The following is a 43697-nucleotide window of genomic DNA, read 5'->3' as shown; positions in this document are numbered from 1 at the left end:
TTTGTGGGTGGTTGGGCTTGGGGTTTTTGGGGCCTTAGTTACTCTCAATAACCTTACCAGCTCCGCGATAGAGCTTTATCGGGCCATCGAGCAATACTGCTACTACGGTTATCATCGGGTCGAGTGAACGCTCGGGCACATCTATGTAGAGATTGCCTGGAACTTCGCTCCAATAGTTTTTGTTGTAGACCTTCGACTGGATTATTTCGCCGTCGCCTACAACCCAAACGCGGTTGACCTTATTCATAACGCCCTTCACTTCGATAGGACCGTTAGGCTTGTAGGGGAGGTAAAGGTAGAGGATGTCGCCAGCCTTGTTGAGGGTGGTGTATCCCTGGAAGTGTTCGGCAGGAATACCGGCACGTGTGTCGTAGATGGCTTCCTTGTGCTTCTTTGTCCAGCGACCGAACTCCTTGAGTATTGCTACCTGCTCCTCGGGGATGGTTCCGTCTTCCTTCGGACCGATGTCGAGCAGCATGTTGCCACCCATTGACAGGCAGTCGACGAATGTGCGCAGCAGAATGTAGGGCGACTTGTAGTTGGTGTCGGCATGCTGATAGCCCCACGAGTCGTTCATAGTCATGCAAAGCTCCCAATGCTTGTCGGCAGGACGAACCACGGGCACGCCCTGCTCGGGTGTAGCATAGTCGCCATAGCCTTGGATGCGCGAGTTGATGATGACGTTCTTGTTTGCCTTGCGCAGGAATTCTGACATTCCCTTGGCGTTCCAAGTCTCGGCGTTCTGTTCCCAGTCGCCGTCAAACCAATAGAGGTCTGGCTTGTACTGATTGAGTTCGTCGAGCTGGTCGAAGTCGAATTTGAGGAACTTCTGCCAACGAGCAGGATCGTCCTTAACGTTGTAGCGTGTCTCGGTACGGGTGAAGTTAGGATAGTCGGGGTGCGACCAGTCGATGAGCGAGTAGTAGAGTCCGAGCTTCAGTCCGTGCTTGCGCACTTCCTTAACGAACGGAGTGACGATGTCGCGCTTGGCTGCTGTAGCCTTGATAGTGTTCAGGTCGCTGTATTTAGTGTTCCACAGAGCCACGCCGTCGTGGTGCTTGGTGGTGAGAACTGCATACTTAGCGCCACTCTCCTTGATGAGGTCGAGCCATGCCTTTGGGTCGTAGTTCTTGGCTGTGAAGCCGTTGCACTGGTTCATATACTGCTCGTAGGGCAGATAGCTGTTATAGAACGACCAACTCTCTGACACGCCGTTGACAGCGTAAATGCCGTAATGTATGAATATACCCAACTTGGCGTGGTCGAACCACTCCATTCTTTTGTCTTTCTGCTCCTCGGTTTCGCCCGGTATAGCAGTCTGTGCAACTGCGCCAGTCATGGCAGCCGCACAGAGCATGGAGCACAATATGCGCTTGATTTTCATAAATGTAAATTGTTAGTTCTTAAGTTGATATTTAGATAATATGTTGCAAAGTTAATCAAAAAATCTCAATGATAGTGATTAATTGCTTAACTTTGGAACATCAACGTTTATATTTTTAAACTATAAAGATATAATGTTGTTTTTTGTTCTACTTTTTGTATTTTTGCAGAATAGAACCGAAACTTTATTTTTTTTATTATTATAAACTGATATGGCAGAAATTCTTACGCTAAAAGTTCAGCGAGTAGATGAACTTTCAAAAATTTATATAGTTGAATACGAAGAAAAGTTGATTCGTGTTCATATGGTCCAAGAACAGGTAGGAAAAGGAAATCCTGGAGAGATTGTCTGTAGGATAGAAAAGTCGGAAAACTATTGTTATATAACCCAGGACATGCAAACGCTTTTAAGGCGGCATTACAAGGAAGGTGATGAGGTGATGTATCGCATTGAAAAGACAACGCCTACGTTCTATCTTCTCAAGGACGACCTCGGCTATCAGACTTATCTTGACAAAAAATATCAGATAAACCCTACGATTACTCCAAAGATAAAGTGCAGGATAAAGTCAATAGGCGACAAGCGATGTGTGGTGGAGCTGATAGAGAAGATTAGTGTCGAACGGAGTCAGTTCACGATAGGCTTCGACAATATGAAGGCTTTGTTCGATACGAAGATGGAGTATGCCGAGTCGGTTACGAATCTGCTTCTTTCTGACAACCTTTCCGGCTATTTCGATTCCGAATGCTACAAGTGGATATACACTGTGTGCAAGGACCAATTCACCGACATTGACAAGCTGAGAAACATACAAAAGTCATGTCTTGACGTACTTGAAAATAGTACGTTGCTTAAAGATTGCAATGTCAATGAGCGTGAGGTGCTTGAGGAGCGGTTCAGTACGCTCATAGAGCAGATAGGCTACTACATACAGGCTCTTGAATATGTCAAGTCGGAAAAGGAAGGTGAGATGATTGACGAACTTCTTCGAAAGTTGCAGAAAACCGGATATGTGTTCCATCCGAAGAAGATGTTCTACATCATGATGTGCATATTCCTTATAAAATCGAAGGGCGAGAGTGGCTCTGGGTTTCTCGACGAGATGATGCCAAAGGTGTTTGACACTCTGCGTAGTTGCGACATCAATAACTGGAAGCGTCCGCCTTTCAAGATAGTGTGGATCAAGCTGCTGGAGTTCTTCATCCAGTCGCTCGACAATAATCAGGACCGCCTGACTGTAGACCGTAAGGCATTGGCTAACATGGTACAGTCGCTTGCTCTGCAGTTCAATCTTGCGGAGAATGACGACGATATGCTTATCGACCCCATTCTCAATCTCTCCATGCTCTACCGCTATTGTGCAAAGGTGGGCGTGATCGACCCTATGAAGATGCTCGATGTGGCTTACCACACGCTCATCGGTGTCATTCAGGAAGAGCCTCACATGATAAACTATACGGACGACCCCGACCGTATGGTTAACGTCATATACAACCAGGTGAAGGAGTTTATCCCGGATGGCATATCCTCGTTGAAGTATGAGGGTAAGGATGCCGACATACTTGTGAGCAACAACACCATCAGTATTGTTCCGAAAGCCTACGATGCCGACTTTTGTCACGACATGGTGCCCGACTATCTTGAGCTGTGGCACAATCTTCAGGTGCGGCAGTTTACCAAGCCTTCGCCTATAGGCAAGCAGAACCGCAAGTCGATACAGCCCTACAAGCGCATTTGGGCAGATGCCTTAAACAACATCATCAGTACAAACAAACGTCTTGAGAAGAAATCTGAGGTGTATTCTCGTCCCAAATTAGGCGAGGAGTATGGCATTATCATCACCAAGCAGACCGCTGCCGAGACTCCTACATTCGAGTGTCTTGTAGTTGACCCAGATGATGTAGTGGGACGCGGCGTGATACGCATGGCCGATATGGTGGGCTATGCTACTCCTACGGTGGGCTTGTTCTCCTTCGAGAAGAACGGCAAGCCGATGATTTTCAGCGCTAATGTTGTAGAGCAACTGGAGGATGGTACCTATCGCTTCGAGTCGAAGACCTATTTGGACAAATTGTGCAACGACTACCGCTACGATAATATCGACTACACCGACAAAATGTATTGTGTGGTGACGGGTGGCAACACGCTTTTACCATTCTATGCAGTGAGCGAACAGGGCTTTTCTATGGCTGTGAGATACGATGAGGGCAATACACCGATACAGATGCCGAAAGGCACTGTCATCGAGGTGGGCTGTATTGAAGGCGGCAGACCTGGCTTTATGAATGCTATATTCTTACGCATCGCACACGAAAAGCAGCTCACACTGGCTGAAGCATTCAATAATCTCATTAACATCTTATCCGGTGGCGATGTCTATGAGGAGACGGTTGAGACAGAAGAGGAAGTGGAAGGTCCTGATGTGATAGAGAAGGAACGCGTGAGGGAGATAATGAACATTATAGACAATGTGGCTTCTCTCGAAAACGACTACATTAAGGCGTACAACTATCTTGGATTCAGTCGTATGATGGCTCACGTCATGGAAGACGAAGAGCAGATAAAGTACTATGCAAGCAAGATGGCGCTCATCGAACTTCTCTACGAGTTTGATATCAACAACAGTATATCAGCAGACCTCATCAATCGCTTCCAGCAGAACAATGCCGAGTTCTTCACACAGCATTCCATACTACATCAGCAGTTCCGCAAACTTCAGATTGTGAGCTATCTCGGCCATGACGAGCATAACAGGGAGTTGTGTGAGATAGCCTGCGAGACGTCAAATCCCGACCTCGTACAGCTGGCGCAGCTCATCCTCTCGTTCAACTTCATGAAGAAGACCAATATGCTTGCGCAGGCAAGCGATGTGCATGAGCATATCAAGGAACTACTGAAGCTGCAGAAAAAAGAGAATCCGAAGAAGGATTACGGTCAGGAGACGTTCACCAAGGAGTTCAAGACGTCTGTCATCTGTCCTCCCGACACCATGCATCCCGACCCTTCTCGTCAGACGCATAAGATTATGGAGGAAATATGCGCCTTCCTCAATGCTGAGGGTGGCGTGCTCTACATCGGTGTCGACGACAAGACCCACCTTGAGCGTGGCATAGAAGAAGACCTCAAGCACCCGCTCTTTGGGGGCAGCAAGGACAAGTACGACACCTATGTGCGCAACAAAATCAACCAGATGCTTGTGCCCGGCGAACTTGCCGACCATTGCATCAGCACCTCTTTCGACGAGGATGCCCACACTACGGTCTACGTCATCAATATCAAGCCCTGCCCGCAACCCATTAGCATCGACGGTGTGTTCTACGAGCGACGCGGCACGTCGTCGCGCCATGTCTCTGAGGAGTATCAAAATGCGTTTATCAGCAACCGACTCCAGATGGCACCTACCATCAACCAGCAGCTTGTCAGCGAAATAGTTGATGCAGCAAAGCATACTGCCACGGATGTCGTAACTGACATGGAGGAGCAGAAAGACGGTCGTCCGTTGGAGTTTACCACCGGACTCGACTCTATAAAGACAAGCGAGATACGCATGTATCGCCATAAGGACGATGACATACAGTCGGACGATTTGTCTACGTACATCAACATCTTCAACGACAACCAATACAGCGTAACGCCTCAGAAACTGTACGACTGCCTCTCGTTGGGCCTCTATGATGAGGAGTTGAAAGGTATGTTGGTTGTGGTGTACGAGACTGGCGAGATTTCAAAGATACACATCGACGAGCTCGTCGATACTGAAGAGTGGGTTGAGAAGCCCATCAACAATAAGTCGAAGATAGTATTTGTGAGTCCTGCCATGCCCGACGATGTACTGTCGATTCTATTCCACTCGAAGAATACCGACTACTATCGCTTCATCAGCGTAGAAAGTCTGGACAAGGGCACGTTCAACACCTGCATGCGTCCGTTCTATACAGGTCAGATTGACCAGATAATTGAGTGCGAGATTCTGTCGTTGACTCCCAACGACAGAATACAATACAAGAATTTCCTCGACATAAGCAACGACAAGGCTGGTGCCGACTCAAAGAAACAAGACGGCAAGAAAGCTATGAAGGCTATCGAAAAACAGCTGGGTAAGTAATATGTATTTTATTATTTATTGGCATGATAACGCTTATAGAGAACGTTTAATTCGATATTTTTTTTTAATTTTGCATCATAACATCAAATGCTAAAAAACATCTATTTATAAATAAAAAAACAAACAGCATGAAAAAACTATTTCTAACTCTTGCCGTGGCGCTCTCCGCATTGTGTGCAAGTGCCAAGGGCAACAAGATTCCAGTGTATGCTTGGTCGGGCTATGCCGACAAAGCTACCGAAAAATCGCTTATTGCCGACTTCAAGGCTTGGAAGAAGCATGGCGTTACCGGTGTGTGCATCAACGCTGGAATGGATATGGAGAAGATCCGCACAGCGTCTAAAGCAGCCAAGAAGGTAGGTCTGGAATATCATGCATGGGTGCCTACAATGACTCCCGGAGGCAAGCCGAAGAGCTGGTACACAGTAAACCGATTGGGTGAGTCGGCTTGCGACAATCCTCCTTACGTACCTTATTATACTACGCTCGACCCGCGCAACGAGGAAGTAAAGAAGTTCCTCACCACAACATTCGAGCAGATTGCCGAAATTCCTGAGGTTGACTATGTTCAGCTCGACTACATCCGCTACGCTGACGTAATTCTGGCGCGCGGACTTTGGGACAAGTACGGACTCGTGATGAACGGCGAGTATGCCAAGGCCGACTTCTGCTACTGCCCCGACTGTGTGGCTGCTTTCAAGAAGCAGAGCGGTATCGACATCACCAAGGTGTGCGACCCGTCGAAGATAAAGGAGTGGGCTCAGTTCCGCTGCGATGCCATCACGGCTCTGGTCAACCAGATTAGCGACGCTGTTCACGCCAAGGGCAAGAAGTTGAGTGCCGACGTGTTCCCCGGTCCGAAGAGCTACGCTGAGTGGATGGTGCGCCAGCAGTGGAACAAGTGGAACCTCGACGCAGTGTTCCCAATGAACTACAACGACTTCTATATGGAGCCGGCAGCATGGGTTGGCAAGGTGACCAAGGAAGAGGCTGAGTCGCTTAAGGGTCGCAACACCTTATTATATAGTGGTATCTTTATCTGCCACGACTGGCGCAACAAGGACAAGGTGATTGATCCTGAGAACTCGGGACTCCTTCCGTCGGAGATTGCCGAGGCTGTTGAGACATCGATGGCTGCCGGTGCCCACGGCATCAGCATCTTCACTCCCAATGACATGACCGAAGAGCATTGGGCAGAACTTGAGAAGGTGTTGAAGAAACTTGAAAAGTAAAAACAAAAAACGAGTCCTTTTGGCATTTTAAAAGGGCTCGTTTTGCGTGTATAAAAGGACTCGTTTTGAAGGGCAAAAAGATTCGTTTTGGAAGCCAAAATGAGTCCTTTTGAAAGTGTGCGGTTTTCGGTCACGAATTATCATGAATTAATCGTGAATTTCTCCATGAATTGATTCGTGCAATTCGAGTGATTCGTGTTCTGTACTTCACCACGAATTTCACTAATCACACGAATGTTGTGTGCGTTATAATCGGTTGGCCTTAATTCATGGACGAATATAGTTTGCGATTATAATCGGTTGTCTTAATTTATGGACAATTCGTGGTAATTCGTGACTTTAAGACTTTATGTTTGCTGTGCGGTTTTCAGTCACGAATTATCATGAATTAATCGTGAATTTCACCATGAATTGATTCGTGTGATTCGAGTGATTCGTGTTCGGAACTTTACCACGAATTTCACTAATCACACGAATGTTGTGTGCGTTATAATAGGTTTGTCTTAATTCATGGACGAATATAGTTTGCGATTATAATCGGTTGTCTTAATTTATGGACAATTCGTGGTAATTCGTGACTTTAAGACTTTATGTTTGCTGTGCGGTTTTCAGTCACGAATTATCATGAATTAATCGTGAATTTCACCATGAATTAATTCGTTCAATTCGAGTGATTCGTGTTCTGTACTTCACCACGAATTTCACTAATCACACGAATGTTGTGTGCGTTCTTCACGCACGCTTTTTCTTTTGCTTTGCCTTGGGCTTCTTTTCCATTCCTGGCAGGTCTTTTATTATAGTAGCCTTGAGTATCCGTACGTCTTCTATGGGGCGGTCGTTCTTGTCGCGTTCTACGTGCTGAATTTTGTCCACAACGTCCATTCCTTCCAGCACTTCACCGAATACCGTGTATCCTCCGTCGAGATGTGGCGTGCCACCCACCGTTGTGTACTGCTCAATCATTTCGGGCGTCATCTTGATGCTGTCGTTGAAGACGGAGTCGAGGCGGTGCTGCTGTCGGGCAATAGCCTTTTCGCTCTGCTTCTTGCCGTAGACGATGTAGAACTGCGAACTGCTCGACTCGTGCTTCGGGTTGACATTGTCCGGCTCGCGGGCTGCTGCCAGAGCGCCACGCTTGTGGTAAATACCGGGCAGACGTATTTCGGCAGGGATGTTATAGTCGAGCGAGTGTTCGCCAAGTTCCTCGCCCTTCTTCGCGTTCTTGCTCCAAGGGTCGCCCGCCTGAATCATGAAGTCGGGAATGACACGGTGGAACAGCAACGAATCGTAGAAGTGGTGCTCGCGTATAATCTTAAGGAAGTTGTCGCGATGGAGCGGAGTCTCGTTGTACAGTTGTACACGTATGTTGCCCATCGTGGTCTCAATCAGCACCTCAGGACGCTCGCCCGGCTTCACTACGGAGGTTTGGCAGTTTGCCGAAACCACCGCAGCTATCACCAGATACATTATTAATATGTATTGTTTCATAATATAAAATGGTTTGAGTTTTATGCTTTCATTACAATAGTCGCTACTTCACAACAATCTCGTCGATAAATAGCCATCCGCCGTCCATTGTCGTATTGCCCTGCACACGTACGTAGCGAGCCTTGCTATGGCCCTTCCATGCCAGTGTGCGATAGCCCGACTGGATGCTCTTGTCGACTGTTGATGTTGTAGAGTAGACCTCGTTGAAGTTCTTGCCGTCGTTGCTTACCGACACCTTGAAGTTTTCGGGGAAGAACACCCATGCGCCATAAGCCTGCATGAAGTCGACCGAGACAGACGACAGATTCTGCACCGAACCGAGGTCGAGAGTGACGTCGAGGCAGTAGTCCTTGCCTATAAAGCCCTGCCATTTCTTGTCGCCGTAGGTCCATCCGCCACGTATTCCGTCCACGAGCGACTGGTCGCCGCCGGCTACGTATTGCTTAGAGTAGGGGCGGTTGTAGATTACCTTGCAGCCAAGAGCCTTGTGCTTGGTGGGCTTCTTCGACTCGGGTCGCTCGCCCTTCTCATGTCGGATGTCGAAGGTATTAACGCCCTGCTTTTGCAGAAGGTCACATTGTGCAATAGCGCGACGGCGGAAGTCGGCATAGTTCTTGTGCTCGGTGCCGTTCCATCCCACTTCGGCTATAGCCAAAGCACGCGGATAGAGCATGTATTCCATGTGTTCGGGAGTGGGGATATATTCAGCCCAGAGGTTGCCCTGGATGCCGGTTATCATCTTGCGCTCGGCTTCGGGCAGGTCTTCGCCCGGCACATAGCTGTACACTTTCTCCAACGGCAGGTAGCCGCCGATGGCTTCGGGCTGCGAGAGCGGAGCGTCCTGGTAAGCGTCGAGATAGCAGTAGGCACCCGGCGAGAGCACCACGTCGTAGCCGTGCTCGATAGCCTCGTGTGCCTTCTCAAGTCCACGCCACACCATGACGGTAGTGTTGCGTGCCAAGTTGCCGGCAATCACCTCGTCCCAACCTACAAGCTGACGGCCGTAAGAGTTGAGGAAGCGACCGAAGTGGGCAATAAGATTTGCCTGCAGTCCGTCCTTGTCACATCCCAGTTCCTTCATCTTGCGCTGGCACAGCGGACAGTCGCCCCACGACTGCTTGGCAGCCTCGTCGCCTCCGACGTGAATGTATTTAGACGGGAAAATGTCCATCACCTCCTTCAGCACGTTCTCAAGAAAGTCGTATGTAGCCACGCTACCTGCGCAGAAGTCCATCTGCTCGTATGGCTTATGCGTGCACGAGAGTTCGGGATAGGCAGCCATCACTTCGGCTGAGTGGCCTGGCATCTCTATTTCGGGAACAATCGTGATGCCTCGTTCGGCAGCGTAAGCCACCAACTCGCGCAGTTCGTCCTGAGTGTAGTAGCCACCATGAGCGTCGGCAGAGCCTTCCATAGTGTACTTGGCTCCGTTGTTGCTCCACTCCTTCCATGTGCGTTCGGGTCGCCATGCAGCCATACGCGTCAAGAGCGGATAGCGCTTGATCTCGATACGCCAGCCCGCAGCGTCGGTGAGATGGAGGTGCAGACGGTTGAACTTGTACTGCGCCATCACGTCAATCTGCTTCTTGATGAAGCTGACAGGCTCAAAATGGCGCGACACGTCGAGCATTATCGAGCGCCACTTGTAGGCTGGAGCGTCGTCGATGTCGCAAGCCATGATGCCCTGCTTGGTCTTGAGCTGGCCTATGGTCTGCCATGCGTAGCGGAAAGCGTCAGCCGAAGCAGCGCTCACTACGATGGAGTCGGCTGTGACGTGCAGTCGGTAGGCTTCGGGCGACGAGGCGTTCTGTAACTTGGTGAACTTGATTGTCTGCTTGGCAGAGGCGCTGTTGGATTGATGCCAAGAGCGGGTGTAGATGTTCTCGGCATCTGGTCCAGCCTCGTTGACAATCTTTACGGTTGGATTACTTGTACTGAAATAGCCCTTGCCAGCCTTAAACGTTTGGGGCTTAGGCAAGAGGTTCTGGGCGTTGGCGTCCGTAGTCATCAACAGAGAGCCTACGGCGACAGCGATTGTGTATAATGACTTGTTCATAGAATAAATAGGTTTGCGTGTTATAGTTAAGCCACAAATTTATACAAAAATTCCCGAATAATAAAGCAAAGGAGTCCTTTTATAAGTAATTTTAAGGCTGTATGTTATTTCGTATGTCAGAATAAATTGCTACTTTTGCCGTTCAAAACAAAAGTAAGTGGATAAAGACAATAATAACATAACATATCAGGAAAATGAGATCAAGAACAGCAAACTGGTTTGAAACCACCGTGCGCTACGAGCGCCAGACAGAAGATGCAGGACAGAAGAAGGTTAATGAGATATATGTAGTTGACGCTCTGACCTTCGGCGAGGCCGAGGAGACAATCACAAAGGAGATGGAGCCTTTCGTGACTGGCGAATTTGAGGTGAAGAACATTTCACCGGCTTCGTATGGCGAAATCTTCTTCAGCGATAGCGATACCGACGACCGCTGGTACAAAGCCAAACTCTCGTTCATCACTATCGACGAAAAGACTGCCAAGGAGAAGCGTTCGGCTGTTAACTTCCTCGTACAGGCAGCAACATTCAATGCTGCCGTAAAGAATATTGAGGACGCTATGGGCAAGACTGCCATCGACTACATCATTGCAAACATATCTGAAACAAAGATTATGGATGTATTCGAGCACAACGCTCCTGCCAAGAAGGAGGAGAAGAACGATAAGCCAGAGTTTGAGGGATAAATTCAATTGATAGTTGAAAGTTGGGAATTTAGAGTTGAAAGTTATGATTACCTATATTTAATTATAATGTTGTTATCGTTGTTAACGACAATGCATATCATAACTCTCAACTCTCAACTTTCAATTCTCAACCTAAAAAACTCAACTCTCAATTCTCAATTATAATAAGGTTTAGGCTATGGAAACAACAGACATTGCACGCCGTTTGGGCGAAGTCAAGAGCAGCCTGCCGCAAGGTGTAAGGCTGGTTGCTGTGAGCAAGTTTCATCCGTCTGAATGTATCAAGGCGGCATACGACGCCGGTCAGCGCCTATTCGGCGAAAGCCGTGAGCAGGAACTTGCACGTAAGGTGGGTGAATTGCCTAATGACATAGAGTGGCACTTCATCGGACACTTGCAGACCAATAAGGTGAAGTACATCGCTCCATACATTTCGATGATTGACGCCGTTGACTCGCTCAAGCTCCTGCGCGAGATAAACAAGCAGGCAAAGGCCAACGGACGTGTCATTAAGGTGCTGTTGGAACTGCACATAGCCGAGGAGGAAACCAAGTATGGACTGACGCTCGACGCTTGCCGCGAACTGCTTGAGGGTGGCGAATGGCGCGAGTTGCAGAACGTGCAGATATGCGGACTGATGATGATGGCATCGCATGTCGATGACACCAAACTCATACGCGACGAGTTCTGTATGGCTGCCGACTTCTTCAGCGAGGTGAAGCAGCGCTACTTTGCCGACGACGACAACTTCTGTGAGCGTTCGTGGGGAATGAGCCACGACTATCATATTGCCGCCGAGTGCGGCTCGACAATGGTGCGTGTGGGCACTTACATATTTGGAGAGAGAGCGTATTGAACAAAATAAGCCCGATGTCACAATTGCTGACATCGGGCTTAATAATTATATCCATTGCTCAATCGAGTTATTGCTTGAACAGGGCACGATAGGTGCATCCGTTGCGCCACTCGCTGCATCCGTATGCCGTGCGTCCTTTTATTATAGTGCCTTTGCCGCATAGCGGGCACACCGTTCCTATTATGCTGTCGTCGGCAGTTGGCGTTTGTTCTGACTTAAGTGGAGTAGGAATGGCGGCGGCAGGCTTTTGCTCCTTGGCTGCTGCACCCTTGGCAGACGGCTTCGCAGTTTTGGGTGAAGCCTTCATTTTTGTTTTCTTTTTCAAGTCTTCTTCGGTCAGGGTGGTGACACGGCGGTTGCTGTTGTCGCGCAGCACGTCGTATACAATCTCCGTAATCTGCTGTTTCAGTCCGTTGATGAAGTCGGCAGCGTCATACTTGCGGTGTTCGATGTCGCGCAGCTTCTTCTCCCATATACCAGTCAGCTCACAACTCTTGAGCAGTTCCTCATGAATGATGTCTATCAGTTCAATACCGGTAGCCGTAGCCACAAGGTTCTTGCGCTCGCGTCGGATATAGTGGCGCTTGAAGAGGGTCTCTATGATTCCAGCACGCGACGAAGGTCGGCCGATGCCGTTCTCCTTCAGTGCAGCACGCAGGGTTTCGTCCTCTACAAACTTACCCGCTGTCTCCATAGCTCTGAGCAGCGTTGCCTCGGTGTAGTACTTGGGCGGTGTGGTCCACTTCTCGCTCAGCGTAGGCGTATGAGGTCCGCTCTCGCCCTTGGTGAATGTTGGCAGGGTGCGCTCTTCGTCCTTGTGTTCCTCGTCATCGTTCGTTGCAGAGTCGTTTTGTTGTGCGTAGACGGCGCGCCATCCAGGCGACAGAATCTCCTTTCCGCTTGTCTTGAACTCCACTTCGTCCACTGTACCCAATACGGTAGTGGTAGAGAACTTGCAGTCGGGATAGAACACGGCAATGAATCGGCGTGCAATGAGGTCGTAGACGTTGCGTTCCATGTCCGTAAGGCTTGTTGCCGGTACGCCGGTGGGGATTATGGCGTGGTGGTCGGTCACCTTCGACGAGTCGAACACACGCTTCGATTTGGTGAGTTTCTTACCCAATAGGGGTTGCATCAGTGCTTCGTAGTGTCGGCTTATGCCCGACAGTATCGACGGACACTTGGGGTAGATGTCGTCGCTGAGGTATTGGGTGTCAACACGCGGGTATGTGGTGAGCTTGCGCTCGTACAGTCCCTGTATGAGTTTCAGGGTGGTCTCGGCACTGTAAGCAAACTTGCGGTTGCATTCCACCTGTAGCGAAGTCAGGTCGAACAGACGTGGCGGAGCCTCCGTACCGTTCTTTTTCGTTACGGTGTTGACGGTAAAAGGCTTGTCGGCTATGGTTGCAAATGCAGCCTCGCCCTCTTCCTTGGTTGTGAATTTGCCCTTAGTTGCGGTGAAAGTGGTGTCGTGATAGACTGTGGCGAGCACCCAGTAAGGCTCCGGCTCAAATGAGTCGATTTCCTTCTGGCGGTTTACGATTAGAGCCAGTGTAGGAGTCTGCACACGTCCTATGGACAGCACCTGTCGGTTCTGGGCGTACTTCAGGGTGTAAAGACGGGTGGCGTTCATGCCAAGAATCCAGTCGCCAATGGCACGGCTCAGTCCGGCTATGTACAGCGGCTGGTATTCTTCCTGGTCCTTGAGCGAGTTAAAGCCCTCGCGTATGGCCTCGTCTGTCATTGATGAAATCCACAGTCGCTTGACAGGACACTTCGCTCCAGCCTTCTGCATCACCCATCGCTGAATCAGCTCACCCTCCTGGCCGGCGTCACCGCAGTTGATGATGCCGTCGGCGGCTTGCATGAGTCGTTCAATTACGGCAAACTGTCGTTTTATGCCGTCGTCGTCAATAAGCTTAATACCGAAACGTGGTGGAATCATAGGCAGCGACGCAAGGCTCCAATGCTTCCACATGTCGGTATAGTCGTTAGGTTCCTTCAGCGTACAAAGATGGCCGAAGGTCCACGTCACTTGGTAGCCATTGCCCTCCATATATCCATTATGGGCACTCGTTGCGCCCAATATTCGGGCTATATCTTTGGCTACGCTTGGTTTCTCGGCTATACAGACAATCATTATTACTACTTTTATTTTAGTTTCGCAAGCGAAAGTAGTTAAGAAGTTAAGGAGTTGTCGCGCCCTACGGTCGCTAAGGAGTTAAGCCATTAGTTTTTTTGCTTGATATAGCATTATAAGCATTTGGCTTAACTTCTTAACTCCTTTAACTACTGAATTCTCTGAACTTGCGAAAGTTCAGTACTTTTGTTATTATTGAAAAAACTCTGCAAAGTTAGCTATAATTTTTGGTACAATAGGTATTGAAGCCTACCTTTTTACATATCATAATGAACGCATTAGCTAAAATAAAGGTTAATTTTGTTATGCGTAAATGGCATTTTCTGAGCCGTATATTTGGCTGCGTAACATAAAGTTATTACTTTTGCAACTTAGATATTACAATAATTTATTAATATATGAGTTTGAAAATAGTTGTACTTGCCAAGCAGGTACCCGACACACGAAATGTCGGTAAGGATGCAATGACAGCCGAAGGCACTGTCAACCGTGCGGCCTTGCCGGCTATCTTCAATCCAGAAGATTTGAACGCATTGGAGCAGGCTCTGCGTCTGAAAGAGCAGAATCCTGGCTCAACAGTAGGTATATTGACAATGGGCCCTCCCCGTGCAGCTGAGGTAATCCGTCAGGGATTGTATCGCGGAGCTGACACAGGATGGTTGCTCACCGACCGTCTCTTTGCTGGTGCCGACACCCTCGCCACATCTTACGCTCTTGCTACAGCCATTCAGAAGATTGGCGATGTAGACGTAGTTATCGGTGGTCGTCAGGCTATCGACGGCGATACAGCCCAGGTAGGTCCGCAGGTTGCTCAGAAGCTCGGTCTCTCGCAGGTGACATACGCCGAGGAAATCCTCAAGTGCGAGGACGGCAAACTCACAATCCGTCGTCACATTGATGGTGGCGTAGAGACAGTTGAGGCTCCCATGCCGCTCGTTGTCACAGTGACAGGTTCTGCAGCTCCGTGCCGTCCGGCCAATGCCAAGCTCGTGATGAAGTACAAGCGTGCAACAGCTCCTATGGAGCGCAATTCGGAGAATAAGTACAACTACCTCTACGAGGAGCGTCCTTATCTCACACTCAACCAGTGGACAGTTGCCGATGTTGATGGCGACCCGCAGCAGTGCGGTTTGAGCGGTTCGCCTACCAAGGTGAAGGCTGTCAAGAACATCGTGTTCCAGGCTAAGGAAAGCAAGACACTCACAGGCTGCGACGCAGACATTGAGGGTCTTATCAAGGAATTGTTGGACGAAAAGATTATTGGTTAAATTTTGAATGTTGAATTTTGAATGTTGAATTGTTGCGGCACAGCCGCAATGTTGATTTTTTGAATTTTTGAATGAAGAATTCATAACTCAAAAATGATAAACCCAAAATGCGCAGAGCGCATAATTCAAAACTCAAAATTCAAAACTCCTAAATCAGAAAATATGAACAACGTATTTGTATATTGCGAGATAGAAGGCACTCAGGTACAGGAAGTGTCTCAGGAACTTCTCACCAAGGGTCGTAAGCTTGCCAACCAGCTTGGAGTCGACCTCAACGCCATTGTTGCCGGAACAGGCATCAAGGGCAAGGTGGAGGATCAGATACTCTCTTATGGTGTCGACAAACTCTTTGTATTCGACGCTGAGGGACTCTTCCCCTACACATCAGCTCCTCATACCGACATTCTTGTCAACCTCTTCAAGGAGGAGCAGCCGCAGATAGCACTCATGGGTGCAACGGTTATCGGTCGCGACCTCGGTCCGCGCGTTTCTTCATCGCTCACCAGCGGATTGACAGCCGACTGTACAGAGCTTGAGATTGGCGACTACGACGACAAGAAGAGCGGCACTCACTACGACAATCTGCTCTATCAGATTCGTCCGGCATTCGGCGGTAACATCGTGGCTACCATCGTCAATCCCGACCACCGTCCGCAGATGGCTACCGTTCGTAGCGGCGTGATGCAGAAGGCTGTTTACGAGGGCGAGGCAAAGGGCGAGGTTGTATACGCCGACGTTGCCAAGTATGTTCCCGAGGCTGACTATGTAGTAAAGGTGCTCGACCGTCACGTTGAGGCTGCCAAGCATAACCTCAAGGGTGCTCCCATCGTTGTAGCAGGTGGCTACGGTGTAGGTTCAAAGGAGAACTTCGACCTGCTCTTCCAGCTTGCCAAGGAACTTCACGGTGAGGTAGGCGCAAGCCGTGCAGCAGTTGACGCAGGATGGTGCGACCACGACCGTCAGATTGGTCAGACAGGTGTGACTGTTCACCCGAAGGTTTACATCGCCTGCGGTATCTCAGGTCAGATTCAGCACATCGCTGGTATGCAGGATTCAGGCATCATCATCTCAGTGAACAACGACCCCGACGCTCCTATCAACAAGATTGCCGACTATGTCATTACTGGCACTGTTGAAGAGGTGCTTCCGAAACTCATCAAGTACTATAAAGCAAATAATAAATAGTTGGGAGTTATTAGAAGTTAGAATGAAGTTATTCAGCCTGCGGCTGAGGAAGTTAACGGACAAATGTACTGACAATTTGAATTTATGACATATTCATTTAAGGAAATAAAAGCGTGGCAGTTTGCACATTCTTTTGTATTGCAGGTATACAGCATTACAAGAAGTTTTCCTGAATATGAGAAATTCGGATTGTGTTCGCAATTCCAACGTGCAGCAGTGTCTATACCTGCTAATATTGCAGAAGGATACAAAAAAATGGGTAAAGCAGATAAACTCAGATTTATGAATATTGCCCAAGGAAGTTTGGAAGAGAGTAGATATTACATAATTCTTTCTAAAGATTTGGGATATATTAATGAGTCTGTGTTTGTAGAAATGGAATCACTTATAAACAAAACAAGTTGGTACCTAAATGCCTACTGCAAAGGTATAATGAACGACAACGCTTTAAAACAGCAATAGAATCGTCGGAAGTATCCTTAATAAATAAAGGTATTGTCCGTTAACTTCCGCTCGCAAAGCGAGCTAACTTCCATTAACTTCCATTAACTCCTTAAATAAAACAAAAATGGCTAACTATTATACCGACCATCCGGAATACGATTTCTATCTTAATCATCCGGAAATGCAGCGCGTCGTTGAACTCAAGGAGCGCAACTACGCCGACAAAGATAAATTTGAGGATGCGCCCGTCGATTTCGAGGACGCTATCGAGAACTATAAGCGTGTGCTTGAAATTACAGGCGACATCGCTGCCAACATCATCGAGCCTAACTCGGAGGATGTTGACCTTGAGGGTCCGCACCTTGTAGACGGTCGTATGCACTACGCATCGAAGACCTACGACAACATCGAGGCTACACGTCAGGCTGGCTTGTGGGGTATCTCTATGCCTCGCCGCTACAACGGACTTAACATGCCTATCACTCCGTACTCTATGGCTTCGGAGATTGTTTCGTGTGCAGACGCAGGTTTCCAAAACATCTGGTCGCTTCAGGACTGTATAGAGACTCTCTACGAGTTCGGTTCGGAGGAGCAGCGCCAGAAGTACATCCCGCGTGTTTGTGCAGGCGAGACCATGTCAATGGACTTGACCGAGCCTGATGCAGGTTCCGACCTTCAGCGCGTTATGCTCAAGGCTACTCAGGACGAAGACGGCACATGGCGCTTGAACGGTGTTAAGCGTTTCATCACCAACGGCGATTCTGACATTCACCTCGTGCTTGCACGTTCTGAGGAAGGCACACGCGACGGTCGCGGTCTGTCGATGTTCATCTACGACAAGCGCGACGGTGGCGTTACTGTTCGTCACATCGAGCACAAGCTTGGTATCCATGGCTCACCTACATGCGAGCTTGTATACAAGAACGCCAAGGCAGAGCTTTGTGGTTCCACACGTTTGGGACTCATCAAGTACGTCATGGCTCTTATGAACGGTGCACGTCTTGGCATCGCCGCACAGTCGGTAGGCGTAAGCCAGGCAGCCTACGACGAGGCTCTGAAATATGCACGCGAGCGCAAGCAGTTTGATACAGAGATTGTGAAGTTCCCTGCCGTTTACGATATGATTGCCCGCATCAAGGCAAAGCTCGATGCAGGTCGCTCTATCCTCTATCAGACAGCACGCTATGTAGACATCTACAAGGCTCTTGAGGACATTCAGCGCGAGCGCAAGCTCACAGCCGAGGAGCGTCAGGAACTGAAGAAGTACTCACGTCTTGCCGATGCCTTCACACCGCTGGCAAAGGGTATGAACTCTGAGTATGCCAACCAGAACACATACGACGCCATTCAGGTGCATGGCGGTTCGGGCTTTATCATGGAGTATAAGTGTCAGCGTCTGTATCGCGACGCACGTATCTTCTCTATCTACGAGGGTACAACACAGCTTCAGGTTGTGGCAGCCATCCGCTACATCTCTAACGGCACATACCTCTCTATCATCAAGGAGATGCTTGAGAAGGACGTTGCTGACGAGTTGAAGCCGCTGAAGGCTCGCGTCGTTGAGATGGTGAAGCTCTATGAGCAGGCTCTCGAGTACGTCAAGGAGGCACAGGATCAGGATATGCACGACTTCCTCGCACGCCGCCTCTACAACATGACTTGCGAGATTATCATGTCGCTCCTTATCCTCGAGGATGCCACACGTTCGGCAGAACTCTTTGCCAAGAGTGCCAACGTATATGTTCGCATGGCTCAGGCCAACGTCTTTGGCGAGCATGCCTACATTACCAACTTTGTTAAGGAAGACCTCCCGAGCTTCCGCGCTGAGTAAAATATAGTATATACATAATAGAAAAGGAGACTATGGTTTGTTTTGCCATAGTCTCCTTTTTCAATGTCGTTTCGTATGTAGTTTTATTCCAGTAAGGTATTATTCCCCTTAAAGTTTTATTCCAGCAAATGAGCAATTTCAGCAACGCTCATTCCTGTCATCTGCGAAATCTGTTCGTTGCTCTGTCCGCTTGCCGACAATGCTTTAGCCATATTCTTCAACTGTTCGCTTTGCTGTGAAATCTGTTCGCTTTGCTGTGAAATCTGTTCGCTTTGCTGTGAAATCTGTTCACTTTGCTGTGAAATCTGTTCACTTTGCTCTTTCAGTATTTTGTCTCGCTGCATGATTGCCGTGTCGCGGTCTTCAATCGCCTTGTAGAATTCGTCTTCCACATTCATGTCCTGTCTCATTTCTGAGTTGGCGGCAGCGGCGGTGAGTTTGTGTAGCACATACATCATGTCGTTGTCGTCGGCATATTTGTCCTCGTCAATCTTAAGCACTTGCTGCGTGTCGCCCTCTACATTGGTCTGGTCGAACACGCTAAGCACCTTCTCCAGACGGTTGTTTACGTTGCCTTGCAGTCGTGGTATCTGCACAATGATGCTGTTGTGCGTAAGGCTCTCTACAAAAGGTTCGGCATTGCCCTCAGCAACGACGTTGCCGTTATAGTCGAAAACGTCATGGTTTACGTATACTATCGGCTCCTTGATGTTGCCCACTTTATGGCCAAGCAGATATACAGCCACCATAGGGTAGGCAAAGCCCTTTTCGTCGGCCTCGCGGATATTGTTCTTGTTGTTGTATTGTGCGCCAAGATACTGGCGGAATCTCAGCGTCTCAGTGTTGAGCCAAGTCTTCTGCAACTCAATCAGCACAATGCGGTCCTTTATCTCATTGCCTTCCTTCTCGCGTACAGTAGCCGCGAAGTCAATGCGAAACATCGACAGCGTGTCGCGTGTAGTGTTGCTGTATTCATGTGGCCTCACAGTTACATGAACCACTTCTTTCTTCAGCAGCGCCGACAGAATGGTTTTGGCTATACGCTCGTCCTCCATAATGTATTTGAATACGGAGTCGTAAATAGGATTGGCTACATGTATTATCATATTCGTACGTGTTTGTTATTGTATTTGCAAATATACGATTTATTTAATTGAAAATGAAATGTAACAGGAATTTTTAGCTAAAAGAAGTTGTTAGTGTTGTGAATTCTAATGCTCAATACCATGAGTTTTGAACGAAGAGCGTATCCGCCCCTATACGTTCATCATCCGTTCGTTCTTCGTTCATCCTCCGTTGTGAACTCGATTATCCTCCGTAGTGAACTCGTTCATCCTCCGTAGTGAATTTGATCTTCCTCTGTTAACGAAGAGAAGACATAACGAAGGTATAATGAAGGCATAACGGAGATGTATCGAATAGCTAATGAAGAGAGAACGAAGAAGGAACGAATGGATTTATAATTGAATTTGTTGCTTTATAACATTTAAGTGTAATAAGATACAGATAAATAATTACTGTTCCTGTACCACCTGGGAGTTACTGCAATGGCCGATTTGGGTTAAAACTTGATTGACAGTTCAGTATTGATAATACTATAATTATGCTTGTTGAGATTGCGGTCGTTCACCAAGGCATACTCTGCCGAGAGTCTCAAGTTTTTGGTGAAATAATAATCCGCGCCAGCTTCGTAGAATGTTTTTGCAGAATTCCATTCTGCATTGTTTCGATACAAGTCGTATCGAGCCTTTACATTCACTTTATTCTTAATCACTGGTATAATCCCCAAAGCGTAGAAACCGTCAGCTTTATTGCCGATAGCAGACAGATTGCAATCAGATGCGCTACCGTCATTAGTGTCAGTCATGGTTTTGGCAAAGGCATTTCCAGTAGAATGAACATATTCAGAACGGAAAGTGAATCCCTCAGAAGCATATTCTCCACTAATGGCATATCGGTGTTGGGGCAGGCTTCTCACTCCACTTCTTTTTTCTCCCGTCTGTTCATCTGTCCAGTTGCCTTTTCTGGAATAAGAACCTTCCCAACCTGACACACCAATTCGCATCCCCTCAATAGGCATCACCCAAAGACTGGCCACAAGATTCTTTCTTTGGTCCACATCTTTGAGATTGATTCCTTGTCCGTTGACAACACTTACGGCATAATGAAGAAGATTTCTGCCGTTGGCATTCTTCAAGAAGTCGCCTTGAGCCATGATGCCGATATCACGGCCATTGCTGGAGTGCATGCCCGAACGGTCGCTATAGCCCGTCAATTTCAGCACAGCCTGTCCGTTGTCCATAAAGCCTACATCAATAGGATGGATAGGGCTTTCAAATGTGAACGGCACTTGAAATTCGCCAAGCCGTAAATTGAAAGCCTTGTATTTTTGCCATTCTACAAACAAGTCAACCAGACGTGGCGAACTGGCGAGAGTAGAAGTGTTGCCGGTTATCTGTATCTGTGTCTTCCAGTAGAAGTCGCCTGCCACCTTGCCGTCTAAAGCCACTCTTGCCATTCGGAGATTGAAAGTGTTGGCTTCATTATCTTTTGGGTTCGACCATTGGTATTGGGCTATTGCGAAGCCCGATACCCTTATGTTGTCGCACCAAGCTGCCTTTTGGGCAAACAGAGAGAGCGAAGACATGGTCGTCAGAATGGCACTTATGCATAGTCTTCTCATAAGCATAGCCGTTTTTATTTACTTGTATTCCTTTTCTATCTCGTCCAATGAGATGCACTTGATTCCCATATTCTTCATGTCAAAAACGTTGGCGGCAGCCACCTCAGGAGTCTTTGCAGAGCATGCGTCGGTACAGATAACGGTCTCATAATCATAGCTCATGGCATCGTTGGCAGTACCTCTCACGCAGTTGGGATACTGTGTGCCAGCCAATACCACAGTCTTTACTCCCATACGTCTCAGCATAAGGTCAAGATTGGTGTTGAAGAAAGCTGAGTTTCTGTACTTAGGCGACATAATGTCTTCTTTCTCCGGTTTTAGTCCATCTACAAGAGCTCCGCCCCATGTGCCGTGAACGCAATAACCTGTTTTACCGTCAACAAAGAGTGGAATACGTGGAGCATCTACGTCAACACCCGAAGTTCTGTGGTCACGTGTTATCCAAACCACCTTCCAGTTCTTGCTTCTTCCATAAGCAATAAGCTTGTTGATTGCCGGAACGGTAGCCTTTGCTCCCGCTACACACAACTTGCCCTTTGGGTCAACAAAGTCGTTCTGCATGTCAATAACAAGAATAGCCACATCATGCTTCTCTACCTTAGATGTAGGATACTCGCTCTGAGCGTTGGTTGTAAGAACTGCCATCGCCATCATTACCATCAATACAATCTTTTTCATAACTTTACTTATTAAATTATTACATTGTGTTATTTTGTGAGTGCAAAGTTCGTCATTTTGTTATTATAAACAATTAAATAATAACATAATGTACAGTAAATATAAATTATGCTTACATATAGCAATATTACAATAAGTAAATATTACGGAATGTAATCAAATAGAGTTATTTTGCTTGCAATCTGTAAGAATGTTCTTTATGAAAAGATGTTTTTGTAAAGAATAGCCTTATACACAGGTATGAAACGTTTCTCATTTCTGTTTTTTTTCACAACTGGCTTAAAAATCGGAATTTTTATCTAAATTTGTAGATGAAATATTTGTTTGGCAGTTTCTTGAGTCGCGTCTGAGAGTAAACAATTACTTTCTGTTTAGTGTTGGAGAGGTTAATTATAAGGGAAAGACCAAAAACGTATCGTTTGGTATACTTAACCATGTCTATACCATAGATAAAGAAGATATAAAGAAAGAAATATCAGATGGCAAATAAGATTCGTTTGTAATTAATAGAAAAGGTATTGTACACGAATATCCTTAAAACGGCGATGATGCTATAGACTCTGTAACTAAGCCTATAGCATTATCGCCGTTGTTGCAAGGATTTTTTTATTGCCTTTCTCTCCTCACAAACCGCTTGAGCAGGAATGTCAGGAAGTAGGGGAAGGTATAGAACTTGCCGTCTTGCATAATACTTTATCACAAAATTCCAAAGGAAAACGACTCGAAAATCACAAATTTCCATATGTTTTTGTTGTGAAAATCACAAAATTCCTGATTCTTTTGTGGCTCTGTTATCACAAAATTCCGAAATATAGGGCAAAAAAAAAGCGACAGCCTTCACAGGCGACCGCTTCAAATCTTCAATAGGTATTAGCCTTTCTTTAAGGTAAAAAGATTGTTTTCAGGATAACTGATGCAAAGATATGATATTTTTTACACACTCCAAACTTTTTTGACGTTTATTTTTGAAAAAAAGTTCCGTGTTCCCACACATATATGAAAAAATGTAAGTATAAAGGTGTAGATAGTCTTATTCGGGGTCTTTATTGTATACATATTGTTTTTGGGGGTATTTTTGTGTTGTTTTTATTCAAATTGTCGGTTTTTGCTATTTTTCTTGTCATTTAGTAATTTATTTTGAGAAAAATATGACGAAATAAAATATTTTTCGTATTTTTGCAGTCGAATAATCATTATTGCCGCACAGAATTGTTGAACAATGGTTTTTAGTCGGCATGCACCGTAAAGGTAAAGAGATAGATAACACCCAAAAGCGTACAATCAATAAACGGTAGCATTTATGAACAAGGAATATTTGATTTACAAATTGTCTGACGAGGTTAAGAACTCGTGCAAGATAGACAACGATTTGTTTCAGAAGTATGGCGTAAAGCGCGGTTTGCGCAACGAGGACGGAAGCGGTGTGCTTGTCGGACTTACCAACATTGGTAATGTTGTGGGCTACGAGCGATCGGACGACGGACATCTGGAGCCTACCGAGGGCAAATTGTTTTATCGTGGCTATGAGCTTGACGACCTTGTTACACCTATTATAAATGAGCGCCGTTTCGGCTTTGAAGAAATCGCCTATTTGCTTCTTTCGGGAAATTTGCCCGACAAAGAGGATCTTGACGCATTCCGTGAGCTTATCAACGAGAACATGTCGCTCGACCACAAGACAATCGTTCACATCATCGACCTTGAAGGTTCGAACATCATGAACATCCTTGCGCGTAGCGTGTTGGAGATGTACACGTTCGACCCCAATCCCGACGATCTCTCGCGCGACAACCTGATGCGTCAGGCGGTGGAACTGATTGCACGTTTCCCAACTGTGATAGCTTACGCATACAACATTTATCGTCATAGCGTGCAGGGCCGTTCGCTGCATATTCGACATCCGCGTGAGAACATGTCGATAGCCGAGAACTTCCTTTATATGCTCAAGCATGAAGACTTCACCGAGCTTGATGCTCGCATGCTCGACCTCCTGCTTATCATTCAGGCTGAGCATGGCGGCGGTAACAACTCTACGTTCACCGTGCGCGTAACTTCTTCATCGCGCACCGACACTTACTCGAGCATTGCTGCCGGCATAGGTTCGCTGAAGGGTCCGCTTCATGGTGGTGCCAATATCAAGGTGATAAACATGATACATCACCTCAAGGAGCAGATACATGACTGGACTTCGATTGACGAGATTGACACTTATCTCAACCGAATACTCAACAAGGAGGTGTACGACCGGACGGGTCTGATATATGGCATCGGTCATGCTGTGTACACACTGAGCGACCCGCGTGCCAAGGAGCTGAAGCGACTGGCTGGCGAACTGGCAAGAGAGAAGGGCAGAGAGAAGGAATATGAATTCTTGCGACTGCTTGAGCAGGAAGGCATCAAGTGTGTCCAGGCCCATCGCAACACCAAGAAACCTATCTGTGCCAACGTCGATTTCTACTCTGGTTTCATCTATGAGATGATAGGATTGCCGCAAGAAATCTACACTCCGATATTCGCCATGGCGCGTATCGTAGGATGGATGGCACACCGAATTGAGGAGTTGAACATGGACGGCCGTCGAATAATACGTCCTGCATACAAGAATGTGCTTGGCGTGAAGGAGTATCGTCCGTTGGCAGAGAGATAAACACTTAACATTAAGGATAAAACTTAAACACCATAAAAGAATGAATGCAATTGAAACAGTAGAGCGCCTTAAGCAGCGCTTCCCCAACGAGCCTGAGTATATTCAGGCCGTAAGCCAGGTTCTCGGTACTATCGAGGAGGAGTACAACCGTCATCCGGAATTCGACCGCGCCAATCTTATTGATCGTCTTTGTATTCCAGATCGTATCATCACATTCCGTGTGACATGGGTTGACGACAAGGGCAACGTGCAGACCAACATGGGTTATCGCGTGCAGCACAACAATGCCATTGGTCCGTACAAGGGCGGCATTCGTTTCCACGCATCTGTAAATCCGTCAATCTTGAAGTTCCTTGCGTTTGAGCAGACATTCAAGAATGCCCTCACTACTCTGCCTATGGGCGGTGGCAAGGGAGGTTCTGACTTCTCTCCGCGTGGCAAGAGCAACGCTGAGGTGATGCGTTTCTGCCAGGCATTTATGAACGAACTGTATCGTCACATTGGTCCTGACGAGGACGTTCCGGCTGGTGACATAGGTGTAGGTGGTCGTGAGGTAGGCTACATGTTCGGTCAGTACAAGAAGCTTACTCATACATTCGTAGGCGTATTGACTGGTAAGGGTCAGGAGTTTGGCGGTTCGCTGATTCGTCCTGAGGCTACTGGCTACGGCAACGTTTACTTCCTCGAAAACATGCTCAAAACACGTGGCATCGACATCAAGGGCAAGCGTGTGCTTGTGAGTGGTTCGGGCAATGTGGCACAGTATACAGTTGAGAAGCTTATTCAGCTGGGTGCAATCCCTGTTACTCTCTCTGACTCTGACGGCTACATCTACGATCCGGACGGCATCGATGCAGAGAAGCTCGCTTACGTTAAGGAGTTGAAGAACGTAGAGCGTGGACGTATCCGTGAGTATGCTGAGGAGTACGGCGTGAAGTATGTAGCCGGTGCACGTCCTTGGGGCGAGAAGGCCGACATTGCTCTGCCTTCAGCAACACAGAACGAGATTGACGGCGACGATGCCCGCACACTTGTTGCCAACGGCGTGATTGCTGTCAGTGAGGGTGCCAACATGCCTTCTACTCCAGAAGCTATCAAGGTGTTCCAGGATGCCAAGTTGCTTTATGCTCCGGGCAAGGCTGCCAACGCCGGTGGTGTGGCTGTATCTGGTCTTGAGATGAGCCAGAACTCTGAGCGTCTGCGTTGGAGCAGCGAGGAGGTTGATGCCAAGTTGCACGGCATTATGAACGAAATCCACGCCAACTGCGTCAAGTACGGCACTCAGGCCGACGGTTATGTCAACTACGTACGTGGTGCCAACGTTACCGGTTTCCTCAAGGTTGCCAAGGCAATGATGGCTCAGGGTATTGTATAAAAGATAAAATCCTACCCATATTTTAAAAGGCTCTCGCTATTCCGTAATAATGGAATGGGCGAGAGCCTTTTTTTATTTGCAATGGTATTGACTAACTGCGCAGGCTACGGCGAGGACGCCATAGCCTCCTAATGTTGTTTTAATGCAACCTTCCTCCTGCAATTACGGCTTCTTGCCAATAAGCACTGTGGCGCGCTGATGCAGATAGTCGTTGAGTCGGAAACCCTCGTCCTTGACATAATTGAGCAGCGCGCGCTTCTGCATTATCATTTCCTTGAGAGCTGCATGTTGCTCGGTGAAACGTTTCTTTACGTCCTGTGTGTCGGTAGTCACCTTGGTCGACTTGACCAATTGTTCCACATCCGACAGCGTGCGTGCGAAATACGTGGCACCCTTGGTGAGCCGTTCCTGCAGATGCGGGTCGTGCTGATAGTCGGCTGTGGATATTACGATTTGGTTGTATTGCAACTTGAAGCGTTCAGCCACGTCGTACATCTGTGTCTTAATGGTGCCCAGTCGTGCCTTATACTCCAATATCAGTTTGGGGTAAGCACGGCGGAAATGTCCCGTGAGCAGGTCGATCATACGGTTGAATGAGTCGAGCAGCGGACGGAAGTCGAACAGTTCGCTCACCACCGACAGATAGTAGTCGCGTTGCAGTTGGCCTATCTGCTCGCTGTTAGGCGTGTGTTCGATGGCGTGTGTGGCGTAGTCGTCGACAGCAGCGTCGCGTATGATGGCCTGTTGGGGCAGGGGAGCGCTCAGCACGAGTCCTTCGAGCGTGCGGCAACGCGACAGAGCCACGTAAGTCTGACCGTGTGTGAAGGCACGCTGAACGTCGATGATAGCCTTATCGAACGTCAATCCCTGGCTCTTGTGTACGGTTATAGCCCAAGCCGGCTTCACGGGGAACTGCTTGAAGGTGCCGTCAATCTCCTCGGTTATCTCGTTTGTCTTCTCGTTGATTTCGTATCGTGTGTTTTCCCATTGGTCTGGCTCCACCTTTATCACATTGCCAGTGTCCTTGGTGCGTACCGTGAAGTTCTTAGGGTTGATGTCCTCGATGGTGCCAATCATACCGTTGTAGTATGCCTTTTCAGCCGACGAATCGTTCTTGACGAACATCACCTGCGCACCCTGCTTCAGAGTGAGCGTCTGTTCGGTAGGAAACAGCATTTCGGGATACTTGCCCGTAATCTTAGCCTCGTAAGTAAACTCCTTGCCAGGCAGCAGGTCGAGCTGTCGGTCGTTCTCGCGTTGCGCCTGGAAGTTGTGCGTAACGAGTCGTATGTATCCCTCGTCTGCGTCAGGTTGGAATCCCTGAATGTATCGGGAGTTGAGCGCAGCCAGCACCGAAGCGTCGGCACGGTTGTCGCGTACCTTATTAAGTATGTCGAGAAAACGCTGGTCGTTCTGTCGGTAAACGGTCTTCAGCTCTACGATAGCATATCGGGTGCGCTGCAAGGCGAGCGATGAGAAGAAGTAGGGCGTGGCATAATAGCGTGCCAGCAGTTGCCACTCGTCGTCCTTGGCGACGGGTGCCAGCTGACCAAGGTCGCCTATCATGACCATCTGAACACCTCCAAACGGCAGCTGGTTTTTGCGGAAACGACGCAGCACGGCATCCACAGCGTCGAGCAGGTCGGCTCGCACCATGGAAATCTCGTCTATCACGAGCGTGTCGATAGATTGTATAACGCGAATCTTCTGTTTGGAGAATCGGTATTGCTGTTCCTTCGTCTTATACTGCGCATCGGGAATAAAGGGTGCAAACGACAGTTGGAAGAACGAATGAATGGTAGTGCCCTCGGCGTTGATGGCAGCAATACCCGTAGGAGCCACTACGATAATGCGCTTCGACGACTCCTGCTTCAGTCGGCGCAGAAACGTAGTCTTACCCGTACCGGCTTTACCGGTAAGGAACAGGTTTGTATTGGTTGTCTCAATGATGTTCCACGCGAGTTGCGTCTGTTCGTTCATTTCCATTGCTTGTATGTATGTGCTTCTTTTAGGTCTGTTATTCAATGCAGAATTGTATTGATTTCCCTCACTTTTCAAAAGGAGTCCTTTTGGGTTGCGAAAGGAGTCCTTTTAGGTGGCAAAAGGAGTCCTTTTGGAGTGCAAAAGGACTACATTTCGTTTTGACGGCATTTTAATGCTGTGCAAAAGTAGTCATTTTTTATGATTCAGCCCACATTTACACCATTCTTATACCATTGTTGACAACAATCAAGAGTATGTATTTTGTATGATTGGCATTTTTTGAGTACCTTTGCCAGTGATATGATAAAAGCAATGTTCTTTGATGTTGACGGCACGCTCGTCAGCTTCAACACCCACCATATACCCGAGTCTACAATCCAGGCGTTGCACGAGGCTCACGACCGTGGCGTTAAGATATTTACGGCTACGGGTCGTCCGCGCCAGTTGCTCAACAACATTCGCGAGGTGGAACAGATAATGGACGGCTACATACTCGCCACAGGAGCACTCTGCACGTACGGCGACCATACCGTGCGCGAAGACCTCATACCCTTTGACGAAGCCCATGCCGTGGTCGACTTCTGCATAGAGCGCAACTTGCCGGCTGTGGTTGTGGGCAAGAAAGACATACAGATAGTGAACCGCAACGACCTTGTCAACCACGTCTTCTACGACATGCTGAAGATAGACTATGACAAGTTTGACGTGCCCGTCGACGACGTCATCCGTCAGGGAATACTACAGATAACGCCGTTCCTCACCGAAGACGAGGAGCGCAGCATATTGCCCGATTTGCCGGGATGCACATCGGCACGCTGGTATCCTGCCTTCTGCGACATAACATCGGCAGCAGCCGACAAGGCCAACGGCATACGTGCCATAGCCCAATACATGGGACTGGACATAAGCGAGACAATGGCGTTTGGCGACGGAGGCAACGACATGTCGATGCTTAGTGCCGCCGGGGTAGGTGTAGCCATGGGCAATGCACTCGACAAGGTGAAGGCCGAGGCCGACTATGTCACCACAAGCGTCGACGACGACGGCATAAGAAACGCATTGCTACACTTCGGAGTCATTGACAACTGACCGGGGCTATAACAACAATAGCCCAAAGCTATAGAACGACTGACCATAAACTGCAAAACAACTGAAAACTATGAAAATTTCTACTATTCTACGTTCTTTACTGATTATCATTGTGGGCATCCCTGCTATGGTAAATGCCCAGACCAAATGGATGAACCCTACCGATGCCAACGAGCCTTACATCTGCGGCCGTGCTTGGAACAAGGAGATGGGAAAGTCGTACAACCGACTGCCGCAGCGCTTCAAGGCCACTGTGCCTGGAAGAGTTTGGGGCAACTCAACGATGACCGCCGGACTCACCGTGCGCTTCGTCACAACATCGCCCAACATCGCAGTCAAGTATGTCTGCACATCGCACAACTACGGCACGTTCAACCTCTCGGGCATGGTTCACTCGGGTGTCGACCTCTACGGCAAAGCCGCTGACGGCAAGATGCACTGGATAGGCAACCATATGCGATGGAGCATGAAGGGCGACACCATAACAATATCCTTCCCCAAGCTCTCGGTTCCTGCCAATCGCAGTACCGAATACACCCTGTATCTGCCCAACTACAATGGCGTGAAATGGCTTGCCGTGGGTGTTGACAGCAAGAGCAACTTCCAGTTTATGCGCCAGTCGAAGGAGCGTCCCGTAGTGATTTACGGCTCGTCAATCATTCACGGAGCATCGCCTTCGCGTCCGGGCATGTCCATTCCCAACATCGTAGGTCGCGAGATGGGCTTTCCTTTGATTAATCTCGGATTCTCGGGCAGCGCCTATATGGAGCCAGCCGTGTTCGACATGTTGGGCGAGATAGACGCACGTCTGTTCGTACTCGACCCCATCCCCAACAGCAACAACCTGCCCGTAGCCGAAATCACCAAGCGGGTATTGGCTGGAGTGCGCAAGCTTCGCAGCGTGAGCAAGGCTCCGATATTGCTGGTTGAGAACCATCCACAACCCGACAGCATCTTCCGTGCCGACATAGCCGGCCACTATCGTCGTGCAAGTCAGGCTCTGCACAAGGCCTACAAGCAGCTTCAGGCCGAAGGTGTTAAGGGACTGTATTATATGTATGGCAGCGAGATAAAGCTCAAGGAGGACGACATGATTGAGGGAACCCACCCCAACGACACCGGTTGCCGTGCCTACGCTGAGGCCTACAAGCGCAAGATAAGAACAATATTAACTAAAAAATAAAAATCTATGATCGTATCAACACTTAAGCATAGCGACCGCATCGAGTCGCTGCACCCACTGTTCAAGAAAGTATTCGACTATGTCAAGAGCCACGACCTGCTCAACACTCCATGCGGACGCATTGACATCGACGGCGACAATCTGTTCATCAACAACACCAATCCTACTTGCGTGACAGCCGACAAGCAGGTGCTTGAGGTTCATCGCCAGTATATCGACATCCATATTCCGCTCGATGGAGTAGAGGTGATAGGCTGGAAACCGCTTGAGGACTGCACCAATCTGACCAAACCATACGACGAAGCAGCTGACTGCGAACTCTACACCGAGCCTGCCACAAGCTACATCAATCTGCAGCCGGGACAGTTCATGATTGTTTGGCCCGAGGATCCGCATGCGCCTATCATCGGCGAGGGCAAGTTGCGCAAGCTTTGCGTTAAGGTGAAGCTCTAAAATAAAGATATTTTTTTAAAACTAACTATTGCATGGAAGGGTGTGTCAAAATATGATATTAATGTTTTGGCACCCCCTCTTACTATTATATATGAAACGTTTATTTACTACTCTACTAATTACCGTATTCTGCTGCTTGGCTCATGCCTCAATACCGCCATTGCTGCCCATGCCGCAAAAGTCTGCATTCACGGGCAAGTATGTCAAGGCTGATGTGCCTGTGAACGAAAAGATAGTGAACAACATCGACGGAGCCATATTCCAGGATGAGGCTTACCACATACTAATAACGTCGAAGGGCGTAAACATTGAGGCGACAACACAGCGCGGACTATATTGGGCACGTCAGACCATGGCACAACTGAAGACAGACAAGAAGGGCAAACAGCTCTTGCCGTTGTGCGAAATCACCGACTGGCCGGCGTTCCGCATTCGTGGCTTTATGCACGACATTGGTCGCAGCTACATTCCCATGGACGAGTTGAAGGCTGAAATAGCCATGCTCAGCCGCTTCAAGATAAACACCTTCCACTGGCATCTCACCGAGAATCAGGCGTGGCGACTGGAGAGCAAAAAGTATCCGCAGCTCAACGCACCTGCCAATATGGAGCGCTCGAAGGGCAAGTATTACACACTGGCTGAGGCTCGCGACCTCGTTGAGTTCTGCCGCCAGCACCATGTATTGCTCATCCCTGAGATTGACATGCCGGGTCATAGCGCAGCCTTTGAGCGCACCTTCGGCTTCGGCATGCAGACTGCTGAGGGCACACGCATAATGAAGGACATCATAGCTGAGGCTTGCGACGCTCTCGATGTGCCATATCTGCATATAGGAACAGACGAAGTGCAGTTCACCAATCCTCAGTTCGTGCCAGAGATGGTAGCGTTTGTCCGTTCAAAGGGCAAGAAAGTGATTTCGTGGAATCCTGGTTGGAAATATAAGAAGGGCGAGATTGACATGACGCAGTTGTGGAGTTATCGTGGCAAGGCGCAGCCCGGCATTCCTGCCATCGACTGCCGTTTCCACTATGCCAACCACTTCGACAACTATGCCGACCTCGTGGCGCTCTTCAACTCCCGCATTTACAATCAGCCGATGGGCGGCGACGACCTTGCTGGCTGCATCATAGCGTTCTGGAACGACCGCTATATAGATAACACCCGACAGCTTCTCGACGAGAACAACTTCTATCCCTACATGCTCACACTGGCTGAACGTGCATGGCGAGGTGGAGGCCGTGGCTATTTCGACGGAAAGACTACGCTGTTGTGGGACGACGAACCAGAGCAGAAGGCTGAGTTTGCCGAGTTTGAGAACCGTATGCTGTGGCACAAGCAGCACACGTTGAAGGGACAGCCGTTTGCCTACGAGCGTCAGGCTGGCGTGGAGTGGCGCATCACCGACGCATTCCCCAACGACGGCAATCTGCAGATGAGTTTCCCACCCGAAGAACATCTTGCAGCTGTTGGCACGCCTGCTACTGATGTGAAATCGTATGAATACAACGGCAATACGTACAATTCGCGCACCATTACAGGTAACGGAATCTATCTGCGCCATGTCTGGGGAACGCTCGTTCCGGAATTCTACAAAGACCCTAAGGAGAACAGTACGGCATACGCCACACGCTGGATTTACTCGAAGAAAGCGTGTACGGCGCATCTGTATCTGGAAACTTACAACTACAGCCGTTCGGAAAGCGATCTGCCACCACGTGCCGGAACGTGGGACTATAAGGGCAGCCGTGCATGGATTAACGGCAATGAGATAATGCCCCCCGTGTGGACAAACACCCACACCGAACGCACCAACGAACTGCCGATGCGCAACGAGAACTGCGTATCGCGTCCGCCCGTCGCCATCCGATTGAACAAGGGTTGGAACAAGCTGGTGCTGAAGTTGCCCGTAGGCAAGTTCCAGGCTAAAGAGACTCGACTCGTAAAATGGATGTTCTCAGCCACGGTTGTCATGCCGTAATGATAATGTCAACGTTTTAATTTACCAACGTTTTCGCGTATAGAACTTATCGACAGAAATGCGTCGATAACGAAAACCATCACTCCAAGTAGGCAATACCATAAGGTGTTGCCTACGTTTGTTATGGCATACATGCAAAGTCCGCAAACCATGTGCGGTATGGTGGTCTTGATGATGGTGCCCGACATCCGGTAGCCGTACCTCATACGGCACACTGCCCATGCGAAAAACATCTCGACAAAGTAGGCTGCCGTGATGCCTATACCCATTCCCTTCAGACCGAGCGTCTCAAATCCCAGCACTACAAACGACACGAGCAGCACTCCGCTGAATACTTCCACCACAATAAACGTTTTTGAGTCGCCGCGTGACAAAGCCACATATTCAATAGGCAGATACACTCCGCGACAGTACATCGAAAGCGCTGCAACCTGCAGCATAGGCAGAGCTGCGGCGAACTTTCCGCTGTACAGCAATGGCAAAAGCACGGGCATGCACAGTATGAAGAGTACAGCGAGGGGCGAGACGATAGCCATGGTTGCACCAATCTGTCGGTTTACGGCATCGTTGAGTTCGCTGCCGTTGCTGCTTATGCCCGAAAGACGAGGAAAATAGTCGGTGTCCATAGCCGTAAACACAATGCCAGCGTATGTGAACACCATAGCATACACAGCATTGTAGAGTCCTACGGTGGCTATGTCGGCAGCGTTGCTCAGATAGGCTCTTATCGCCATCTCGACGCCACTGCCCATAATGCCCGACACTACAAAGGCGATGCCAAGCCCGAGGAATGCCCTACCTTCGTGCACACACGCCTTGCTTATGGCGAAACTGAGCGGATAGCGGCGCAGCGAATAGGCTGTTACGGTAAGTGCCTGCACTACAGCCATAAGCACAAGCGACGCCACTATGCCATCGCAACCGTATATCCAATATATCGGTACCGACACAGCCAGTACGCCCACAGCACCGCATACGGATACGATGGCAAGCTGGCGCAGCAGTCGGGTGGCTTTAAGTATAGCCGTTTCGCCCAATGCAATGATGGTAATGGCAACTACCGGAGCAAGACAGATGAATTGTATGGTGTAGTTGTAGGTGGCGAATGTCCACCTGCTGAGTAATGGCGACAGGCATGCGAACGCCATCATGCCCAATAGCGACGTAATGCACGTCCAGTGTCTGAGCACGTGTATCTTGTGATTTAGCAAACCAGTGTCGCCCGTCTCGAAAGCCTGCGACAGTTCTTTTACTGCACTGGCATGAATGCCGAGGTTGGATGTATTGACAATGAAATTGATAGTCGACGTATATAATGCGACAATGCCCATACCCAACGGACCAAGCAATACGGCAACAAGTTTGTTGCGAATCAGTCCGATAAGTATGTTGAGCATCTGCACGCCACCAAAAAGGCTCGTGTATTTTAATATGTGCGAATAGCTGCCGTTATTATTCTTCATTATATTCACTAACGATATAAAAGTTAAAATATTATCTGTGCATTAACATCTAATTGCAAATTAATTTGTAACTTAGCACCATTATAATAAACCTAAAACACCAAAACCCTATGATTGGACAACAGCTGAAACTATATCCCTACGTTTTAGCAGCGGCAGGACTGTCGCTGTTTGTCACAACTCCGATAGCAGCACAGGTGCAGGAACTGCGTGTGCAGCGCGATACAATTCCAACTTATCTGAAGGTTCAGAACAAAGGTATCATAAACAATGCTCTCGATGTGTTGAACGGCAATGCTACCGGTGTCAATGTCACGTCCAACGGCATGGACCGCATGGCTCAGCTGTCGTCAGTAAGAGTGCGTGGTACCACATCTATTGTTGGAGGCAACGACCCGCTTGTCATCATCGACGGCGTGACGAGCGACATTGCCACACTGTCCACTATCTATCCTGCCGACATTGAGAGTTTCTCGGTGCTGAAGAATGCTTCCGAGACTGCTCTGTATGGTTCGCGTGGCGCTTCGGGCGTGATAGAGGTGAAGACCAAGAAGGGTACGGGCAAGGGATTCCAGATTTCGTATGAGACTAATATAGGTATTGAGTCGATGTCGAAGAAACTCAATATGCTGTCGGCTGACGAATATCTCGCCACTGCCAAACGGCTCGGTGTGCATGCCAACAATGGCGGATTCAACAACAACTTCTATGATGTCATCACCCGAACCGGATTTGTGCAGAACCATTACCTGGCGTTCAGCGGCGGTTCGGAGCAGTCCAACTATCGTGCTTCGTTTGGATATATCGACCACAATACCATCATCAAGGATAAGGACTACAACAATTTCGTGGCAAAGATTGATGTCATGCAACATGCCTTCGACAATCGTCTGACGGGCGACTTCGGTGTGTTCGGTTCTACATACAAGAACAATGACATATTCGACCCGCAGATGCTTTTCTATTCAGCAGCATGCCAGAACCCTACATATCCTGCCGGACGCGATGCCAATGGCAATTGGATCAAGAACGGTTCGGCTTATCGCATCAATCCTCCCGGTGCCGTTCTTGCCGAACGAAGCGACCAAAAGGAGATGTACTTCAATACACACATGCGCCTGGTGTACAATCTTGCGCCGTCGCTCAAGCTGTCGGCATTCGGCAGCTATTCCTATTCGTCTGATGAGAACTCCGAGTTTTGTCCGACATGGGTGTGGGCGCAGGGCAATGTCTATCGTGGTGAGTTCAAGAATCAGGAGTATCTTGGCAACGTATCGCTCGACTATGCGCATACGTGGGGAGCACACGCTCTCTCTGCCGGATTGTCTGCTGAGTATCACTATCAGGAACGTACGGCATTCTGGAGTCGTGCCAAAGGCATAACAACCAATGATTTCGGCTACGACAATATTGGTGCTACGTCGTCGCGTCCTTATGGTGCTACGGGCAGCACATACGAGGACCTGTCGTTGGCATCTGTTATGGCCAACGCTTCATATACATTATATAATAAGTATAAGCTGACGCTTACCATGCGTGGCGACGGTTCGTCGATGGTGGGCGACAACCATACTTGGGGATTCTTCCCTTCGGTATCGGCTGAATGGGATGTCAAGAAGGAAGGCTTCTTGCGTGATTTTAATGGTATCAACACATTGAAGCTGCGAGCCGGTTACGGACGTTCGGGCAATCTCGGTGGAATCTCTGCCTACACCACAATGAACAATGTGCAGCAGACGGGCATCGTTCCGGTGAATAATACTCCAACGGTGACGCTCGGCACAATACGCAACAACAACCCCGACCTGATGTGGGAGACAAAGTCGACATTCAATATCGGTGGAGAGATAGGATTGTGGCATAACCGACTGATGCTTACCGCTGAGTATTACTACTCTAAGACTTCCGACATGCTCTACTCGTACGACGTGCCGGTGCCGCCGTTCGCTTATGACAAGTTGTTGGCAAATATAGGTTCGATGTCCAATCAGGGTCTTGAAATAGGTTTTTCTATAGCACCGGTTCAGACTAAGGACGTTGATCTGAATATAAGTATGAACCTCTCGTTGCAGAAGAACAAGCTGCTGTCGCTGTCGGGCAACTATAATGGTATGAACATGTCGGCTGCCAAGATCACTGCTATAGGCTCTATAGACGGAGCTGGTCAGAACGGTGGCGACAACAATCATGTGCTCTATCAGATTGTGGGCCAGCCCTTGGGCGTGTTCTATCTGCCGCACTGCACAGGACTTTACAAGGACGAGCAAGGCACTATGAAGTATAAGATTGAAGACCTCGACAACAACGGAACAATTGACTTCGGCGATGGTGGCGACCGACGCATTTGCGGACAGGCTACACCTAAGGCTACGCTGGGTTCGAACATCTCGCTGCGCTATAAGGACTTCTATATGTCGCTGCAAATGAATGGAGCCTTCGGACACAAAATATTCAACGGTACGGCTTTGGCATACAACAATATGTCGTCGTTCCCTATATACAACGTGCTGAAAGGCGCGCCCGAACGTAACATTGTCGACCAGAATGTGTCGGACTATTGGCTTGAACGTGGCGACTATCTCAACTTCGAGTATCTCACCATAGGCTACAATGTTCCGCTGAAGAGTCGCGTTGTGCGCTCGCTGCGTGTATCGTGCAGCGTTAACAATCTTGCAACTATCACTTCCTACAGTGGACTCACACCAATGATCAACTCCTATGTTGTCAACTCGTCAATGGGCATTGACGACAAACGGTGTTATCCTACATATCGTACATATTCGGTGGGAGTTAGCGTGCAGTTCTAAACTTATAAAAGTATTCAAGACTATGAACAAGAAAATATTCGCATTGCCTTTGCTCGCCATCTCGCTTTCGTTTACGAGTTGTCTCGATGAGACTCCAAAGGATCAGATACCCGAGTCGGAGATTTACGATTCTGCAAACAGTCTGTATGTCAATGCAGTCGCCTCGCTCTACAATTATATCGGTGCGCACGAGGAAGGCGAGGGATTGCAGGGCACTTGTCGAGGAATATACGACTACAATACGCTAACTACTGATGAGGCTATTATCCCCATTCGTGGTGGCAACTGGTATGATGGTGGTCTGTGGGAGAACATGTACGACCATACATGGACAGCTACTGACACCGACCTGTATAACGTGTGGAAATATCTCTACAAGGTTATAGTACTTTCAACGAAGTCGCTTGAGACTATCGACCAGCATAAATCTCTGCTCAACGACCAGCAACGTGACGAGTATAAGGCTGAGGTACGTGCCGTTCGTGCCATGTTCTATTATTATGCTATGGATATGTTCGGACGCATTCCGATATTGGAGTCGTCAACACAGAAGACGGTCGATATACGGCAGAGCAATCGCAGCGATGTGTTCAAGTATATCGTGAAGGAACTTCAGACAGTCGCACCGCTCCTGCCAAATGAGCACAGCAATTTGCAGGGCAACTATTACGGTAGGGTGACACGCCCCGTGGCTTGGTTTCTGCTTGCCAAACTTGCCCTCAACGCAGAGGTTTATACCGACGACAATTGGACTGATTCGTACCGTCCTGATGGCAAGACGATAATGATTGATGTAGACGGCACGCAGAAGAACGCTTGGCTCACATGTATTCATTATTGCAACCTGATTGCTTCAGCCGGATATTCACTCGAGAGCGATTATACCAAGAACTTTGCCGTGCATAATGAGAATTCCAATGAGAATATCTTCACCATTCCGTTGGACAAGATGCTTTATCTTAACGAGTTTCATTATCTCTTCCGTTCGCGCCACTACGCTCATGGTGGAGCTTATGGTGGAGCATCGGAGAACGGTACTTGCGCCACTCTTCATACTATGGCGGTATATGGTTACAACACTCCGTTGCCCGACACTCGTCTTGACATGAACTTCTATACTGGCAAGGTTGAGGTTGACGGCAGCAACGTAACGCTCGACGATGGCACACCGCTCGAATACAAGCCTCTTGCCGTCGAACAGAATCTCACGGCAAGTCAGTATATCGAGACTGCCGGTGCACGTATGAAGAAGTATGAGGTAGACCGCACGGCATATTCCGACGGTCGTATGCCCGACAACGATATCGTGCTCTATCGCTATGCCGACGTAATGCTCATGAAGGCTGAAGCCAAAGTGAGGAATGGAGAATCAGGCGATGAAGAGTTGAATGCAGTGCGCAATCGTGTTGGAATGCCTTCGCTTCATGCCACACTTGACAACATACTTGATGAACGTCTGTTGGAACTTGTATGGGAAGGTTGGCGCCGTCAGGACATGATACGCTTCGGCACCTACAACAAGCCGTATGACATACACACTCCATCCGAAGCCGACAAGAAGGGCTACACAACTGTGTTCCCCATTCCTGGTAAGGTTCGTGAGCTGAATCCTAACCTCGAACAGAATCCGGGTTATTGATACGCTGCCTTATTTTAACGATTGAAAACAAATAATGTAGAAATACGAAAATGTAATCAAAAAAATACCTTTTAATAGGTATGGTGTGATTCTTTTTTTGTAATTTTGTAATCGTTAATGGGTAAGGTGAGTACACCTTATTTATATATAAGGTATAAACCACTCAATACAGCGAAGATTTTTCATTAATAATTTATTTTATTATACCGATTATGATTTATTCAAAAGAAGTAGACAACATGTGCGTTGTCGCAAAGGGTCCTAACCACGGACCGGCTCCAATTCCTGAAGAGGGAAAATGGATTTATGCCAAGGAGATTAAGGATATTTCTGGTTATACTCACGGTGTGGGTTGGTGTGCTCCTCAGCAGGGTGCTTGCAAGCTCTCTCTGAACGTTAAGGACGGCATCATCCAGGAGGCTCTCGTTGAGACTATCGGTTGTACCGGTATGACTCACTCAGCAGCTATGGCTTCTGAGATTCTCCCCGGCAAGACAATCCTCGAGGCCCTGAACACTGACCTCGTTTGCGACGCTATCAATACAGCTATGCGCGAGCTTTTCCTCCAGATCGTTTACGGACGTACACAGAGCGCTTTCTCTGAGGGCGGTCTTGTTATCGGTGCTGGTCTTGAGGACCTCGGCAAGGGTCTTCGCTCACAGACAGGTACTCTCTACGGTACTGTAGCTAAGGGTACACGCTACTTGGAGCTCACAGAGGGCTACATCACACGTCAGTTCCTCGACAAGGACAACCAGGTTTGCGGTTATGAGTATGTTCACCTCGGCAAGATGATGGAAGCCATCAAGAACGGTATGGACGCTAACGAGGCTGTGAAGAAGTTCACTGGCTCTTACGGTCGTACAACTGCTGAGCAGGGTGTTGTTAAAGCAATTGATCCACGTAAAGAATAATAAGGAGATACACAACTATGATTAGAAAAGTAAGTTACGAAAGTCAGGAGCGCCGCGAGGCTCAGGTTCTTGCCGCTCTTAACGCTGAGGGAATCAAGAGCCTTGAAGAGGCTAACGAGATTTGCGAAGCTGCAGGTGTCGATCCTTATCAGATGTGTGAGGACACACAGCGTATCTGCTTCGAGAACGCAAAGTGGGCATACGTTGCAGGTGCTGCCATCGCTATCAAGCGTGGCGTTAAGACAGCTGCCGATGCTGCTGAGGCTATCGGTGTAGGTTTGCAGGCTTTCTGCATTCCTGGTTCTGTTGCTGACGACCGTAAGGTTGGTCTTGGCCATGGTAACCTCGCTGCTCGTCTGCTCCGCGAGGAGACTCAGTGCTTCGCTTTCTTGGCTGGTCACGAGTCTTTCGCTGCTGCTGAGGGTGCTATCAAGATTGCAGAGATGGCTAACAAGGTTCGCAAGAACCCTCTGCGCGTTATCCTCAACGGTCTTGGCAAGGATGCTGCTCAGATCATCAGCCGTATCAACGGTTTCACATATGTTAAGACAGAGTTCGACTACTACACAGGTGAGTTGAAGGTTGTAGACCGCATCGCTTACTCAGACGGTCCCCGTGCTAAGGTTAACTGCTACGGTGCCAACGACGTTCGCGAGGGTGTAGCAATCAACTGGAGCGAGGACGTAGACGTATCAATCACTGGTAACTCTACCAACCCGACACGTTTCCAGCACCCGGTAGCTGGTACATACAAGAAGGAGCGTATCCTCGCCGGTAAGCCTTACTTCTCAGTAGCTTCAGGTGGTGGTACAGGCCGTACATTGCACCCGGATAACATGGCTGCAGGTCCTGCTTCTTACGGTATGACTGATACCCTCGGTCGTATGCACTCTGACGCTCAGTTCGCAGGTTCTTCTTCAGTTCCTGCTCACGTAGAGATGATGGGCTTCCTCGGTATGGGTAACAACCCAATGGTAGGTGCTTCTGTAGCTATCGCCGTTGCTATCGACCTCGCACTGAACAAGAAGTAATTCTTCGCTCTTAGCGAGATTTACATAATATGATGACTCCCATAGTCCGCAAGGATTATGGGAGTCGTTTTTTTATTTTAACTTGAAAGACGCACGAGGTTTCAAATGAAAAGTATATATTTGCATTTGAATACTAATTATTTGCAATGGAGACAATGAACTTTAAATCATACGAAAGGGTATAGTTATGTTAGACTTCTTATTATGGAACAAAATAGCTCGTATCATAGCACAGTTAGCTGATACGTTGCACATATCTACCGATAGAGCCTTGCAGATATTCTATGACTCTGATGTCTGCCGTATGCTTCACGACAAAGACCTCGGGCTGCATCTGATGAGCGACACATACATTGTTAACGACTTGATAGCGGAGCTGAGGAATAAGCAATAGATTTCTAAAATACATAGAGTAGTTTGGTATGAATATAATAGATGACGCAATTAGTACTGAGGCAACGAGAAAAAATGTTCGTTTAATGATTCCGGTTATGATACATTGGGCAAAAACAGGTCACAACGAGCATACTTATGGGGATTTGGCTCATGCGATAGGCAAGTCTAAGTTTTTGGGAATTGGTCATGCCTTGTATTTCGTACAACAAGTGCTGGATAATTTGTCAACTAAATCAGGTCGCGAAATTCCAACGCTTAATTCTCTTTGTAAAAATGCCAAGACAATGCTTCCTTCTGAAGGCTTTGAGTTCGTCAGTCCTCAATACAACGATTTGGACGAGAATGGTAAACGTGTGTTTGTGAAAGGGCTTGATAGTAATGCTATGAATTTTCCTCATTGGGATTGGGTCTTAAAAGAATTAGAATTGAAAGAAGCCGTTCCATTTACAGAAAAACAACTGGAAGCAATAAAGAATCCTCGTTGTATTTATGGTGGGGAGGGAGAAGAGCATAAAGCCTTGAAAGAATATATCTGTCAGCATCCCGAAAGTATAAACTATAAGGATGTTGATTTTGCAGAGACAGAACATATCCTGCCTTCTGGAGATAGACTTGATGTCTACTTTGAACTTTCTGACGGCACACATGTTGCTATAGAAGTTAAACCAGGTATTTCTCCAGACCAAGATATTGCTCGTGGTGTTTTTCAATGTGTGAAATATTATGCTGTTATGGACGCACTAAGGAATATAGAATGTAAAGACTATGAGATTAAGGTGCTTTTGGTGACAGCAGGAAAAATTTCTTCTCAAAACAAAGTACTTGTAGAAGAACTTGATGTTGAATATGTAGAAGGTTTCAAATATGAATAGGGAAGATTATATAACATTTATAGACGGGGGAACATCTGATGGAGTAGGTTTCTTTGTTGGCAATCTCTTTATTACAGCAGGTCATGTGTTTAATGAAGGTCAAATTCATTCAATCTACTTTAACGGACAGAGAATAGTATTGAATAAGAACGAGGCTATATTCTTCAATTCTCCGAATGGAGATATTCCCAATCCAAATAAACCTGATGTTGCTATATTCAATTGTACGGGTGTTAATAGTCCTCTCGTTTTTGCAGAAGATATGCCTATTATCGGTCAAGAACTAACTAATATTTCAAGGAGTAGAGTGGTTGTAGATGATATCCATTCTGGTCGTTCTTCAATCTTCACAAAGAAAGAGGTCATTCAAATGCATACTTGTATAGGAAAAGTGACACATACAACAGATTATTGTGAATGTCATACAGACAAGATCCTACGCAAAGGAGATAGTGGTAGTCCCTTGATGAATGGTAATACTGTATATGGAGTATTGATAGCTGGAGAACCAGGAACTCCTAGATGTGTGTTTCAATCGTCTGCAAGCATTGTCACGTTAATTAGGAAAGGTAATGAATGAACTATACTACATAAAGCAAATCTGAAACCTCCTTGGCATGGGTAACAACCCGATGGTAAGTGCTTCTGTAGCTATCGCCGTAATTGTAAACGACTTGATAGCGGAGCTGAGGAATAAGCAATAGAAAAATATGGATAAAGGGCAATTTTTATTATATCAAACTCCTGATGGCGATTCACAGATAGAAGTGAAGTTGCAGAACGATACTGTCTGGCTATCACTTGACCAGATGGCAGAGTTATTCCAGCGTAACAAGTCCACAATCTCACGACATATAAAGAATGTGTTGGAGGATGGAGAGTTGGACGAAAAAGAGGTTGTTGCATTTTTTGCAACAACCACTAAACATGGAGCTATTGAGGGAAAAGTTCAGGAACATCAAGTGGCTTTCTACAACCTCGACATGATTATCAGCGTAGGTTATCGTGTACATTCTTATCGTGGTGTTCAGTTCAGAATATGGGCTACTAAGGTACTGAAGGAGTATATCGTAAAAGGCTTTGCTATGAACGATGACTTATTGAAGAGAGCAGGAGGTGGCAACTACTTTGACGAACTGCTTGCAAGAATACGTGACATCCGCTCCAGTGAGAAGGTGTTCTATCGCAAGGTGTTGGAGATTTATGCCCTCAGTATCGACTATGACCCACGAGTGGAAATGACACAAAAGTTCTTCAAGACAGTACAGAACAAGATGCACTATTCTGTACATGGTCATACGGCGGCGGAAATAATATACGAGAGAGCCAATGCCGAGAAAGACTTTATGGGACTTACAACATGGTCTGGAGCTATGCCGTCAAAACCAGAAGCAGAAATAGCCAAAAACTACCTCACCCACGAAGAAGTAAAGTCCTTGAACCGCATCGTGAGCCTATATCTTGACTTCGCCGAAATGCAAGCCGAGGAACACCGCCCTATGTATATGAAGGACTGGATTAATATTCTCGATGACTTCCTCCGTATCTCCCGAAAAGACATCCTCACTCATGCAGGCAAAATCTCCGCCAAGCTCGCCAAAGAGAAAGCCGACCATGAATACGACAAATTCAAGGAACGTACCAAGAACAACCTCTCGCCTGTAGAGATTCACTTCTTGGAGAACTTTGAGCGTGAGCAAAAAAGGTTGATGGGAGGAGACAAGAAAGAAGAAAAGTAAGAACAATATAAAATAATAAGAGGGTGTGTCATAATTGACTATGGTCATTTATGGTGCACCCTCCTTTTGTATATCGTTTAGCGAGAGCAAAA

Annotated in this window: 31 protein-coding genes; 22 read left to right on the top strand and 9 right to left on the bottom strand. The window is 47.8% G+C overall.

Annotated features, from left to right (window positions below; translation table 11 throughout):
• Positions 1-34: 34 nt before the first annotated feature.
• Positions 35-1339: an alpha-L-fucosidase gene (locus tag I6E38_RS05770; protein ID WP_407936649.1), complete on the bottom strand. Its 1305-nt coding sequence runs from the start codon at positions 1337-1339 to the stop codon at positions 35-37.
• Between the two features lie 439 nt (positions 1340-1778).
• Between I6E38_RS05770 and I6E38_RS05765 the strand changes: the two genes are divergently transcribed.
• Both I6E38_RS05765 and I6E38_RS05760 read left to right on the top strand, forming a co-directional pair.
• Positions 1779-5489, top strand: coding sequence for an AlbA family DNA-binding domain-containing protein (locus I6E38_RS05765; RefSeq protein ID WP_235393094.1), 3711 nt, complete (start codon positions 1779-1781; stop codon positions 5487-5489).
• A gap of 128 nt (positions 5490-5617) precedes the next feature.
• Positions 5618-6721 (top strand): glycoside hydrolase family protein, encoded by a 1104-nt coding sequence (locus I6E38_RS05760; RefSeq protein ID WP_235393093.1) that lies wholly within the window; start codon positions 5618-5620, stop codon positions 6719-6721.
• A gap of 732 nt (positions 6722-7453) precedes the next feature.
• On the opposite strand, the gene I6E38_RS05755 is transcribed toward I6E38_RS05760, so the two are convergent.
• Complete coding sequence (locus I6E38_RS05755; RefSeq protein ID WP_235393092.1) at positions 7454-8209, bottom strand: peptidylprolyl isomerase; 756 nt, start codon at positions 8207-8209, stop codon at positions 7454-7456.
• Between the two features lie 43 nt (positions 8210-8252).
• Complete coding sequence (locus I6E38_RS05750) at positions 8253-10265, bottom strand: glycoside hydrolase family 20 protein (protein WP_235393091.1); 2013 nt, start codon at positions 10263-10265, stop codon at positions 8253-8255.
• Positions 10266-10459: 194 nt separating this feature from the next.
• Between I6E38_RS05750 and I6E38_RS05745 the strand changes: the two genes are divergently transcribed.
• Positions 10460-10951: a DUF4494 domain-containing protein gene (locus I6E38_RS05745; protein WP_235393090.1), complete on the top strand. Its 492-nt coding sequence runs from the start codon at positions 10460-10462 to the stop codon at positions 10949-10951.
• A gap of 178 nt (positions 10952-11129) precedes the next feature.
• On the top strand, positions 11130-11807 hold the full coding sequence (locus I6E38_RS05740; protein ID WP_235393089.1) for a YggS family pyridoxal phosphate-dependent enzyme: 678 nt from the start codon (positions 11130-11132) through the stop codon (positions 11805-11807).
• Between the two features lie 67 nt (positions 11808-11874).
• On the opposite strand, the gene I6E38_RS05735 is transcribed toward I6E38_RS05740, so the two are convergent.
• Entirely contained in the window at positions 11875-13947 is a 2073-nt protein-coding gene (locus I6E38_RS05735; RefSeq protein WP_235393088.1) for a DNA topoisomerase 3, read from the bottom strand.
• 398 nt (positions 13948-14345) lie between these two features.
• Here I6E38_RS05735 and I6E38_RS05730 point away from each other — a divergent pair, with 398 nt between their 5' ends.
• The 4 genes from I6E38_RS05730 to I6E38_RS05715 all read left to right on the top strand — a co-directional run bounded on the left by I6E38_RS05730 (position 14346) and on the right by I6E38_RS05715 (position 18675).
• The gene (locus I6E38_RS05730) at positions 14346-15215 is read left to right on the top strand and encodes an electron transfer flavoprotein subunit beta/FixA family protein (protein WP_235393087.1); all 870 of its coding nucleotides are present in this window, start codon (positions 14346-14348) and stop codon (positions 15213-15215) included.
• Between the two features lie 162 nt (positions 15216-15377).
• Positions 15378-16400 carry an electron transfer flavoprotein subunit alpha/FixB family protein gene (locus I6E38_RS05725; RefSeq protein WP_235393086.1) on the top strand — a complete coding sequence of 341 codons (1023 nt, stop codon included), beginning with the start codon at positions 15378-15380 and terminating at the stop codon, positions 16398-16400.
• 84 nt (positions 16401-16484) lie between these two features.
• A complete protein-coding gene (locus I6E38_RS05720) occupies positions 16485-16862 on the top strand; it encodes a four helix bundle protein (RefSeq protein WP_235393085.1) in 378 nt (125 codons plus the stop codon).
• Positions 16863-16968: 106 nt separating this feature from the next.
• Positions 16969-18675 carry an acyl-CoA dehydrogenase family protein gene (locus I6E38_RS05715; RefSeq protein ID WP_235393084.1) on the top strand — a complete coding sequence of 569 codons (1707 nt, stop codon included), beginning with the start codon at positions 16969-16971 and terminating at the stop codon, positions 18673-18675.
• 116 nt (positions 18676-18791) lie between these two features.
• Here the strand turns inward: I6E38_RS05715 and I6E38_RS05710 are convergent, their stop codons facing one another.
• The 3 genes from I6E38_RS05710 to I6E38_RS05700 all read right to left on the bottom strand — a co-directional run bounded on the left by I6E38_RS05710 (position 18792) and on the right by I6E38_RS05700 (position 22036).
• Complete coding sequence (locus tag I6E38_RS05710) at positions 18792-19781, bottom strand: hypothetical protein (protein ID WP_235393083.1); 990 nt, start codon at positions 19779-19781, stop codon at positions 18792-18794.
• Between the two features lie 455 nt (positions 19782-20236).
• A complete protein-coding gene (locus I6E38_RS05705) occupies positions 20237-21358 on the bottom strand; it encodes a porin (protein ID WP_235393082.1) in 1122 nt (373 codons plus the stop codon).
• Between the two features lie 18 nt (positions 21359-21376).
• Positions 21377-22036 (bottom strand): cysteine hydrolase family protein, encoded by a 660-nt coding sequence (locus tag I6E38_RS05700; protein WP_235393081.1) that lies wholly within the window; start codon positions 22034-22036, stop codon positions 21377-21379.
• A gap of 1300 nt (positions 22037-23336) precedes the next feature.
• On the opposite strand from I6E38_RS05700, the gene I6E38_RS05695 reads away from it, so the two are divergent.
• Both I6E38_RS05695 and I6E38_RS05690 read left to right on the top strand, forming a co-directional pair.
• On the top strand, positions 23337-24683 hold the full coding sequence (locus I6E38_RS05695; protein ID WP_235393080.1) for a citrate/2-methylcitrate synthase: 1347 nt from the start codon (positions 23337-23339) through the stop codon (positions 24681-24683).
• Between the two features lie 40 nt (positions 24684-24723).
• Complete coding sequence (locus tag I6E38_RS05690) at positions 24724-26058, top strand: NADP-specific glutamate dehydrogenase (RefSeq protein WP_235393079.1); 1335 nt, start codon at positions 24724-24726, stop codon at positions 26056-26058.
• 162 nt (positions 26059-26220) lie between these two features.
• On the opposite strand, the gene I6E38_RS05685 is transcribed toward I6E38_RS05690, so the two are convergent.
• Positions 26221-28044, bottom strand: coding sequence for an ATP-dependent DNA helicase (locus tag I6E38_RS05685; protein ID WP_235393078.1), 1824 nt, complete (start codon positions 28042-28044; stop codon positions 26221-26223).
• 297 nt (positions 28045-28341) lie between these two features.
• Between I6E38_RS05685 and I6E38_RS05680 the strand changes: the two genes are divergently transcribed.
• The 4 genes from I6E38_RS05680 to I6E38_RS05665 all read left to right on the top strand — a co-directional run bounded on the left by I6E38_RS05680 (position 28342) and on the right by I6E38_RS05665 (position 32744).
• Positions 28342-29130: a Cof-type HAD-IIB family hydrolase gene (locus tag I6E38_RS05680; RefSeq protein ID WP_235393077.1), complete on the top strand. Its 789-nt coding sequence runs from the start codon at positions 28342-28344 to the stop codon at positions 29128-29130.
• 70 nt (positions 29131-29200) lie between these two features.
• Positions 29201-30313 (top strand): SGNH/GDSL hydrolase family protein, encoded by a 1113-nt coding sequence (locus I6E38_RS05675; protein ID WP_235393076.1) that lies wholly within the window; start codon positions 29201-29203, stop codon positions 30311-30313.
• Positions 30314-30319: 6 nt separating this feature from the next.
• Positions 30320-30766, top strand: a complete 447-nt coding sequence (locus I6E38_RS05670; RefSeq protein ID WP_235393075.1) for a NanQ anomerase/TabA/YiaL family protein — start codon at positions 30320-30322, stop codon at positions 30764-30766.
• A 91-nt stretch (positions 30767-30857) separates the two neighbouring features.
• Positions 30858-32744, top strand: a complete 1887-nt coding sequence (locus tag I6E38_RS05665; RefSeq protein ID WP_407936648.1) for a family 20 glycosylhydrolase — start codon at positions 30858-30860, stop codon at positions 32742-32744.
• An 8-nt stretch (positions 32745-32752) separates the two neighbouring features.
• Here the strand turns inward: I6E38_RS05665 and I6E38_RS05660 are convergent, their stop codons facing one another.
• Positions 32753-34207: an oligosaccharide flippase family protein gene (locus I6E38_RS05660; RefSeq protein WP_235393074.1), complete on the bottom strand. Its 1455-nt coding sequence runs from the start codon at positions 34205-34207 to the stop codon at positions 32753-32755.
• Positions 34208-34317: 110 nt separating this feature from the next.
• Here I6E38_RS05660 and I6E38_RS05655 point away from each other — a divergent pair, with 110 nt between their 5' ends.
• The 8 genes from I6E38_RS05655 (at position 34318) to I6E38_RS05620 (ending at position 43605) form a co-directional block, all read left to right on the top strand.
• A complete protein-coding gene (locus I6E38_RS05655; protein ID WP_235393073.1) occupies positions 34318-37014 on the top strand; it encodes a SusC/RagA family TonB-linked outer membrane protein in 2697 nt (898 codons plus the stop codon).
• Between the two features lie 22 nt (positions 37015-37036).
• On the top strand, positions 37037-38653 hold the full coding sequence (locus I6E38_RS05650; RefSeq protein WP_235393072.1) for a RagB/SusD family nutrient uptake outer membrane protein: 1617 nt from the start codon (positions 37037-37039) through the stop codon (positions 38651-38653).
• Positions 38654-38865: 212 nt separating this feature from the next.
• Positions 38866-39567 (top strand): iron-sulfur cluster assembly scaffold protein, encoded by a 702-nt coding sequence (locus I6E38_RS05645; RefSeq protein WP_235393071.1) that lies wholly within the window; start codon positions 38866-38868, stop codon positions 39565-39567.
• 17 nt (positions 39568-39584) lie between these two features.
• Positions 39585-40598 carry a GGGtGRT protein gene (locus tag I6E38_RS05640; RefSeq protein ID WP_007896973.1) on the top strand — a complete coding sequence of 338 codons (1014 nt, stop codon included), beginning with the start codon at positions 39585-39587 and terminating at the stop codon, positions 40596-40598.
• Between the two features lie 187 nt (positions 40599-40785).
• On the top strand, positions 40786-40992 hold the full coding sequence (locus I6E38_RS05635; RefSeq protein WP_007896971.1) for a DUF3791 domain-containing protein: 207 nt from the start codon (positions 40786-40788) through the stop codon (positions 40990-40992).
• A 28-nt stretch (positions 40993-41020) separates the two neighbouring features.
• Entirely contained in the window at positions 41021-41866 is an 846-nt protein-coding gene (locus tag I6E38_RS05630) for a PDDEXK family nuclease (RefSeq protein ID WP_235393070.1), read from the top strand.
• Positions 41859-42446: a trypsin-like serine protease gene (locus I6E38_RS05625; RefSeq protein WP_235393069.1), complete on the top strand. Its 588-nt coding sequence runs from the start codon at positions 41859-41861 to the stop codon at positions 42444-42446. The genes I6E38_RS05630 and I6E38_RS05625 overlap by 8 nt, the downstream gene beginning before the upstream one ends.
• Before the next feature lie 130 nt (positions 42447-42576).
• Positions 42577-43605 carry a virulence RhuM family protein gene (locus I6E38_RS05620; RefSeq protein ID WP_235393068.1) on the top strand — a complete coding sequence of 343 codons (1029 nt, stop codon included), beginning with the start codon at positions 42577-42579 and terminating at the stop codon, positions 43603-43605.
• Positions 43606-43697 lie beyond the last annotated feature (92 nt).

The organism is Leyella stercorea (assembly GCF_021531355.1).
Taxonomy (GTDB): Bacteria; Bacteroidota; Bacteroidia; order Bacteroidales; family Bacteroidaceae; genus Prevotella.
This window is presented reverse-complemented; position numbering and strand designations above follow the sequence as displayed.

Excerpts from the sequence above, each read along its gene's own strand:
- I6E38_RS05765 (WP_235393094.1), top strand. The coding sequence starts at position 1,779 with ATGCAAACGCTTTTAAGGCGGCATTACAAGGAAGGTGATGAGGTGATG.
- I6E38_RS05680 (WP_235393077.1), top strand. The coding sequence starts at position 28,342 with ATGATAAAAGCAATGTTCTTTGATGTTGACGGCACGCTCGTCAGCTTC.
- I6E38_RS05660 (WP_235393074.1), bottom strand. The coding sequence starts at position 34,207 with ATGAAGAATAATAACGGCAGCTATTCGCACATATTAAAATACACGAGC.
- I6E38_RS05710 (WP_235393083.1), bottom strand. The coding sequence starts at position 19,781 with ATGATAATACATGTAGCCAATCCTATTTACGACTCCGTATTCAAATAC.
- I6E38_RS05715 (WP_235393084.1), top strand. The coding sequence starts at position 16,969 with ATGGCTAACTATTATACCGACCATCCGGAATACGATTTCTATCTTAAT.
- I6E38_RS05725 (WP_235393086.1), top strand. The coding sequence starts at position 15,378 with ATGAACAACGTATTTGTATATTGCGAGATAGAAGGCACTCAGGTACAG.
- I6E38_RS05730 (WP_235393087.1), top strand. The coding sequence starts at position 14,346 with ATGAGTTTGAAAATAGTTGTACTTGCCAAGCAGGTACCCGACACACGA.
- I6E38_RS05620 (WP_235393068.1), top strand. The coding sequence starts at position 42,577 with ATGGATAAAGGGCAATTTTTATTATATCAAACTCCTGATGGCGATTCA.
- I6E38_RS05640 (WP_007896973.1), top strand. The coding sequence starts at position 39,585 with ATGATTAGAAAAGTAAGTTACGAAAGTCAGGAGCGCCGCGAGGCTCAG.
- I6E38_RS05645 (WP_235393071.1), top strand. The coding sequence starts at position 38,866 with ATGATTTATTCAAAAGAAGTAGACAACATGTGCGTTGTCGCAAAGGGT.
- I6E38_RS05770 (WP_407936649.1), bottom strand. The coding sequence starts at position 1,339 with ATGACTGGCGCAGTTGCACAGACTGCTATACCGGGCGAAACCGAGGAG.
- I6E38_RS05650 (WP_235393072.1), top strand. The coding sequence starts at position 37,037 with ATGAACAAGAAAATATTCGCATTGCCTTTGCTCGCCATCTCGCTTTCG.
- I6E38_RS05675 (WP_235393076.1), top strand. The coding sequence starts at position 29,201 with ATGAAAATTTCTACTATTCTACGTTCTTTACTGATTATCATTGTGGGC.
- I6E38_RS05735 (WP_235393088.1), bottom strand. The coding sequence starts at position 13,947 with ATGATTGTCTGTATAGCCGAGAAACCAAGCGTAGCCAAAGATATAGCC.
- I6E38_RS05630 (WP_235393070.1), top strand. The coding sequence starts at position 41,021 with ATGAATATAATAGATGACGCAATTAGTACTGAGGCAACGAGAAAAAAT.
- I6E38_RS05670 (WP_235393075.1), top strand. The coding sequence starts at position 30,320 with ATGATCGTATCAACACTTAAGCATAGCGACCGCATCGAGTCGCTGCAC.
- I6E38_RS05745 (WP_235393090.1), top strand. The coding sequence starts at position 10,460 with ATGAGATCAAGAACAGCAAACTGGTTTGAAACCACCGTGCGCTACGAG.
- I6E38_RS05700 (WP_235393081.1), bottom strand. The coding sequence starts at position 22,036 with ATGAAAAAGATTGTATTGATGGTAATGATGGCGATGGCAGTTCTTACA.
- I6E38_RS05760 (WP_235393093.1), top strand. The coding sequence starts at position 5,618 with ATGAAAAAACTATTTCTAACTCTTGCCGTGGCGCTCTCCGCATTGTGT.
- I6E38_RS05695 (WP_235393080.1), top strand. The coding sequence starts at position 23,337 with ATGAACAAGGAATATTTGATTTACAAATTGTCTGACGAGGTTAAGAAC.
- I6E38_RS05690 (WP_235393079.1), top strand. The coding sequence starts at position 24,724 with ATGAATGCAATTGAAACAGTAGAGCGCCTTAAGCAGCGCTTCCCCAAC.
- I6E38_RS05755 (WP_235393092.1), bottom strand. The coding sequence starts at position 8,209 with ATGAAACAATACATATTAATAATGTATCTGGTGATAGCTGCGGTGGTT.
- I6E38_RS05665 (WP_407936648.1), top strand. The coding sequence starts at position 30,858 with ATGAAACGTTTATTTACTACTCTACTAATTACCGTATTCTGCTGCTTG.
- I6E38_RS05740 (WP_235393089.1), top strand. The coding sequence starts at position 11,130 with ATGGAAACAACAGACATTGCACGCCGTTTGGGCGAAGTCAAGAGCAGC.
- I6E38_RS05750 (WP_235393091.1), bottom strand. The coding sequence starts at position 10,265 with ATGAACAAGTCATTATACACAATCGCTGTCGCCGTAGGCTCTCTGTTG.
- I6E38_RS05685 (WP_235393078.1), bottom strand. The coding sequence starts at position 28,044 with ATGGAAATGAACGAACAGACGCAACTCGCGTGGAACATCATTGAGACA.
- I6E38_RS05705 (WP_235393082.1), bottom strand. The coding sequence starts at position 21,358 with ATGAGAAGACTATGCATAAGTGCCATTCTGACGACCATGTCTTCGCTC.
- I6E38_RS05635 (WP_007896971.1), top strand. The coding sequence starts at position 40,786 with ATGTTAGACTTCTTATTATGGAACAAAATAGCTCGTATCATAGCACAG.
- I6E38_RS05625 (WP_235393069.1), top strand. The coding sequence starts at position 41,859 with ATGAATAGGGAAGATTATATAACATTTATAGACGGGGGAACATCTGAT.
- I6E38_RS05655 (WP_235393073.1), top strand. The coding sequence starts at position 34,318 with ATGATTGGACAACAGCTGAAACTATATCCCTACGTTTTAGCAGCGGCA.
- I6E38_RS05720 (WP_235393085.1), top strand. The coding sequence starts at position 16,485 with ATGACATATTCATTTAAGGAAATAAAAGCGTGGCAGTTTGCACATTCT.